At 69.7% G+C, this 57671-nt stretch carries 48 protein-coding genes and 1 pseudogene; 19 read left to right on the forward strand and 30 right to left on the reverse strand.

Annotated features, from left to right (window positions below):
• The 9 genes from IE198_RS24360 to IE198_RS24400 all read right to left on the reverse strand — a co-directional run.
• Positions 1 to 276 (reverse strand): RNA polymerase sigma factor (locus tag IE198_RS24360; RefSeq protein ID WP_229834281.1); only part of this gene is annotated, 276 nt, incomplete at its 3' end.
• Between the two features lie 1423 nt (positions 277 to 1699).
• Positions 1700 to 3262, reverse strand: coding sequence for an MFS transporter (locus tag IE198_RS24365; protein WP_189890116.1), 1563 nt, complete (start codon positions 3260 to 3262; stop codon positions 1700 to 1702).
• Positions 3263 to 3326: 64 nt separating this feature from the next.
• A complete protein-coding gene (locus IE198_RS24370; protein WP_189890118.1) occupies positions 3327 to 3620 on the reverse strand; it encodes a hypothetical protein in 294 nt (97 codons plus the stop codon).
• Positions 3613 to 4764 (reverse strand): ester cyclase, encoded by a 1152-nt coding sequence (locus IE198_RS24375; protein WP_189890120.1) that lies wholly within the window; start codon positions 4762 to 4764, stop codon positions 3613 to 3615. Before IE198_RS24375 ends, IE198_RS24370 begins: the two co-directional genes overlap by 8 nt.
• Entirely contained in the window at positions 4757 to 6256 is a 1500-nt protein-coding gene (locus IE198_RS24380; RefSeq protein WP_189890122.1) for a cytochrome P450, read from the reverse strand. The genes IE198_RS24375 and IE198_RS24380 overlap by 8 nt, the downstream gene beginning before the upstream one ends.
• Positions 6256 to 7611 carry a cytochrome P450 gene (locus tag IE198_RS24385; protein WP_189890123.1) on the reverse strand — a complete coding sequence of 452 codons (1356 nt, stop codon included), beginning with the start codon at positions 7609 to 7611 and terminating at the stop codon, positions 6256 to 6258. The genes IE198_RS24380 and IE198_RS24385 overlap by 1 nt, the downstream gene beginning before the upstream one ends.
• Before the next feature lie 31 nt (positions 7612 to 7642).
• Positions 7643 to 9169, reverse strand: a complete 1527-nt coding sequence (locus IE198_RS24390) for a phytoene desaturase family protein (protein WP_189890125.1) — start codon at positions 9167 to 9169, stop codon at positions 7643 to 7645.
• A gap of 72 nt (positions 9170 to 9241) precedes the next feature.
• The gene (locus IE198_RS24395) at positions 9242 to 10582 is read right to left on the reverse strand and encodes an ABC1 kinase family protein (RefSeq protein WP_189890127.1); all 1341 of its coding nucleotides are present in this window, start codon (positions 10580 to 10582) and stop codon (positions 9242 to 9244) included.
• Positions 10579 to 10914, reverse strand: coding sequence for a non-heme iron oxygenase ferredoxin subunit (locus tag IE198_RS24400; RefSeq protein ID WP_229834283.1), 336 nt, complete (start codon positions 10912 to 10914; stop codon positions 10579 to 10581). Before IE198_RS24400 ends, IE198_RS24395 begins: the two co-directional genes overlap by 4 nt.
• Positions 10915 to 11040: 126 nt before the next feature.
• Here IE198_RS24400 and IE198_RS24405 point away from each other — a divergent pair, with 126 nt between their 5' ends.
• Positions 11041 to 11709 (forward strand): class I SAM-dependent methyltransferase, encoded by a 669-nt coding sequence (locus IE198_RS24405; RefSeq protein WP_229834286.1) that lies wholly within the window; start codon positions 11041 to 11043, stop codon positions 11707 to 11709.
• Positions 11710 to 12017: 308 nt separating this feature from the next.
• On the opposite strand, the gene IE198_RS24410 is transcribed toward IE198_RS24405, so the two are convergent.
• The 6 genes from IE198_RS24410 to IE198_RS24435 all read right to left on the reverse strand — a co-directional run bounded on the left by IE198_RS24410 (position 12018) and on the right by IE198_RS24435 (position 20630).
• The gene (locus tag IE198_RS24410) at positions 12018 to 12527 is read right to left on the reverse strand and encodes a hypothetical protein (protein WP_189890129.1); all 510 of its coding nucleotides are present in this window, start codon (positions 12525 to 12527) and stop codon (positions 12018 to 12020) included.
• A 634-nt stretch (positions 12528 to 13161) separates the two neighbouring features.
• Complete coding sequence (locus tag IE198_RS24415) at positions 13162 to 14310, reverse strand: winged helix DNA-binding domain-containing protein (RefSeq protein ID WP_189890130.1); 1149 nt, start codon at positions 14308 to 14310, stop codon at positions 13162 to 13164.
• Positions 14311 to 14375: 65 nt separating this feature from the next.
• Positions 14376 to 14858: a hypothetical protein gene (locus IE198_RS24420; protein WP_189890132.1), complete on the reverse strand. Its 483-nt coding sequence runs from the start codon at positions 14856 to 14858 to the stop codon at positions 14376 to 14378.
• A gap of 108 nt (positions 14859 to 14966) precedes the next feature.
• Positions 14967 to 15701, reverse strand: a complete 735-nt coding sequence (locus tag IE198_RS24425; RefSeq protein WP_229834288.1) for an adhesin — start codon at positions 15699 to 15701, stop codon at positions 14967 to 14969.
• 250 nt (positions 15702 to 15951) lie between these two features.
• Complete coding sequence (locus IE198_RS24430; RefSeq protein ID WP_189890136.1) at positions 15952 to 17820, reverse strand: DUF8823 domain-containing protein; 1869 nt, start codon at positions 17818 to 17820, stop codon at positions 15952 to 15954.
• 161 nt (positions 17821 to 17981) lie between these two features.
• The gene (locus tag IE198_RS24435; RefSeq protein WP_229834289.1) at positions 17982 to 20630 is read right to left on the reverse strand and encodes a serine hydrolase; all 2649 of its coding nucleotides are present in this window, start codon (positions 20628 to 20630) and stop codon (positions 17982 to 17984) included.
• 220 nt (positions 20631 to 20850) lie between these two features.
• On the opposite strand from IE198_RS24435, the gene IE198_RS24440 reads away from it, so the two are divergent.
• The 3 genes from IE198_RS24440 to IE198_RS24450 all read left to right on the forward strand — a co-directional run bounded on the left by IE198_RS24440 (position 20851) and on the right by IE198_RS24450 (position 23108).
• Entirely contained in the window at positions 20851 to 21582 is a 732-nt protein-coding gene (locus tag IE198_RS24440; protein ID WP_100107683.1) for a GOLPH3/VPS74 family protein, read from the forward strand.
• A 275-nt stretch (positions 21583 to 21857) separates the two neighbouring features.
• Positions 21858 to 22727 (forward strand): helix-turn-helix domain-containing protein, encoded by an 870-nt coding sequence (locus IE198_RS24445; RefSeq protein ID WP_189890138.1) that lies wholly within the window; start codon positions 21858 to 21860, stop codon positions 22725 to 22727.
• Positions 22728 to 22898: 171 nt separating this feature from the next.
• Complete coding sequence (locus tag IE198_RS24450; RefSeq protein WP_189890140.1) at positions 22899 to 23108, forward strand: DUF397 domain-containing protein; 210 nt, start codon at positions 22899 to 22901, stop codon at positions 23106 to 23108.
• Between the two features lie 171 nt (positions 23109 to 23279).
• Here IE198_RS24450 and IE198_RS24455 read toward each other — a convergent pair whose 3' ends face one another.
• Positions 23280 to 24119 (reverse strand): hypothetical protein, encoded by an 840-nt coding sequence (locus tag IE198_RS24455; RefSeq protein WP_189890142.1) that lies wholly within the window; start codon positions 24117 to 24119, stop codon positions 23280 to 23282.
• 82 nt (positions 24120 to 24201) lie between these two features.
• Between IE198_RS24455 and IE198_RS24460 the strand changes: the two genes are divergently transcribed.
• A complete protein-coding gene (locus tag IE198_RS24460; RefSeq protein ID WP_189890144.1) occupies positions 24202 to 24984 on the forward strand; it encodes an SDR family oxidoreductase in 783 nt (260 codons plus the stop codon).
• A gap of 197 nt (positions 24985 to 25181) precedes the next feature.
• On the opposite strand, the gene IE198_RS24465 is transcribed toward IE198_RS24460, so the two are convergent.
• Both IE198_RS24465 and IE198_RS24470 read right to left on the reverse strand, forming a co-directional pair.
• The gene (locus IE198_RS24465) at positions 25182 to 26303 is read right to left on the reverse strand and encodes an ADP-ribosylglycohydrolase family protein (protein ID WP_189890146.1); all 1122 of its coding nucleotides are present in this window, start codon (positions 26301 to 26303) and stop codon (positions 25182 to 25184) included.
• Positions 26304 to 26472: 169 nt separating this feature from the next.
• Positions 26473 to 29067 (reverse strand): bifunctional FO biosynthesis protein CofGH, encoded by a 2595-nt coding sequence (locus IE198_RS24470; RefSeq protein ID WP_189890148.1) that lies wholly within the window; start codon positions 29065 to 29067, stop codon positions 26473 to 26475.
• Positions 29068 to 29372: 305 nt separating this feature from the next.
• Between IE198_RS24470 and IE198_RS24475 the strand changes: the two genes are divergently transcribed.
• From IE198_RS24475 to IE198_RS24510, 8 genes are all read left to right on the forward strand, one after another.
• Positions 29373 to 29810 (forward strand): hypothetical protein, encoded by a 438-nt coding sequence (locus IE198_RS24475; protein WP_189890150.1) that lies wholly within the window; start codon positions 29373 to 29375, stop codon positions 29808 to 29810.
• 304 nt (positions 29811 to 30114) lie between these two features.
• Positions 30115 to 30768 carry a hypothetical protein gene (locus tag IE198_RS24480; protein WP_189890152.1) on the forward strand — a complete coding sequence of 218 codons (654 nt, stop codon included), beginning with the start codon at positions 30115 to 30117 and terminating at the stop codon, positions 30766 to 30768.
• Positions 30769 to 30876: 108 nt separating this feature from the next.
• Positions 30877 to 31395, forward strand: a complete 519-nt coding sequence (locus IE198_RS24485; protein WP_189890155.1) for an SseB family protein — start codon at positions 30877 to 30879, stop codon at positions 31393 to 31395.
• Positions 31392 to 32039 (forward strand): hypothetical protein, encoded by a 648-nt coding sequence (locus IE198_RS24490; protein WP_189890157.1) that lies wholly within the window; start codon positions 31392 to 31394, stop codon positions 32037 to 32039. The genes IE198_RS24485 and IE198_RS24490 overlap by 4 nt, the downstream gene beginning before the upstream one ends.
• Entirely contained in the window at positions 32039 to 36802 is a 4764-nt protein-coding gene (locus tag IE198_RS24495) for a putative T7SS-secreted protein (protein ID WP_229834290.1), read from the forward strand. Before IE198_RS24490 ends, IE198_RS24495 begins: the two co-directional genes overlap by 1 nt.
• 5 nt (positions 36803 to 36807) lie before the next feature.
• Positions 36808 to 37233 (forward strand): hypothetical protein, encoded by a 426-nt coding sequence (locus IE198_RS24500; protein ID WP_189890159.1) that lies wholly within the window; start codon positions 36808 to 36810, stop codon positions 37231 to 37233.
• A gap of 389 nt (positions 37234 to 37622) precedes the next feature.
• The gene (locus IE198_RS24505) at positions 37623 to 38126 is read left to right on the forward strand and encodes an Imm50 family immunity protein (RefSeq protein ID WP_189890161.1); all 504 of its coding nucleotides are present in this window, start codon (positions 37623 to 37625) and stop codon (positions 38124 to 38126) included.
• Complete coding sequence (locus IE198_RS24510; protein WP_189890163.1) at positions 38113 to 38520, forward strand: Imm50 family immunity protein; 408 nt, start codon at positions 38113 to 38115, stop codon at positions 38518 to 38520. Before IE198_RS24505 ends, IE198_RS24510 begins: the two co-directional genes overlap by 14 nt.
• A 474-nt stretch (positions 38521 to 38994) precedes the next feature.
• Here the strand turns inward: IE198_RS24510 and IE198_RS24515 are convergent, their stop codons facing one another.
• Positions 38995 to 39411, reverse strand: a complete 417-nt coding sequence (locus IE198_RS24515; RefSeq protein ID WP_189890165.1) for an ATP-binding protein — start codon at positions 39409 to 39411, stop codon at positions 38995 to 38997.
• 135 nt (positions 39412 to 39546) lie between these two features.
• On the opposite strand from IE198_RS24515, the gene IE198_RS24520 reads away from it, so the two are divergent.
• From IE198_RS24520 to IE198_RS24530, 3 genes are all read left to right on the forward strand, one after another.
• Positions 39547 to 40413 carry a helix-turn-helix domain-containing protein gene (locus tag IE198_RS24520; protein WP_189890167.1) on the forward strand — a complete coding sequence of 289 codons (867 nt, stop codon included), beginning with the start codon at positions 39547 to 39549 and terminating at the stop codon, positions 40411 to 40413.
• Positions 40410 to 40607, forward strand: coding sequence for a DUF397 domain-containing protein (locus tag IE198_RS24525; RefSeq protein ID WP_189890168.1), 198 nt, complete (start codon positions 40410 to 40412; stop codon positions 40605 to 40607). Before IE198_RS24520 ends, IE198_RS24525 begins: the two co-directional genes overlap by 4 nt.
• Before the next feature lie 335 nt (positions 40608 to 40942).
• The gene (locus IE198_RS24530) at positions 40943 to 41845 is read left to right on the forward strand and encodes a helix-turn-helix domain-containing protein (RefSeq protein WP_189890170.1); all 903 of its coding nucleotides are present in this window, start codon (positions 40943 to 40945) and stop codon (positions 41843 to 41845) included.
• A gap of 23 nt (positions 41846 to 41868) precedes the next feature.
• On the opposite strand, the gene IE198_RS24535 is transcribed toward IE198_RS24530, so the two are convergent.
• Positions 41869 to 42696, reverse strand: a complete 828-nt coding sequence (locus IE198_RS24535; protein ID WP_189890172.1) for an LLM class F420-dependent oxidoreductase — start codon at positions 42694 to 42696, stop codon at positions 41869 to 41871.
• A gap of 158 nt (positions 42697 to 42854) precedes the next feature.
• On the opposite strand from IE198_RS24535, the gene IE198_RS24540 reads away from it, so the two are divergent.
• Entirely contained in the window at positions 42855 to 44375 is a 1521-nt protein-coding gene (locus IE198_RS24540) for a CehA/McbA family metallohydrolase (protein ID WP_189890175.1), read from the forward strand.
• 131 nt (positions 44376 to 44506) lie between these two features.
• A complete protein-coding gene (locus IE198_RS24545) occupies positions 44507 to 44881 on the forward strand; it encodes a VOC family protein (protein WP_189890177.1) in 375 nt (124 codons plus the stop codon).
• Between the two features lie 78 nt (positions 44882 to 44959).
• Here IE198_RS24545 and IE198_RS24550 read toward each other — a convergent pair whose 3' ends face one another.
• The 7 genes from IE198_RS24550 to IE198_RS24580 all read right to left on the reverse strand — a co-directional run bounded on the left by IE198_RS24550 (position 44960) and on the right by IE198_RS24580 (position 54474).
• A complete protein-coding gene (locus IE198_RS24550) occupies positions 44960 to 45832 on the reverse strand; it encodes a DMT family transporter (RefSeq protein WP_189890179.1) in 873 nt (290 codons plus the stop codon).
• Between the two features lie 72 nt (positions 45833 to 45904).
• Complete coding sequence (locus IE198_RS24555; protein ID WP_189890181.1) at positions 45905 to 47458, reverse strand: APC family permease; 1554 nt, start codon at positions 47456 to 47458, stop codon at positions 45905 to 45907.
• 261 nt (positions 47459 to 47719) lie between these two features.
• On the reverse strand, positions 47720 to 49171 hold the full coding sequence (locus tag IE198_RS24560) for an aldehyde dehydrogenase family protein (protein ID WP_189890184.1): 1452 nt from the start codon (positions 49169 to 49171) through the stop codon (positions 47720 to 47722).
• Positions 49168 to 50907 carry an N-acyl-D-amino-acid deacylase family protein gene (locus tag IE198_RS24565; protein WP_189890186.1) on the reverse strand — a complete coding sequence of 580 codons (1740 nt, stop codon included), beginning with the start codon at positions 50905 to 50907 and terminating at the stop codon, positions 49168 to 49170. Before IE198_RS24565 ends, IE198_RS24560 begins: the two co-directional genes overlap by 4 nt.
• Before the next feature lie 642 nt (positions 50908 to 51549).
• The gene (locus IE198_RS24570; protein ID WP_189890188.1) at positions 51550 to 52674 is read right to left on the reverse strand and encodes an LLM class flavin-dependent oxidoreductase; all 1125 of its coding nucleotides are present in this window, start codon (positions 52672 to 52674) and stop codon (positions 51550 to 51552) included.
• A gap of 111 nt (positions 52675 to 52785) precedes the next feature.
• The gene (locus IE198_RS24575) at positions 52786 to 53538 is read right to left on the reverse strand and encodes an SDR family NAD(P)-dependent oxidoreductase (protein WP_189890189.1); all 753 of its coding nucleotides are present in this window, start codon (positions 53536 to 53538) and stop codon (positions 52786 to 52788) included.
• 15 nt (positions 53539 to 53553) lie between these two features.
• Positions 53554 to 54474 carry a TIGR03619 family F420-dependent LLM class oxidoreductase gene (locus IE198_RS24580; RefSeq protein WP_189890190.1) on the reverse strand — a complete coding sequence of 307 codons (921 nt, stop codon included), beginning with the start codon at positions 54472 to 54474 and terminating at the stop codon, positions 53554 to 53556.
• A gap of 389 nt (positions 54475 to 54863) precedes the next feature.
• Here IE198_RS24580 and IE198_RS24585 point away from each other — a divergent pair, with 389 nt between their 5' ends.
• On the forward strand, positions 54864 to 55352 hold the full coding sequence (locus tag IE198_RS24585) for a YbaK/EbsC family protein (RefSeq protein WP_189890191.1): 489 nt from the start codon (positions 54864 to 54866) through the stop codon (positions 55350 to 55352).
• 27 nt (positions 55353 to 55379) lie between these two features.
• Here IE198_RS24585 and IE198_RS24590 read toward each other — a convergent pair whose 3' ends face one another.
• From IE198_RS24590 to IE198_RS24600, 3 genes and pseudogenes are all read right to left on the reverse strand, one after another.
• Positions 55380 to 56000, reverse strand: a complete 621-nt coding sequence (locus IE198_RS24590; protein WP_189890194.1) for a LysE family translocator — start codon at positions 55998 to 56000, stop codon at positions 55380 to 55382.
• A gap of 129 nt (positions 56001 to 56129) precedes the next feature.
• Positions 56130 to 56267 (reverse strand): annotated as a pseudogene (locus tag IE198_RS24595) (2OG-Fe dioxygenase family protein); the annotation flags it as partial.
• 94 nt (positions 56268 to 56361) lie between these two features.
• Positions 56362 to 57582, reverse strand: a complete 1221-nt coding sequence (locus tag IE198_RS24600) for an amidohydrolase family protein (RefSeq protein ID WP_189890196.1) — start codon at positions 57580 to 57582, stop codon at positions 56362 to 56364.
• Between the last annotated feature and the right edge of the window lie 89 nt (positions 57583 to 57671).

Genomic DNA, 57671 nt, shown 5'->3' on the forward strand with positions numbered 1-57671 from the left:
GCTCCGGCCGGACTTCTGGATGTGCTTGAGGCTCTCCCGGCGCGCCGAGACGGATATCCAGGCGGCCAGCTTCCCCGGATCCCTGAGCTTCCCCAGATGCTGGATGACCCGCATCCAGGTGGTCTGGCAGACATCCTCGCAGTCCGCCTCGCTGAGCCTGTGCCCGCGGGCTATGGCCCATATCAGCGGTGTGTAGCGGTCGACGATCCGATTCCAGCTCTCCTGACTTCCGGCCAGGCATTCGTCCACGAGCCGGTGCAGAGCACGATCTTCCATGTTTCCCCCCGTTGCCCATACGGTCGGCGCTTCGGCGCTATCACGCGACTGCGCGTGCGGCGACTCCCGATGAGTAGAAAATCCAACTCAATAACCACTGTCCCTGACGCTACATGCGTTAACTATAAGGCGCTGCGGGGGCCGAATGTCAACGGCTCTTCGGAGAGGCCAACTCCCCTGCCGACACGGCGAGATGGATTGGAGCTCACCCGGCCCAAGCGGCTTGCGGGATTCCATTCGGGCGTCCGGGCAGGTGACCTCCGGGGTTTTTCGCACTCCACCACGTCCGAGGCCGGAGTTGACATACCGGAATCGATCCCGATAAAGGGTTGCGCTAATGCGCACGAGACGTGCCAGTAACAATCGCCGCGCCGATTCCGTGTACCGCAAGAAGCACATGAACGATGTCGTCGTCCAGATTCCCCGCCAGGAGAAAGTGTCCCGTTGTCGCGGTGGGGGGCGGTGCACGCCGGACAGCCGGCGCCGAGACCGGCCGCGTGACCCTTGGCGGCGCTGCTGCCGTGCAGCAGCAGGGCGACGCACCCGGTGTCAGGGCCACCCGGTTGTGCCACCCGTTGGTAGCGAACACGCCAGGAACGGGCCCATGGTTCCCCTCAGCGTGGAACCGCGTGCACTCCGCTTGTGAAACTGCTGTCGAGGAAGGAGCCGGAGATCCCCCACACGGCGTCACAAACGCACCGCGGACCAGCAGATGCCACTGGGCCCTGGGTGCGGCGCCGCCGCGAAGTCCGGTCAGGGGTACGCACATCGGTCGTCACGTCGTCGTCCTCCTCGGTGAAGGGCACGCCCGAATGGCGCCCGCACCGGTACGGATCCGGTGGAGCGCCGCTCGGATACGGGTTGACCGGCAGCCGATGAAACTCGGTTCAGGGCACCATGCAGACGTCCGGATGCCCAATGCCCCACATACGTCCGCCAGTTCGCGCTCGAAGAAGGCGGTCCCGTCGGCCATCGCGGACTCCATGGCCCAGGGCCTCCATGCGGACCAGTCCGTAGAGCCGCACCCACCAGCGCAGCATGACGGCGGCCTCGACCGGCAGGTCTGCGGTCGGGCCGCCCCTGATGCCGCTCAACTGCCGGGTGAGCCCCGGCGGCAGCGAGCCGGGGCCGGGGCAGGAGGGGACTCGGCGTGTGGTGCATCGTGGGCGCACTGATCTCGGGACCGGCCCCACTGGCGCTGGGCCTCGTCCTCGTCGTACTGCTCATCCTCGATGCGCGCCGCACGGCCGCCGGGCGCGGGCCCGAGCCCGTGTCGCCGTCGTCCGGGCCCACGCCCCGCGTGCCGGATCGCGGAACCGCGACCCCGGCTGGACACCGGGCCTGACCGGACGGCGGAGCGCCGGGTGGCAGGGAGCAGGCCGTCGGTGGGACAGACCGCCTGCTCCCTGCCGACGTTCCAGGCCTAATCCACCAACTCCTCGACGGACCGCTGTCCCTTGCCCTCCCCGCGCTTCGCCGCCGGCGCCGCAGCCCCTTCGGGCGCCCAGCGCGGCAGAATGACCAGCGCCAGCACCGCACCGAGGAATGCGACTCCCGCACCGGCCAGCATGGACGCCTGCACTCCGTCGACGTACGCCGACGAGGCCGCGGTCACGATCCGCTCCCCCGCGCTGCCGAGCTGCCCGGCGACGGCAGCCGCTCCGCCGATGGAGTCGCGGACGAGCTCGTCGGCCCCCGGCGGCAGTTGTCCCAGACTTCCCAGCGAGTCCTGGTAGGAGGTCGCCAGCACACTTCCGGTGACCGCGATGCCGAGCGCACCGCCCACCTGCACCGAAGCGTCCGTGACCGCGGAGCCCGCACCGGACTGCTCCTGCGGCGTCGAGGCCAGGATGGCGTTGGCGCACGCAGGCATCGACAGACCCATGCCGATGCCCAGGACGGCGATCGACGAAAGAGCCAGCGACTCCGACGACGTACCCACGGCGGCCATCAGGGCCATGCCCGCGCTGGTCACCAGCAGACCTGCCGCCACGGTGGGCTTGAACCCGAGCTTCTCCACCAGCTTGACACCGAGGCCCGCGCCGAAGACCAGCGTGATGCAGGGAAGCAGCCGCAGCCCCGCGTCGATCGGGTCGTACCGGAGCACGTACTGCAGATACTGCGTGGCCACGAAGAGCAGCCCGAACAGGCAGAAGTTGATGCAGACCACGACCACCGCACCGCCCGAGAAACTGCGGTCGCGGAACAGCGAGGCGTCGATCAGCGGATTGGCCGTGCGCCGCTCCCAGCCGACGAACGCCAGCACCAGGACCAGGCCCAGGGCGATCGTCGACAGGGTGACGGTCGAACTCCAGCCCTCGCGGGAGGCCTCGATGATTCCGTAGACCATGGTGCCCAGCGCGGCCACCGACAGTGCGGCACCCACAAGGTCGAGCTTGCCGTTGCGCGGGGCCCGCGACTCGGGAATCAGCTTGGCGCCGGCGATCAGGCCGATCAGCACCACCGGGACATTGATCAGGAAGACCGTGCCCCACCAGAAGTGTTCAAGGAGCACACCGCCGACGATCGGGCCGAGCGGAATGCCGATCGCGCTGGAGCCCGCCCACATGCCGATCGCCTTCGCCTGCTCCTCGGGCGGGAAGACGTCCTTGATGATGGAGAGGGTCGCCGGCATGATCAGCGCGCCGCCGACGCCCATGCCGGCGCGGGCCGCGATCAGCAACTCCGTACTGGGAGCGAACGCCGCAACCAGCGAGAACGCCAGGAAGACCACCAGGCCCAGGGAGAGCATCCGCTTGCGGCCGTACCTGTCCCCCAGGCTGCCAGTGAGCAGCAGCAGCCCGCCGAACGGAAGCGTGTACGCGTCGATGGTCCACTGCAGATCGCTGCCGGACGCGTCCAGGTCCTGCTGAATGCTCGGCAGTGCGAGGTTGAGGATCAGGTTGTCGAGACCGATCACGATGATGCTGAGACACAGGATGGCCAGGATCTGCCAACGGCGCCTGTCGATGGTCGCCCGGTTCATGGGTTGATGCTCCCTGGATGGGTTGAGGAAGGGCCTTGACGGTAGGGGAGATGAGCGGCCGGCGTCAGCGGGCGCCGGCGAGGAACTCCCGGACGGGGTCGATCGGTTCGCCGTACATCCGCGTGATGGCCGATGCGGGTGTGATGATCAGGCCGAAGTGGCGCATGAACACCGCTGCTGACTGCTGCATCCCGTGCAGCCGCCGGGAGATCAGTCCCCTGCGCGCCCTGCGGAGCCGGTCGTCCTCGAACAGGTCCGCCTCGATCCCGGAAATGTCCCGCCATCGATCGGCTCCGCCGTAGGCGTCGACCACCCGCGCCGGCGATGCCGGCCGCATCCCTCCCGAACTGTCAGCCACCGCCGGCTCCTTCCGCACGGGAGTGCCTGCCCGCGCCCGCGAGGGACGCTCCGAGCCGCAGGAACCAGGAGAGCATTCCCAGCGGCCTGCTGCCGGGCCGCGGTACATAGCCGAGCTGCAGCAGCAGCCCCGCACCGTCGATCTCCTGCCAGCTCTCGGCGATCTTGCCGTCGATCATCCGGCAGACGACGATCTGCGACATTCTGAACCTGCGCCCGGTGGGTGTCAGATCCCGGTAGACCCCGCGGTGCGTGCCCGTCATCCGCACCCGGCAGCACACCCGGTCGCCCGCGCTGACCATGTCCTCGATGGTCGCGTGGGCATCGGGGAAGCCGGTGAGAATCCCGCGGATGAACCGGGCGTAGCCCTCGGGGCCGTGCAGCGGCTCCGGCTCGGCGTGCGGCGGTGAGTGGCCGAGATAGGACTCGTGGAATATTTCCGGACAGATGTGCACCGCCTGCTCATTGACGCACTCGTCGATCCAGCGGTGCAGTGTCTTCTCGTTCGCCGCGAGCTCCGTGCCGTCCGGGTCCCCGGTTCCCGACAGGTGTCCGGGGAAGGGCGGCACCGACTGCCAGCCGGTGCCCCGCCACGGCCAGGGCCGGTCCTGGGGCACCCGGTTGAGAGCGGTCCTGGCCGCGGCCCCCGCAGCCCAGCGCAGCGCCTGCGCCGGCCCTGCCGTCCCCATGGGCGGGGCCCCGCCCAGCGTGATGAGCAGGCCGAGTGCGTCGAGTTCCTGCCAGATCTCGGCGATTCTGCCGTTCTCCATACGGCAGATGAGCGTCTGCGAGAACTCCACCGCACGTCCGGTGGGCGCCAGCCCCAGCCAGGGGCCACGGTGGCTGCCGCGGTGGGTGATGCGGACCACCACCCGGTCCCCGGCACAGAACAGGTCCTCGACCGTGGTGGTGAGGTCGGGGAAGGCGCGGTGCAGGGTGAGCAGCCAGGTCCGGCAGGCGTCGGGGCCGCGGAGATCCGCGCCCGTCCAGGCCCGCCCCATCCAGGCCGTGCCGTGGATACGGAAGCCGTCGGTGACCAGTTTGCCGACCAGCTCGCGCCGCCGGGCGTTGCCGCACTCGTGGATCCATCGCCACACGGTCTCGGCAGCCGGGTCGGTCGGTGCGCCGATCCGTGTCTCAGTCATGGGCCACCGGGCATCCACTCACGGCGGCCGGGGGCGCGGCCTGCGCTCCGGTCACCGGGCATCCCTGAGGTGCGGAGACGGCCGTACGGGGCGCGGTCGACACGGTGGTACGGCTCCGCTCGCGCACCCCCACCGTGGCGATGACACCGTTCTGCTGGCCGAGGGTGATACCCGGCTTGGGCACGACCGCGTGCCCGGGCACCAGGCGTACGCGTACCCGTTGCGCCATCATGGCGAGGACCAGTTTCATCTCCTGGAGCCCGAAGACGTCTCCGATGCATTTGCGGGGGCCGCCGGAGAACGGCCACCAGGCGAAGCGGTGCGGTCCCTGTTCACCGAGCTCGATCCAGCGGTCGGGGTCGAAGCCCTCCGGGTTGGGCCAGAACTCCGGGTGACGGTGCGTCACAAAGGCGGAGAGAAGGACCATCGAGCCCTTGGGAATGTCATAGCCCATGACCGTGTCGTCCTCCTGCGGAGTGCGGGAGATCAACGACACCGGCGGGTAGAGCCGCAGCGACTCGCGCACCACCCGGTCGATGTAGGGAAGTTGCGGCAGATCGTCGACGGTGGGCACCCGGCTGCCGAGCACCTCGTCCACCTCCTGCTCCATCCGCCCGTACACCTCGGGATGACGGGAGAGCAGATACAGGGCCCAGGTCAGACCGGAGGCAACCGTCTCGTGGCCGCCGAACATGAAGGTCATGACCTCGTTGCGGACCTGCTCGACGGTCATCCCGCTGCCGTCGTCCTCGGTGGCGGTCATCAGCGCCTCGAGCAGGTCGTCCGGGTGCTCGCCCCGGTCGGCCCGGCGTGCGTTGATGACCCGGTAGATGACGTCGTCGAGGCTGCGCCTGGCCTTGGCGAAGCGGAGATTGGCCGGGGTCGGCACGCTCTCCGGAAGGCTGACGAACTTGCCGAACTTCTTGTACGCCTCACCGATGGCCACCTCGACGGCGTGCGCCATGACCTCGGAGTCCTGCCGCCAGTTGGCGCCGAAGAGCGCACCGCCGAGGACACTGAGCGCGAGCCGCGTCATGTCGAGCGTGACGTCGACCTCTTGATTGGAGCGGGACGCCGCCTCCCAGCGGTCGAGCAGCTCACCGGTGACCTCGGTCATGTTCTCGCCGAAGCTGTTGACCAGCCTGCGGTGGAAGGCCGGCTGGCACAGCCGGCGCTGCCGCTTCCAGAAGTCGCCCTCGCTGCAGATCAGCCCGTCGCCCACCAGAGCACGCCAACGGTCGCTGACGAAGGGCGTCTTGGGGAAGTTGCGGTGCTTGTCCTGGAGGATCTCCTTGATCCCCTCGGGGTGGGCCACGAAGAACACCGGGAAGAGCGGGCCGATTCCGTCGAACCGCACCACGTCCCCGTACCCCCGCCGGCCCTGCTGGAGGGCACCGAGGATGTCGGCCTGGAACGAGCGCGCGTTGCCCAGTACCGGTTCCCCCTTGGGGCCCGGTGCCTGTCGCGCGGTGAGCACTGTCGGGGTTGCCATCAGAGGGTCTCCTCGTTCGGTCGCAGCCACATCATCAGCGGGTCCCGGGGACGCAGTGAGATCGCGGGCTCCGGGAACACCTGCTGGCCGTCGACCAGATCGAGCCGGAACCGCTGGGCGATCATGGCGACGACGAGCGGCATCTGAAGCATGGCGAAGGAGTCGCCGATGCACTTGCGCGGTCCCGCTCCGAACGGCAGATACGCCATGCGATGCCGGTTCGCGCTGTTCTCGGGGGTGAAACGCTCGGGTTCGAACCCCTCCGGGTTGTCCCAGAACTCCGGGTGCCGGTGGGTGACGTAGGGGCACACCACCACCCAGCGCCCCTCGGGAATGTGATAGCCGCCGATCACGTCGTCCTCGGCCGCGCACCGCATATAGACGAAGATCGGCGGATACAGCCGCATGGACTCCTGGAGCACCATGGTCGTGTAGGTCAGCTTCGGCAGGTCGTCGACCGTGGGCACGCGGCCCGCGAGGACCTCGTCGACCTCCGCCTGCAGCCGCCTGCGGCTCTCGGGGTTGAGGGAGAGCAGGTACCAGGTCCAGCTCAGGGCGGTGGACACCGTCTCGTGCCCGGCGACGAAGAACCCGCTGACCTCGTCCCGTATCTGCTCGTCGGTGAACCTGCCACCCGACTCCGGGTCCACGGCGTCGATGAGCAGACTGACCAGGTCGTCCCCGCCGCCGTCGCGCCGGCGCTCGGCGACCATCGGGTACAGCAGAGAGTTGATCGTCTCCAGCGCTCCACGGAAGCGTGTGCGCGCCGCGGACGGGAACTTCAGCGGGTCGACGGGCGAGGTCATCCGCCGGTGGGTGAAGCCCAGGGCTTCCTGCACCGCCGGCTCGATCCTGGACACCTCGTCCGTCCACTCGGTCCTGAAGAGCGCGCGGGCCAGGTTGGCCAGACTCAGGTGCATCATCTCCGACTTGATGTCCAGTGGCTCTCCGTCGCGGGCCCGCCGCTCCCAGCCGTCGAGCAGTTCCGCCGTGGAGGCGGTGAAGGAGTCACCGAACCGCCGCAGGATGTCGCGGTGGAAGGCCGGCTGGGTCAGTCGTCGCGAGCGGAGCCACGAGGTGCCCTCGGCGGCGACCAGACCGTCTCCGACGATCGTGCTCAGACAGCCCTGCACCTTGCGCGGACGCGGATAGCGCTTGTGCTGATCACGCAGCACATGCTGTACGTAGTCGGGGTGGGCCAGCAGATTGATCCGCAGCGGCCCGCGGAAGTTGACGATGTCCCCGTGGTGGCGGAATGCCTCCATGAACGCGGAGACATTGTCCCGCTGTATCTCCCGGATGCTGCCGAGCACGGGATGGCCGCGGGGGCCGGGGGGCACGAGCGTGGTGGTCATGCGAACGAGGCCTTTCCTGAGCGGCGGTGGGTCACAGGGCGAGCTGGGGTACGTCGTCGGGCTTGAAGGTGGGCACGTCGATCCCGGTCCCGAGGTGCGCCAGCACCTCCCGGGCGGTGTTCATGCCGGAGAGGATGACGCGGAAGGAGGCGGGGCCCTCCTCGGTCCAGTGGCCGGAGAGGAAGAGGCCGGGCAGGGGGGACTGGTGGGCGAGCCGTTTGCCGCCGATCTGGTTGGGCGTCAATGCCCAGCCGTACGTCGCTCCCTGGTGATTGCGGGTGAACCGCTCGATCGTCTGCGGAGTGCCCGCCTGAAGGAACGTCAGGTTCTTGCGGAGCCCGGGGAAGACCGACTCGAACTCGCCTAGGAGTGCGTCGGCGAAACGGTCCTTCTGCTCGTGCCAGGGCACACCGTCGGGCCGTTGGTAGGGCGCCACCGCAGTACCGATGAGCAGATGCTCCCCCGGTCGGCCGAGCTCCGGGTCGAGCATCGTCATGACCGAGAGCGACATGCCCCCGGGACGGCCGCCCAGCACGTCCTGCCAGGTGTCCTCGTGGTCCCAGTGGTTGTACTTGAACGTCTCGTGCGCCGGGTTCTCGGCGAGCAGATCCTGCTCGGTGGCCGCGTACACCACACAGGCGGACATCGAGGGCTTCATCCGGCCCAGCCGCTTGACGAAGCGCGCCGGCAGTTCCTCGGTGCCCACCAGTTCCTCGAAGGTCTGCCGGGCATCGGCGTTGGAAATGACGACCGGTGCGGTGAACACCTCGCCGTCCGCCGTACGTACCCCGGCGGCCCGGCCGTCCTGGAGCAGGATCTTCTCGACCGCCGTACCGGTCAGGACCGTGCCGCCACCACGCTCGATCGCCACCACGAAGGCGTCCACCAGCTTCTGGAAGCTGCCCTTGCAGTACGAAGGCCCGTCGATCAGTACGCCGATGAACTGGGCATACGCGAAGAACGACAACTGCGAGGGCGGGGCTCCCATATAGGGCCAGAGCGCCGAGCACATCGCCTTGAGCCTGGGGTCGCGCAGATACTCGTTCATGACGTCGGCCAGCGTCGACGTGCGGTACTTCATCAGCGTGGGCAGCAGCTCGGCGATCTGCCCCAGGGCCGACGGATCGGTGACACGCATCGGCGCCTGCGCCGTCTCCAGAAACATCTGCCGGCGCAGCCGGAAGAACGCCCGGATCCCCTCCTCCTCCTGAGGGAAGAGCCGGATGTGCGCCTCCATGAACTCTTCCAGGCCGGTCGGCGCGAAGACGCTCATGTCCGGGAAGTCGGCCCGGTAGAGATGGTCGATGACGGTCAGCTCGCACTCGTCCTGCACGCCCAGCCACTCCAGCAGGCCCTGCACCATCTCACCCTCGGCGAGCACCCGGATCGCCGAGTCGAAGGTGCGCCCGTCGCGGGAGAAGGCGTGTGCGAGGCCACCGATGCCCTCGCTCTGCTCGCAAAGCAGAACCTTCTGTCCGCAGTGGGCGAGGATGGCCGCGGCCGACACACCTCCCAGGCCGCTGCCGATGACAATGGCGTCCCACTCTCCGGTGCTCATCAGGGCATTACCTCCACGGGGGGCATCAGGTCCACTGTTCAGATCAGACCAGGGACCCCGTGGATACAGGCCTCAGCCTTCGGGCTCGAAGCCCGGCAGGCCCTCGACCGCCTCTGCGCGGAACGGGATCGTGGCGCCGAGCTGGCTGAGCATGGCCAGCTCCCCCATCCACACTCGCTGGACGAGCGCCTGCTCCGCCGGCATCTGCACCCGGGACCTGAAGATGTCCGCGTCCTTCGAGAGGGTGGCCCTGCGTACCGCCTCGCGCATCCACTCCCTGTCGAAGGTGAAGACCTCGGTGCCCAGCGGCTGCGCGAGCAGTTCCATCGAGCCCCGCAGCCAGCCGAAGTCCTGCACCCCGTCCTTCTTCTTGTCCTTGTCCTTCTCCCGCTTGAGCAGTCCGGCGTCCCGCATCACCTTCGCCATCCGGTCCGGATCGTCGTCGACGCAGGCCCGCATGACCGGCCCGATCCAGGGTGCCAGCCCGTCGGGAAGGCGGGCCACGGAGCCGAAGTCGAGCACCCCGAGCCTTCCGTCGTCGGTGAGCCTGAAGTTCCCCGCGTGCGGGTCGGCGTGCAACAGAGAGACCCGCTTCGGTCCGGCGAACAGGAACCGCGCCAGGAGCAGCCCCAGCCGGTCGCGGTCCTCCTGCTTGCCCTCGGCCATCACGCTGGACGCGGGTACACCGTCCAGCCATTGGGACACCAGGACCCGGTCGGTGCCCTCCACCACCCGGGGCACGACAAAGTCCGGATCGTCGGCGAATCCCTCGGCGAACGCCGCCTGGGACTCGGCCTCCTGGCGGTAGTCGAGCTCCTCGACCATCCGCTCGCGCAGCTCCGCCACCATCTCCTTGATGTTGACCTCACCGCCGGTGAACCGGTCGAGGATCCATCCCATCCGGGTCAAAGGACCGAAGTCGGAAGTGATCGCCTCCGCCACGCCCGGATGCTGGACCTTGACCGCGACGTCGGCACCGTCGTGCCAGCGCCCGCGGTGCACCTGGCCGATCGAAGCACAGGCCACCGGACGGTCGTCGAACTCGGGCAGCAGCTTCCGCCAGTCCGCCCCGAGCTGTTCGCGCAGCACCTCGTGCACGGTGCGCGCCGGCAGGGCGGGCCCCGACTCCTGAAGACTGGTGAGCGCCGCACGGTAGGGACGTACGACATTCTCCGGCAGGGCGCTCTCCATCACACTGAGCACCTGGGCGAACTTCTGTGCACCGCCCTTGAGTTCACCGATGACGGCGAAGAGCTGCTTGGCGGTACGCTCCTCGATCTCGGTCCTGATCGTCGCCTCGGCGCCTCCGGCCAACCGTCGCGCCAGCCCGAACGCTGTGCGCCCGGCCAGACCTATCGGCAGCGACGCCACACTCAGGGAGCGCCGTACCATCCCCTTCGGCAGCTCGCTCACCGGGCCGCACCGCCCCTCCCGGAGAGCAGGATCTCCCCGTCCTCGACCCGCACCGTGTAGGTGTCGATGGGGTCCTCGGCCGGGGCGTCGAGCGCCGCACCCGTGCGGAGGCAGAACCGGCTGAAGTGCCAGGGGCAGGTCACGCTGGTGTCGTCCTCCAGCTCTCCCTCGGAGAGCGGGGCCTCCTCGTGGGAGCACTCGTCGCGCACCGCGTAGACCGTGCCGCCGACGTTGGCGAGGAGCACCGGGACGCCGTGGTAGTCCACACTCAGCAGTTCCCCGGACGGCACGTCCGCCAGCTTCGCCACACGGAGTTCTTCCTTGATGTCCACAGCGCTGTTTCCTCTCGGTCCACGGGGTTCCGGCCTCAGCCACAGCCGTCCTCTCCCCCTCTGATCCGCGAAGAGGCGCCGTGAATACACCTCTAGGATCAGCAACACCGATCAGGGAGGCTCCCGATGGACCGTCATGTCGCGCAGCAGAGCCCGGTCGCCGCGGCGACCGCCATCTACTCCGCCTCGATGCTCAAGGTGTACGACGCGTTCGTGCTCGGTGTGGTGAGCCCGGCGGTGTGGCGGTGCCCCCGGGAGGCGATGGCCGCTCAGTACGACCGCCATGTCTCCGCGCGGCATCTGGACATCGGACCCGGCACCGGATACTTCCTCGACCGCTGCCGATTCCCGTCCCCGCAACCGCAGTTGGCGCTGCTCGATCTGAACCCGACGGTGCTGGAGCGGGCCCGGCTCCGGGTCGAGCGCTTCCGGCCCACCGTTCACCAGCACGACATCCTGCAGCCGTACGATCTCGGCGGTCTGCGCTTCTCCTCGGCCTCGCTCAATTTCGTACTGCACTGCCTGCCCGGCGGGATGTCCGGGAAGTCGGCGCTCTTCGACCATCTGCTGCCGCATCTGGACCCCGGTGCCCGCGTCTTCGGCAGCACGGTGCTCGCCCATGGGGTAGGTCACACCCCCATCTCCAGAGCCCAGCTGGATCTCCTCAACCGCAAGCGTGTCTTCCACAACAGGGACGACTCACTGGAGCAACTGGAGGCGGAACTGGAGCGCAGGTTCGCGCGGTACGAGGTTTCGGTGCGCGGCTCCGTCGCCCTCTTCGAGACCACGGTCTGAACCGCCTGCGGTTCCTGCGTCGCCTTCAGCCCTTCTCTGTGGAAGGCCGGCGCCGGTGCGGGATCAGCAGGGTGTCGGGCGGGTGTGGAAGCGGTGCGGGTACTCGAGTAGGGCCGGGGGCCTCGCAGGGACCGGTCCCGCCCGCGGCAGGTCGTGCGTGATCCGAAGGCCGTCCGGCCCGCGCGGGACGGCGGTGGGCGGTCGGACGGACGCCCCTGCCGGGGCACATCCTCCGACCTTCGTCGGAGTGTCGAACACCCCCTCGGAAGTGAACTTCCGAGGGGGTGTCCGGCAGCCTCACAGCGTGCTCAGCCGTCGGACATGACGTCGTTGCCGCCGCACTTTCCGTTGTCGCACGTGAACCCGGCCCGGAGCAGGTCGACCGCCAGGATCAGGTGAGCCAGGCGCTCCTGCGCCTCGGGTACGTTCGGCGCGGTGCCGTCGAGGTTGGCGAGCACGGCGTCCAGCAGGTCCCTCAGCAGGTCGACTTCCGCCGCGCACAGGCACTTGCTGTCCTCCAGCGCCGTGATCCTGCGGTCGGCCTGCGACAGAGCGGTGCGCGCGGTGGGGATCTGCGGAGCCGTGCTGTCGAGCGAATCCCACGCCAGCTGCAGCCGGCCGTCCAGCTGCGAGAGGAACGGCCCGCAGTTCCTCTTTTCTTCGCCCTTGTCCTTGTCCTTCTCTTCGCCCCCGTTGACGACCGCGGCGGACGGGGCGGGCTTCGTGTCGGCCGAGACTGTGGGGGCCATGAACACGGTGGCGGCGGCGACCGCCGCGGTGACGGCCATGATGGAGCCGCGGATCTTGACAGATATCATCTCGTGCTTCTCCTCAATGCACTCTGATGCGAGATGAGACGAGCCGCTCCGGATGGGGCGCTCGAGATCCAGAGAACCCATCCTGACTCAGCGTGCAACCGCGACTACCGTGCGTACCACCGGCCCTTGAGGCCTCACCCTGCGAGAGCCGCAGGTCAACAGCCCCAGAGAACCCCTCGGATCTCATGGCCCCCTGGTCGTGCAGATCAGTGACGCACCGGCTGCCGGGGAGCGGCGGCTGAGCGCCCGGACGTACGACAACGGCACCTGATCCACCTTTCCGGGTCAGGGGCCGCTTCGTGGCGACAGAGCGCCGGCCGGAAGGCGTGCCGTAACAGCGGCGGAGTACGGCGGTGCCACCGGGCACGGAAGCCGGCGCTGCCCGGGTCAGGACCCACCCCGGGGGACAGCGGCTACCGGCGGGCTCAGGTGCCGCCGGCACCGAAGCCGACTTCGGCTGTCACCCGTCCGGGGCGGAGAGACGGGCCGGCCGCTCGCCCGTGCGGTACAGCTCGATGAGCCGGCCAGCCGCGGACCGGGCGGGCTGCGGCGTCCTGTGATCGACAACCCCTTCGGAACGTCGACAGCCCGAGCATCCTGCGACGCCGGCGCTCGTCTCCCGCAGCGCCACACCTCAGCTGCCGGGGAGCAGTCGGGTCTCGGCGGCAGGCAAGGGCTTGGTCCACCAGTGGTCGTAGCGGCCGTAGGCCCGGGGGGCGCGGGGGGCGAGGAACCTCACGAGCGACTCGGCTTCCGCTGCCAGGTCCTTCCAGACGTCGCGCGGCAGCGGGTGGAAGGCGGTCGCCTCGATCGCTCCGTCGACCGCACGCCAGACGCCGGCGACGTGGCCGTCGACCAGCAGGGTGGGCAGCACGTCGCCGTTCACGCGGGTCACGTGCTTGCGGTAGGCCGGCGGTATGACGCGGCTGCGGTCCGCGTAGGCCAGCAGGATGCTGTCCCACATCGGCAGCAGTCTGGGCGGGGCGGGGGTGTCCTCCGGCGGCCGGTGGGCGCCGGGGACGTCGTACATCACCGTGCCGTCGGGGCCCTGCAACTGCTCGAGCCCGTCGCCGAGCGCCTGCACCGCCGTCCTGGCCCGCCGCCGCCGGACCATCGTGAACTGTGCGATGTCCGCCACGGACGCGGGTCCGAAGCCTTCCAGACAGCGGCGGACCAGGACTTGCAGGCCCTGCGCGGCGACGCCGGGGTCCGTCGGCACCGGACGGGTGCTCGCAGCGACGTACGCCGCGCGGACCTCGAACGACCACGGCCCTCCGGTGGGGGCGTGCCACAACGGGGCGTACTGCCGCAGCAGCCGCTGTGCCGTCCGGTCCATCGGTACGCCCAGGCGCTTCGCCAGGCACTCCCCCATCTCGACGTCGGTACGCGGGAGTGCGGTGCACTTCAGCAGATCCGGAAGCAGTGCATCGGCGTCGTCGGCGGTGAGTCCGGACGCCAGGAAGCGGGAGTCGCCGAGCCGTGAGCCCCGCAGCGTCGGTTCCATCGCTTCGCGGAAGGGCCGGTAGTCCTCGGCGTGGACCGCGTGCAGCGTGATCCGCATCAGCGTCGCCTTGACCGTACGGAAGCCTGCCAACGACGCGTCGAGGTCCGCGGGGTCGAAGCGGCTCAGCCTGTTCCAGAGCGCGATGTACGGCGAGCCGGGCTGCTGTGCCTGCAGGGCCACCACACGCCGCACCGCGGTCTCGACGTCGAGCGACTCGCGGCCGAGCAGCAACTGCCGGGCGAGGGTGGCGCGGTTGAGTGCGCGCGCGGTGATCTCCATCCCGGGATTCTCTCGCCTCGCCCGCCGGCCCGCGGCCGCTCTCCCCCGTCAGGATCCGTGCGGCCTCACCAGCAATCGTCGCGGCCCCGGCGGCCGTTGCCGTTGCCGTTGTGGTCGCCGTCCCCCCACTCGTCGCCGCAGTAGTCGCTGTCGCGCCAGTCGCCGGACGGGCTCGCGCCGGCTGCGGACGGCGTCGGGGCGGCGGGCGCAGACGGGGAGGAGGAGCGCGGTGCGGAAGGCGCCGGGCTGCCGGTGGACGACGCGGCCGTCCCGGTGGCCTGGCGGGACGGCTGGGACGTGGGGGGCAGGGTGGTCGGGGGTGCGGTGCCGGCCCCGGAGTCCGCCGGGGCGATCAGGTTGGGGCGGCCGCCGACCTCGAGGTCGGCCACGGGCGCGGCGGGCTCGCCCACAGCTTCGCCGGCGTCGCCGCCGATCAGCAGCGCCGCGCCCGTGAACAGCGCGCCCGACGCGACGACGGCGCCCGTGATCAGCAGCGCCTTGTGGCGCGCCGGAGCCCGATGACGGCCCGGCGTCCGGGTGGTGGGCACCGTGCACTGCTGGCACGTACGTGACGTGCGTCTACATCCCTCGCAAACCATGACGGACACTATGCAGCAAGTCCGTTCCCGCAGGACGGGCAGGTCGATGTCAGGGGGTCAGGCACGGCACTCCGCCCGCATCTGGGCCGCCGCGTGGTGTGCGTCGCCGCCCCGGTCACGGCCCCTGTCGACGAGTTGGACGACGAGTTGCTGGTCGTGGACCGGTACCTTCTCGACGACCAGGCCGCTGCCCCGCAGCTTCGTCTGGTCGATCTCGAAGACCTTGACCACGCTGCCGGGCTCGTCGCGGTCGGACAGAACGTTGTACGTCGTCGGCTCGCCCGCCACATCCCGGTCGCGGTCGCTGTCGGGGACGACGACGGCGACCGAGCAGGTCCGGTAGCCGCTGCCGACGTACCAGGACCAGGTCGCCGTGGAGCCTCGGTCCTTGGTGGGGCTGCCGGACATCGGGACCGCGGTGAAGCTGCCGTCGCAGCCGTCGCCGCGGTGGCCTCCGGAGCCGACGGTGTACCAGCCGTCGGTGCCGTCGGCGAAGCGTCCGTCCTCGCGGTACAGGCCGCCGCCCGCACAACCGGGGCCCGCCCACGCCGAGTACGAGGGACTTTGGGCGTTCCTGGGCGGCTCGTTCTTCGTCGGCGGCTTGGGGGTGGCGCGGCCCGGGGAGGCGGAGGGGGTGCCGGGGGTGCCGGTCGGGGTGATGCGCTGGGGCGCGCCGCCCAGGTCACCGATGTCGTCGGCGGCTCCGCCACCGCCGGACCGGTCGTCCGAGGCTCCCGAGCGTCGGGAGTCGCTGCCGTACGGCCCGCATGCCGCGAGGGCCAACGCCAGCACCGCCACCGCAATCGTCAGTGCCGGCAGGCGCGTTCCCCTGCCGGGGCACCGGGTCGTCGGACCGGCCGCACCCGCACGCGCAGGCCAGGCCGTGCCGCGCCGCGTTCCTGTGCTGTTGTCACCGCATTGTTCGCACGTCATGGATGAACACCTGCATCAGGGGACCGACCGATCAGTATGCCGAGCGCGTCCACTATGCACGAGCAGCACGGGACGAGACAGGTGTTAACGCCGGTAAGGGTAAAAGGATCTAGCGAAGCTCGTCAGGACACGGGGTTCCGCGCGGAAGTTGATAAGGCGCCGCGAGCCGGTAGGTGCCCGGCCGCGGGGCGAGGAGCTCGGTCCACTCGTCACCCTCCGAGTCCTCCTCCGCCTTCAGAAGACAGCCGTTCGGATTGACGTAGTCCTTCGGCCCGTCGTCCTTTGCCGCCTGCGACTCCGGTGTCTCGTACGGACCCTCGACGCCCTCGCCCTCCCCGTCGACGAGGCTGAGCCACGGCGAGTACGGGACGCGGATCAGCACCCGGCCCGCGTTCTGCACATGGATGGTCAGCTCCCCCGCGCCGGCACGGTCCACGGTCGCCGGAGGCTCCGCCATCGGCGTCGGGTCCTTCACCGCGAACAGCTGCCAGTTGGCGTCGCCCCAGATCCGGGTCAGATAGGGCTGGCCCGCCTGTACGAGGTCCGCCTCCAGCACGGCGCCGCTGGAATCGGGCGCTCCCTTCGGCAGCACCACGTAGTGGACGGCCCAGCGGTGCAGCCAGGCGTGGTAGCTCGCGGAGGTGAGGGGGTTCTCCTCGTCGTAGAAGATCGGGTTGCGCTTCATGTCGGCCTGGCGGTTCCAGCCGCGGGCCAGGTTGACGTACGGCGCGAGTGCCGACGCCTCGCGGTGGCTGCTGGCCGGGACGACCTCGACCCGGCCCCGCTCGGCGTCCACCTGCTGGAGCCGGTCGACCAGCGGCGCGAGTTCGCGGTTCCACGACGCCGTCGGGGCGGTACGGGCGATGTCGTCCACCCCCTTGTAGCCGATCCATGCGTTCAGGCCGATGACCGCGAGCACGACGGCGTACCACTTCCGCGAACGCGGCACCGTGTACGGCAGGACGGCGAGCAGCACCACACCGGCGAAGAGCATCGGCAGCCGTGACACGTTCGACCCGATCTGGGAGTCGATCGCCCACGTCAGCAGGGTGCCGATCGCGTACACCGCGGCGCCGGTGCGCACCGTGCGCCAGTTCTTCGGTACGAGGACGAAGACGAGGACCCCGTAGAGGAACGGCAGCGAGGTCGACGGGAGCGACATGGGCTGGGTGCCGGAGAACGGGAACAGCCAGGCGGACAGCGCCACCACCAGGGCCGGCGTGAGGCCGACCGCATACGCACCGGGCCGCCGGCCGTTGAGGAACAGCGCGGCGGCGACGACCCCGAGGAACAGTCCCGCGACCGGGCTGGCGGCGGTGGCGAGTCCCGCGAGCGGCGCGGCGACGGCCGCCTTCGCCCAACGGTTGTGACGCCAGCGGTGCGGCCAGCAGAAGACGGCGCCGACCGCGCCGAGCGCGAACATCATGCCGAGGCCGAAGGTGACGCGGCCGGACAGCGCGTTGCACAGGAACGCGAAGACGCCCACGAGCGAACAGGCCACGGGATTGCGCACGGCACGGACCCGCACCAGCATCAACGCGGTCAGGGCTGCCGACACGGTGCCCGCGAGCATCATGGTCGTCCGCACGCCGATCAGTGACATCACGTACGGGGAGACCACGCTGTACGAGACGGGGTGCATCCCGCCGTACCAGGCGAGGTTGTACGCCGAGTCGGGGTGGCGGCCGACGAACTCGGCCCAGGCGTCCTGGGCCGCGATGTCGCCGCCGCTGTTTGCGAAGAAGAAGAACCAGAGGAGGTGCACGAAGGCGGCGACGGCCGTCGCGAGGGCGACAGGATGGCGGACGAGGCGGGCGCGGACCGCCGTGAGAGGGGGGGTGGGGGTGGCGGCCGGGTCCGGCGAGGGGCCCGGAGGGGGCGACGGGCGCTCGGCGAGCGGTATTCGCGGGCCCATGCCTTCGGTGCCGCCGTTGGTGGTGCTGCTGCCGTCCACCCGTGTCGGCTCAGCGGTGGTCACTGCGGCTCTCCCCGTCCTGTTCCAGCCCTCTGCCGTCGTCCCCCGGCCCGGGCGCGCCCGTGAGCTCCCCGTTCACGTTCAAGACGCCGTCCCGGCGCCCCGAGTTGCCCGGGGACGCCAGCACGCGGGCGTCCCGGCCTCCCGGGACGCCCGTGCGCCGGTCAGCCGAGACGGGTCAGCTTTGCCCCGACGCCCGGCTCCGCGAGGTCCTTCTCCAGGGCGACGGGTGCGCTGACCTTGCCGGCGCCCTCGCCGACGGACACCTGGCCGACGACCGTGCCCGCCTTCGCCGAGTGCGGGATCGCGTCACCGTTCTCGGCGATCTCGATCTTCACGTCGAGGCCGGCGAAGCCTACGGCTTTCAGGTCCTTGGTGGCGACGACCGGGGTGCGCCCGCCGAGGCCGTCGTCGACATGACCGACGACATCACCCTTCTTGACGACCGTTGTGGAGGTGACGGCCTCCTGGGCCGGCGGGATCAGGGCGATGCTGTAGTCGATCGCCTTCTCCAGCTTCTGCCATAGCTGGGGAGCGTCCTGCGCGCCCATCACTATCCCGACGATGCGGCGGATCTCGCCGTCGACGACGGCGTTGGCGGACCAGAGCAGGTTGCCGCCGGCCGGAGTGGACGAGCCGGTCTTGATGCCGCCGACGCCCTCCATCAGAAGGGCACGGTCGTTGTTGTTGCGGATCTGTCCGTCGATGCCCGGGATCTCGACGAGCGTCATGTTGACGATCTCCCGGAACACGTCGTTCTCCATGACCGCCTTGCCCAGCTTGATCTGGTCCAGCGGCGTGGAGACGGTGCTCGACTTGAGACCGCTCGGGTCGGTGTAGGTGCTGTTGGTCATCCCGAGTTCCTTGGCCGCGTCGTTCATCTTCTTGACGAACGCCTCCTCGGAGCCCGCGTCCCAGCGGGCCAGCAGACGGGCCGCGTTGTTCCCCGAGGGGATCATCAGCAGCTGCAGCATCTGCTTCTCGGTGAACTTCTGGCCCTCTCTGATCGGAGCCGTCGACTCGCTCTTCGCCTTCGACTCCTCCTCGGCCTTCTTGTCGACGGTGATCGACGGACCGACCTGGTTGCCCTTGAGCGGGTGGTCCCTGAGGATCACGTACGCCGTCATCGTCTTGGCGACGCTCGCGATGGGAGCGGGCTTCTGGGCGCCGTAGGTACCGAGGCTGCCGACGCCGACGACCTCGGCCGCGCCCTGGCCCTCGGCGGGCCACGGCAGTTCGAGCTTGCCGCCCTCGAAGGTGTACGTCTCCTCGGCGGTCAGCGCGAGGGTGGGGTCCGGCAGCGGGCGCACGAGCTGTACGACCGCAAAGACGATCATCAGGAGCAGGACCAGCGGCGTCCAGATCTTGATCCGCCGCACGACCGTGCGGACCGGCGTCTCTGGCGGCGGCGGAGTGTTCGTCAGCTCGGCGAGCAGGTCGAGCGGCGGCAGCGGGGGCATCGGCTGCTGCCGCGTCCGCTCGGCCTCGCCGAGGGAGGCCGGGGGCTGCTCGGCGGGCACGCCGGTGCCGACGGGCGCAGTGGGTGCTGCGGGTGTCGCGGGTGTCGTGGGTGTTGCGGGTTTGGCCGGTGCGGGTCGCACGTCGTCACGGCGCAGGGGCACGAAGGTACTGGTGCGCTCGGCGTCGCTCTCCGGCTCCGGCTCCTGCTCCGGCTCCGGCCGCGACGCCGGCTTGGCCGCGGGCTTCGGGAGCGAGGGCAGCTTGAGCGCGGTGGTGGGCTGGTCCATGGGCGGCCGCCGCAGCGCCTTGAACATCGTCGTCGGCTGGTCGACACCACCTTCGCTCTTTGCACCCGCACCGGACGATGCCCCCGCACCGCTCTTCGCGGTCGTGGCGGCGGACCGCTCCGCACCCTCAGGCGCGTCCGCCCCGGCCTCGGCGCAGCGGTCCGCTCCGGGCCCGTCCGCGCAGTCCGCGGCACCGGCCGGCTTACGGACGACCGAGAGGGTCATGGTGCCCTCACGGGCCGGGGCTGCCTCCCTCGCGCCCGAGTCGCCCGCAGGGGCCCGTTGACCGGCTTCGTCCGACCGGCCCGCGGGGCCGCCCTCCGGGGACGGGTCCGCGGCGTCGGCCGGCTTCACGGCGGACGTCGCGTCCGCGGGCGGGACGGCCTCGGCGGAGAGTTCCGCGGAGTCCCTCGCGTCTGCGCCGGACCCGCCGGAGGAGTCACCGTCGTCCGTTGCATCCACATCCACGTCGGCGTCCGCCGGACGCCGACGTGGACCGGAGTCGTCCGGCTCGTTCCCATGCGCGTCCGCCGCGCCCTCGGCACCGTCGCCGTCGGCCGCGGCGCCGGCCGGCTCGTCGGCGGCGGAGCCGCCTGCCTCGCTCCCGGTGGCCGAGTCGTGTTCAGAGGGCCGGTCCGCGGCCCTCGACGCACCCGAGGCCGCCCCCTGGGCGGCCCCCGCGCCGTCCGCGCCCAGGTCCGCGTCGGCCGCCTCACCGGCGGCGGAGCCGCCGGTACTACCCGCCGCGTCGGCCGGGTCGGGGGCCGGCGCCTGCGACGGCGACGCGGCAGAGCCGGCTTCGCCGTCCGGCGCGTCGTCCGCCGTCGCCACCCAGGCCGCAACCGCCGCGCGCAGGCGCGCGTCATTGGGCGTGGCGGAGGGGTCCTCGGGGCTGTCGTCCGTCGACGACGAGGAGGTGTCATGGTCCGAGCCGGGCTCGTGCGCGGCCTGGCGGAACACCGAGAGACGCGGGTCGCGCTCCTCCTGAGTCGTCTCCCCCGACGACTTCCGCTGCTCCGACCTGTCGGGGGACTCGCCCGCCACCGTGCCTCCTCCATGAGTCATCTGCCACGCGCCATGCGTATGTCTTCACGAACGCCGAGAACCGGCGGCCAGCCGCCGGCCCTCATGTCCGAACCATCTACCAGTGTCCCGTGTGAGCGCTTGGCTCCCGTGCTAGACGAGAACGACATAGTTATCGGTTCCCTAACAAAGCACCCAGGCGCTCTCGACAGACCAATGTGAGAGGGGTCACCCTGTCATTCATCCACGCGGGGAGGCATGGATGGGCAGGAGCCGCAGAACAATTCCGGAGGAGCTTCTGCTGCTCGCTCTGGACCCGGCAACGGGTACCACAGCGCAGCCGCAGTCGCTCGACCTCGGCCTGGCCGGGGCACAGCTAGTAGAGCTGGCTCTGGCAGGACGGATAGCCCCAGACGGGGATCGTATCGCCGTGGTGATGCCACGGCCGACAGGAGATCCGACTTTGGACTCCGCACTGGAGTTGCTGCGCAGACGCGGCAGTCCGGTCCGGGCCGTCCACTGGATCGGCGGGCCCCGGCTGGGGCTGCGCCAGATTTACCTCTCGCATCTGGAGCGGTGCGGCATGGTGCATGCCGTGGCGGGCCAGATGTGCGGAGTGCTGCCGACGACTCGCTACCAGGCGACGGACACGGCCATCAGCCGGGACATCAGGGCCCGGCTGGACAGTGCGATCCGCACCGGCGTACCGCCGGACCCGCGGACCGCGGCGCTCGCCGCGCTGGCCCACGCGGTCGGACTCGGCAAGCACCTGTACCCGGGCAACGAAGGGCGTTCCTCGCGGTCCCGCCTGCGGGACCTCATCAGGCACGACCCGATGGGCGGCCTCGTCGCGCACGCGGTGATGGACGTCCAGAACGGTGCGGCCGCCCAGCCGCGCCGTAACCAGGCAGCGACCGCGGGCGGCCGCCAGCCGGGTCCCGTGCCGATGCAGCCGCGCCGCGGCAGCATGGCCGCACGCGTCGCCGCGCACTGAGCGCGGTTCGCACAGCACCGCCGCACCACCGCACCGCCGAACACCCCACCGGGGACCTCGCACCGTCTAAGGTCCGGGAGCCGCACAGGAACGCGCGGGGCAGCCACGCCGCTGCCCCGCGCGTTCGCGTATGCAGTCACAGCCGTGCAGCGGCAACCTGCGGCGAGCGCCGCCACGTTCGCGTGTGTGGCCATTTCGCAGCGCGACGAGCACCATTGGTGGCAATCTGCTCAGCAGTAGATACGCACAGCTACCCAGCCGGAGGTGCAGTTTCCGTGGCGTCCAACGTCAACCCCACCGTCAGGAGACGCCGATTGGGGCAGGAGCTGCGTCGGCTCCGAGAGATGAAAGGCATGACGGCCGAGGAGGTGGCGGAGCGCCTACTGGTCTCCCAGTCCAAGATCAGCCGTCTGGAGAACGGCCGCCGCTCCATCAGCCAGCGCGATGTCCGCGACCTGTGCGGGGTGTACGAGGTCGAGGACCACCGCATCGTCGATTCGCTGATGCAGATGGCCAAGGACTCCCGCCAGCAGGGCTGGTGGCACGCCTTCGGCGACATCCCGTACAGCGTATACATCGGCCTGGAGACCGACGCCGCCAGCCTGCGGGTGTACGAGCCGCAGGTCGTGCCGGGTCTGCTGCAGACGCGGCAGTACGCGGAGGCGCTGATCGCCGGTGCGCTGCCCGAGAGCGGGACGACCGACATCGAGAAGCGCGTCAGTGTGCGACTGCGCCGCCAGGAGCGGATCAGGGAATGCGAGCACCCGCTGCGTCTGTGGGTGGTGATCGACGAGGCGGCGCTCCGGCGGGAGGTCGGCGGGAAGCAGCTGATGCGCGAGCAGCTCGAGCATCTGGTGGAGCTGTCGCACGAGCCCCATGTCACTGTGCAGGTACTGCCGTTCGACATGGGCGCGCACCCGGGCATCAACGGGCAGTACGCGATCCTCGAGTTCCCCGACGCCTCTGACTCGAGCGTCGTCTACATCGAGGGCGTGACCAGCGACCTGTATCTGGAGAAGGCCAACGACGTCCAGAAGTACAGCGTCATGTACGAGCATCTGCGCGCGCAGGCACTGAACGTCGACCAGACCCGCCAGTTCATCGCCGACATCGCCAAGACGTACGCCCAGGGAGACCGGGCCTGACGGAAGAGGCGGAACGATACACCAGAGCCACAGTGCGACGGAAGAGTCGCATGGAATATGCCATCCGGTCGAGTGAACGCCCGCCTCACCCCCCGCGCTCGGCGAGTAGCGTCGATCACGCCAGCAACAACGTTGGCTGGAATCACACCACTTGCCAAAAGCGGAGCGAACATGGCAATCCTTCAGGGCGCGACGGAGACCTGGACGAAGTCCTCGTACTCCACCGGAAACGGCGCATGCATCGAGGTCAGGTCCCCGGTCGTCCAGGCGGTTTCCGTCCGGGACTCGAAAGTCCCCGCAGGCCCGACGATCAGCTTCGTCCCCGATTCGTGGAACGCCTTCGTGAACGAAGTGGGCGACGGCGCGTTCGACCTCGGCTGAGCGCGTCACCGCCCGCAGCACGAACGACGACACCCCGGATCCACCGACACGAGGACTCGAGCACTCGAGCGCCTCACTGCACCAAGACAATACCGAGAGCCCTCTCGACTGGTCCGCCGTCCCGGCCGAGGGGGCTCGGCTCAACCCCCGGACCGGGGCCGTCGGCCCGGCTCACCGCAACCGGTCGACATAGCGGTCCGTCCCGGGCACGGTCGGCACGAACGGCGCCACCAGCTCCACCCTCCCCAGCCCCGACTCCGCCACGGCCGTGTCCAGTCCGGTGAAGCCGTCCTCCCATCGGTCCCTCGGATCCTGCTCGAGGAACCACAGCAGCGTCAGCCGGGTGTCCACGCCCTCCACCTGCTGCACATACGTCATCCGGTCGCCCGGCAGCGGCGTCGGCCGAAAGACCGTCACCATCGCCGCGCACGAGCCCGCGAGCCTCCCGGGCAAGTGCTTCGCCCGCAACCACTTGAGCAGCTGAGCCCGCTGCGCGGGCCCGTCGGCGTCGATGACCTGCACGACCAGGCCCGCGTACGGATGGTCCAGCGCGTGGTGGTCGCGCGGCCCGGCCGCGCCGTCGCGGTACACGGTCGCCTCATGGTCCTGGAAGGCCGTGAACACGTGCGTGCGCCGCTGATGGACGCGACCGTCGCGGCCCAGCCGCTTGTTGATGGCGACCGTCCACTTCATGTGGTCGTCGTAGCGGCCCTCTGTGATCCAGTACGTCGAGATGTAGCAGCCGGCGGTCACCGGCTGTGCCACCGCGGACTTCTCCGGGTACCGCAGCAGTTGGAGGTCCCTGGTGGCCACCCAGCGGCGGCCCGCGTAGATCCAGGGCATCGCCATCGCGCCCGCGTAGTAGTGGTCGTCCTCGTACCAGCGGTTGTACGCGTGCTCCTGCCCCGGATGCGGCTCCACCATCGTGATCAGGGCATGGCCGGGGCGAACCCCGTACGGGCCGACGGCCGCCAGCTCGGCGTACACCTCGCTGCGCGTGTCCTCGCTCACCGGTGCTCCCCTTCCCTCCCGTGCCGGACGGACCTACCCTGACGCTCCGTCAGACAATCCGCCAGCCTCGGGAGGCGCCGGGATGCTGCTTCGGGACAAGACAGTCATCGTGTCCGGCGTCGGCGCCGGGCTCGGACACCAGGTCGCGGCAGCGGTCGTCGCGGACGGGGGCAACGCCGTCCTCGGTGCGCGCACGGAGGCGAACCTGGCCAAGTCGGCCGACGGGATCGACCCGGGCGGCACACGCACCGCTCACCGGGCCACCGACATCACCGACGAGGCGCAGTGCGGGGCCCTGGCCGCGCTCGCGCTGGAACGTTTCGGGCGGATCGACGCGGTGGTGCACGTCGCCGCGTGGGACAGCTGCTTCGGCGGCCTCCAGGACTCGGACTTCGATACCTGGCGGGGCGTCCTGGACGTCAATCTGCTCGGCACACTGCGGATGACCCGTGCCTGCCTGCCCGGCCTCAAGGAGAACGGCGGCTCCATCGTGTTCATCGGCACACAGTCGGCGGTGGCCGCGCCCTCACAGGTGCGGCAGGCGGCGTACGCGGCGTCCAAGGGCGCGCTCACCTCCGCGATGTACTCCCTGGCGCGCGAGCTCGGCCCCGACCGGATCCGGGTGAACACGGTGCTGCCCGGCTGGATGTGGGGGCCGCCGGTGCAGGCGTACGTCCGGTTGACCGCCCGCACCGAAGGGGCTCCTGAGGACGAGGTGCTCGGGCGCCTCACCGAGCGGATGGCGCTGCCGGAACTGGCCACGGACCGGGACGTGGCCGAGGCGGCGGTGTTCCTGGCGTCCGACCGCGCCCGCTCGATCACGGGCCAGTCGCTGCTCGTCAACGCGGGCGAACTGATGAGGTGAAAGGGGGCTTCCCGGCGCAGGCGCGGCGGGGCCGCACCGGCACACTTCCGGTGCGGGACGAGTTCCTGGCGAAGATCAACGACGACGCGGGTGGCGCGGTGGCGCGGGCTCGGTGGCCTGGTCCCGGCCCCTCCCCGCGCGAGGCCGCGGGCAGCCGACGCGTGCTCCGGTGCGGGCGTCCGACCGTCAGCAGCTCGTCAGGTCAGTTCCGCCGCGCCCCGCGGATACCGCTGGAGCCAGCCCGGGGCCGTCGCCGTCGGGCTGTGCAGGGCCGGGCCCTGGGTCATCTCCATCGCGAAGTCGTCCGCGATCTCGAGCAGCGTCGGACGCCCCTCCAGCTCGCACAGCCATGCCGGCGGCAGCGCGGTCTCCCCGTGCAGCGCCCCCAGCAGCGCTCCGCAGACCGCGCCGGTCACCTCTGAGGGGCCGTCGTGGTTGACGGCGAGCCGCAGTCCGTGGCGGATGTCCTCGCCGACGAGGGCGCAGTAGACGGCGATGGCGAGGGCGTCCTCAGCGAGGTGCGCCTCGCCGAGGGAGGCGACCCTCGCCGGACTGGGAATTCCCTGCCGTACGGCTCCGAGCGCCTGCCTCAGCGCGTCCGTCACGGGCTGGTGGCCCGGCCGGGACGCCAGCTGGGCCAGGGCACGCTGCACCGAGCCGTCCAGCGTCTCGCCGCGGGCGAGCCCGTGCACGATGACGGCGAACGCCCCGGCCGACAGGTACGCGGTCGGATGCCCGTGCGTCTGCGCCGCGCACTCGACGGCCAGCTGGCACACCAACTGCGGCTCCCAGCCCACCAGCAGTCCGAAAGGCGCCGACCGCACCAGTGCTCCGGCGTCGCGCGCGGTCGGGTTCTTGGGGGTCTGGAGGGTGCCCATGTTCTCGTCGCCGAGACCGGTGAGGGTGTCGCGGGAGGGGTTGCGGCGGCTGTAGAGCCACTCCTCGCGGGCCAGCCAGCCGTTGTCCTTGCGACGCTCGTCGGGGCCCCAGTCCCGCTGGGTCGCCGCCCATCTCAGATACGCGCGGTGCACATCGGTCGGCGGGTGCCAGGCGCCGGTGTCGCGCCGGACCTGCGCCCGTATCAGCCCGTCGACGGTGAAGAGCGTGAGCTGCGTGGCGGCCGTCACCGCGCCCCGGCGGCCGTTGACCGGAGTGAGGTCGGTCAGGGCCTCGGGCCCGTGCGCGGCGCGGATCTCGTCGATGGTGAGCCCGCCGACACAGGCGCCGAGCGCGTCGCCGATGGCGCCCCCGAGCAACGCCCCGCGCACTCTCGCGCGGAAATCCTGCTGCTCGGCACGGCCCCACACGGCTGCGCTCACCGCGCTCCTCCCACCGACGTCGTCGAACGAACACTGCCCGGCGCAGCACTGTAATCGAACGGGAAGGGGTGGCTCAGGTGCCCGCTGCGCGTTCACGGCGGGATCGCACCGGTATGTCGTGATGCCGTGGGCGCGAGGACGCCGGTACGTCCCCGAGCCGTCACGCGCGTCACTCCGGCAGCAGCGGCAGCAGCTCCGGCAGGTGCCCGTCGGACGCGCTCGCCACCTGCTGCCGCTCGGGCGGGACCTCGCCGTACAGGGTCGTACGCGGCTTCGCCGGGCGGCCGGCCGCCTCTGCGATGGCCGTGAGGTCACGGACGGAGCGGTACGAGCCGTACCCGGAGCCGGCCATGCGGGAGATGGTCTCCTCCATCAGTGTGCCGCCGAGGTCGTTGGCCCCGGAGCGGAGCATCTCCGCCGCGCCTTCCGTGCCGAGTTTCACCCAGCTGGTCTGGATATTGGTGATGTGCGGGTGGAGGAGGAGGCGGGCCATCGCGGTGACGGCCCTGTTGTCGCGGGTGGTCGGGCCGGGCCGGGCGATGCCCGCCAGGTACACGGGCGCGTTGGTGTGGATGAAGGGGAGCGTCACGAACTCGGTGAAGCCGCCGGTCTCCTGCTGTATCCCGGCGAGCGTACGGAAGTGGCCGAGCCAGTGCCTGGGCTGGTCCACATGCCCGTACATCATCGTGGAGGAGGACCGGATGCCCAGCTCGTGCGCGGTCTTCACCACCTCGATCCAGGTGGCGGTAGGCAGCTTGCCCTTGGTGAGGACCCAGCGGACCTCGTCGTCGAGGATCTCGGCGGCGGTGCCGGGGATCGAGTCGAGGCCGGCCTCCTTCGCCGCCGTCAGCCACTCCCGGATCGACATCCCGGTGCGGGAGGCGCCGTTGACGACCTCCATGGGCGAGAAGGCGTGCACATGCATGCCGGGCACGCGCTCCTTGACGGCGCGCGCGATGTCGAAGTACGCCGTGCCGGGCAGGTCCGGGTGGATGCCGCCCTGCATGCACACCTCGACCGCGCCGACGTCCCACGCCTGCTCCGCCCGGTCAGCGACCTGGCTGAGGGAGAGCGTGTAGGCGTCGGCATCCGTGCGCCGCTGAGCGAAGGCGCAGAAGCGGCAGCCGGTGTAGCAGACGTTGGTGAAGTTGATGTTCCGCGTGACGACATAGGTGACGTCGTCGCCGACGACGTCACGGCGGAGTTCGTCGGCGATGCGGGTGAGCGCGTCGAGTGCGGGCCCGTCTGCGTGGAGGAGGGCGAGGGCCTCGTCGTCCGTCAGCCTCGTGGGGTCGTGGGCGGCCGTGCGCAGGGCGGCCTTCACGTCCGTGTCGATGCGCTGCGGCACCATGCCGGGCGCGGCGGCCTCACGGAGCGCGTCCCAGTCGCCGTAGACATGGTCGAAGTCGTCACGGCGGTCGTGCGTGCGGCCCTCGGTGTCGATGGTCCGGTGCAGGTCCGTGCGGCCGGTGGCGGTGAAGCCCTCGTCGGGCTCCTGCCACGGCAGCCCCACCGGGACCGCCTCGGGGCGCGCCAGCCCGGTCTCCGGGTCGGCCAGCGCCCGTACGTGCGGCAGCAGCCGCGGGTCGAGCCACGGCTCGCCGCGCCGCACGAACTCCGGGTAGACGCAGAGTCGTTCACGCAGCTCGAACCCTTCGGCCGCCGACTTCTTTGCGAGCTCGTCGATCTGTGGCCAGGGCCGCTCGGGGTTGACGTGGTCCGGTGTCAGCGGGGACACCCCGCCCCAGTCGTCGATGCCGGCGCGGATGAGCCGTGCGTACTCGGCGTCCACCAGGTTGGGCGGGGCCTGCAGGCAGGCGGACGGCCCCATGATGTGCCGGGCCACGGCGACGGTGGCGACGAGCTCGTCCAGCTCGGCGTCCGGCATGCCGCGCATGGCCGTGTCCGGCTTGGCACGGAAGTTCTGCAGGATCAGCTCCTGGATGCCGTGGTACGCGCGGGAGACGCGCCGCAGCGCGAACAGCGACTCGGCCCGCTCCTCGTACGTCTCGCCGATCCCGATCAGCAGCCCGCTGGTGAACGGCACGGAGCTGCGGCCCGCGTCCTCCAGCACTCGCAGCCGCACGGCCGGCTCCTTGTCGGGCGACCCGTAGTGGGGGCCGCCCGGCTCGGACCACAGCCGGGTCGCCGTCGTCTCCAGCATCATCCCCATGGACGGCGCGACGGGCTTCAGCCGCTGGAAGTCGGTCCAGGACATCACACCGGGGTTGAGGTGCGGCAGGAGCCCCGTCTCCTCCAGGATCCGGATCGACATGGCCCGTACGTACGCGATCGTGTCGTCGTACCCGTGCGCGTCCAGCCACTCACGGGCCTCGGGCCAGCGGTCCTCCGGCTTGTCGCCGAGCGTGATCAGCGCTTCCTTGCAGCCCAGCTCTGCGCCGCGCCGGGCGATCTCCAGCACCTCGTCCGGCGACATGAACATCCCGTGACCGGCGCGCCGGAGCTTGCCGGGGACGGTCGCGAAGGTGCAGTAGTGGCATTTGTCCCTGCACAGCCGGGTGAGCGGGATGAACACGCTCTTCGAGTACGTGATGACCCCCGCCCGCCCGGCGGCCTCCAGCCCCGCGTCCCGCACGCGGGCGGCGGACGCCGTCAGGCCCTCCAGATCCTCCCCCCGCGCCTGCAACAGCACCGCGGCCTCCGCCACATCGAGCGCGACCCCGTCCCTGGCCCGCTTCAACGCTCGCCGCATCGCGTTCTCGGTCGGCCGTGCCGAACTGGGTCCGCCCTGGTGATCGGTCATGCGTCGAGCATACGAGCGGCCGCCGACGACCGGACCCGGCGCTGCGGGGTCGGCCGACCACCGGCGCCCTGGCGACCTGAGCCCACCGGCGGACAGGCCGACTTGCTGTACGGACCGGTTCTGCCGTTCAGACCGCTCAGGCCGTTCAGGGCTTTCAGGGCTTTCAGGATGTTCGGGAACGTTCACCCTTATCAGTGTATTCATGCCATAACGGGTGGCGAGAACCGCAAGTGAGGGAATCCATAGGCCGGTCTGTCCGACCGGCAGGCACCTATGGCGCTCCTCACTCACGAAAGGTTCACAGAATGTCCCTCATTGGCCGTAACGCCTTCAAGGCCGCAGTCGTCCCCGTCGCCGCTCTCGCCCTCACGCTGGGCGTGTCCTCCATCGCTCCGGCCGTGGCCATGGCGCCGCCTGCCGCCGCTTCGGCCGAGCAGCGGGTCGTCACAACGCTCGAAGCGGCCATCGCGGCTGACGTGGAAGCCGTTCTCGAGGCGAACCTCGACGTGGACGTCACGGTCGCTGCCGTCGCGCGGGCCGGTCTGGGCGGCAGCGTCGACATCCGGCTCACCGTCGTCCAGAACGCGAAAGTGGAGGCCGACGCCGCACTCGAGGCTGCCATCGCGGCCGAGATCGAGTCCAGGATCGAGGCCACTCTCAAAAAGCACCTCTTCGTCGCCGCGGACCTCGACGTCGCCGTCCGCGTCGACGGCGAGATCAGCGTGGACATCGCCACCCTCTGAGCCTGAGCGGTCTGGCGCCTGAGCGGTCATGACGTTCGTTCGCCTCCGTCGGAGCCCCGTGCTCGTCCACGGAGGATGAAAGCGCGGACCGAGTGCCGCATCGGCCGTCGCCCGATGGGCGCGAAACCGCTCGGGCCCGCACGCGGGCGGCGGACGCCGGCAGTTCCTCCCGATCCGCCGCCGCGCCTGCAACAGCACCGCGGCCTCCGCCGCATCGAGCGCGAGCCGGCTGAGTACCCGTACCCATCGACCTGAGCCCGCCGACGGGTACGGCCGCGATCCCCCGCCTCGTAGCGTCGTCTCCGTGACCGAAGACCTCCAGCAGTCCCGCACCCGCACCTCCGTCGCCAAGTGGCTCGGCATCACCGTGGCCGTGGTCGTGGGCGTCCCGGTACTGCTGGTGCTGGGCGTCATCGTGACGTTCGGCATCCAACGCGCCACCCCTGAGGACTACCCGAAGGTCGACCCGCAGACCATGGTGGACCGAGCGGGCTCGCGCTCCCAGAAGGCTTACGACGTACTCGGTTTCGACGCGACGCTCCCGCCGGGCGAGTTCAACTCCCTGTCGGCCGACTACTGCTACCCGGACGGTCTGGAGAGCGCGGCCGACGAGTCGGTCGACGGCGCCTACGCCCTCTCCCACAACTGGCTGCTCGCCGACGTCCCCGAGTCCGAGGCCTTCCCGGCCATGCGCCGCCTGCGCGACCACCTGAAGTCGGAGGGGTGGGACATCGTCTCCTTCGACTCCACGCCGTCGGGCGACAACTGGACGCTGCGCACGGAGCGCGACGGCGAGGGCCGCCAGGTCTACGAGTGGTACGCGGACGGTGGCCGCCTCCACGGGGGCGTCCACGCGGAGTGCGCCTACGTCCCCACCCCGCCGACGGACTCGTACGCGAGCCCGGACGACGCGACGGCGGGCCTGGCCGCGGCGACTCTTCGGCCGGGGTCGGGCTGAGCGAGCGCGCCTAGGCCAGGCCGGCCACCGGTGACGGGTGTGTAACACGGTGCGACTTCCCCGATTCTCTCGTTGCTGGCGGCAAAGGCCACGTGGCAGCATCCAGTGGTGAGTGACAACGGGGATGACATATCGAGGCCTGACCGCCTCTCGAGACTTTCCGAGTTGGCCGAACTGAGCGAGCAGGCCGAGGAGTCTGCGCGGACGGCGCCAACTGCCCCTGCGGAGCAGTCGGAGGTACCGGAGGCTGCGCCGGTGGTGGACGAGGTGGCGGCCGGGCGACGTCGGTTTGCTCAGTTGCTGGGTGAATTCCGGCGGACGGCGGTGCTGGTGCCGTTCGATGCTTACGGGAGCTTGTGGACGGCGGACTTCAACGGGGTGCGGTGGATCTGTGCGTTCTCCGACGAGGAAGCGCTGTCCCGGTTCGCGCACGCTCAGCAGGACTCGGGGCGGGAGTGGGAGTTCCGGACGATTCTCGGTGCCCGGTTGCTGGATGTGATGGTGCCGATGCTGCCGGGACCGGCGGGGGTTGCGCTGGATGCGGGTAGCGAGGACGGCATGTTGTTCCCGCCGGTCGAGGGTGTGGTGCCCGAGGCGGCGGTGGTGGATCTCGGGGGGACGCAGTGAGCGGGGACAATCCGGATCTTGCGGCGCCGCCATCGGCGCTGGTGGAGATCGCGAACGGTATCAATCTGGCGCATGCCGAGTTGAAGGAGCTCGGCATGATCGGCGAGGCATCGGTCGGGCGTGGCTTTTCTGACCTTGCGTTGTCGGGCCTTGAGTTGGGGCACGGCGGGTTGACGTCGGAGTTCGAGACCTTCTGCAACCGGTGGGAGTGGGGGGTTCGGGCCCTGACCATGAAGGGCAACATCGTCGCTCAGGCGCTGGGCCTGTCAGCCGGCTCGTTCGCCGAGCAGGAGCAGTACATCAAGGACAGCATCAAGATCGGCGTGAACTCGGTCAACGGCAATCCGCATCTGTCGGAGGACGAGGTCAAGCAGATGAGCTGGGACACGATCCGTGACCAGCACGCGTGGGACAACGCGGACTGGAGTCGCAAGTCGATGGCCGAGGCGCATGCCGAGGTCAAGCAGACGTGGGCCAACACCACATATGACGTGATGGACGCGCAGAACGATGCGATGGAGCGGGCGGGCATCCTCGATCCGTCGGTGCGGGAGCGGTTGGACGCACAGTTGCGCGAGGACCTGGACCCCGATCAGGCGACGGTCGATCAGGCTGAGCAGCCGCGCTGGGGGGAGAGCCGCTGATGACGGACTTCGGGATCATTGGCGATCTGGCGGGGAAGGCGACCGACAAGGTCGTCGACACGGTCGATGCGGGAATCGACAAGGGCAAGGAGGTCCTGGGCGAGGGTGTCGACTATGTGACCGACAAGGCCGGCCAAGGCCTGCGCCACTACGGCTACGACGGTGTGGCCGAGGCGGTGGAGGACTGGGGGGACGAGACCGCTTCCTCGCTCGGTGCGGAGGTGGGTGAGCAGCAGCTCGGCCAGACCGAGGAGGCGAATGAGCTGATTCACGGCAACCCTGGCAAGATCGCCGAAGCGGTCAAGAACCTTCGGGACTTCCAGACAGCGTTCGACCTTGTCGGCGGTGGGTTGAAGAAGCTGGATTCCGGCCACTGGAAGGGCGAGGCCGCCAATACCTTCCGGGAGAAGTTCGAGCCGCTGCCCACGGACTGGCTGCGGGCGGCTGACGCGTGCGAGAACGCCGCCAAGGCGTTGGAGACCTATTCCAAAGCGATCACCAGCGCGCAGGGCAAAGCCAGGGAAGCGATCGCCCTCTACAAGGAGGGCGAGAGCGACTCCAAGAAGGCGGTCGAGGCGTACAACAAGAAGGTCGACGCCTACAACGCGGCCCGTAACGGTGACAGTCCGTTGCCGCACCCAGGTGAGTACTCCGATCCGGGCAAGGCCAAACGCGCCCAGGCACGGGAGATCCTCGCCGATGCCCGCAGGGCCCGCAACGAGGCCGCGGAGAGTGCGAAGAGCGCGGTCACGGCGGCGATGGCGCACGCTCCGAAGGAGCCCACCGGCCGGGACAAGCTCAAGGCAGAGTTCATGGACTACGCCATGGGCCAGAGCATCGAACTGGCCCATGTCGGCGCCGGTGTCGTCAAGGGAACAGCCGGCATCGTCAACTTCGTCCGCTCGGTCAACCCGATCGACGCCTACAACCTGACCCACCCGGCCGAGTACTGGAAGGGCGTCAACATGACGCTCGCCGGTATCGCCTCCACCGCGGCCAACCCCGACCGAGCTTTGAAGAACGCCTGGGAAGCGGCCAAGGGGGACCCGTCCGAATTCATCGGCCGCCTCATCCCCGAACTCCTCGGCACCAAGGGCGCCGGCGCCGTCAAGGGCCTGGTCACGGCCGGAGCCAAGAACGCCGTCACAACGGGTGCGAAGACTGCTGTTCGCGAAGGGGTCGAAGACGCGGCGAAGCCCGCCCGTACCCCGGACGCCGTCGAGAACAGGGGCACGGACCCGATCGACCTTGCGACCGGCGTCATGTATCTGCCGCAAACGGACATCGTGCTGCCCGGATCGCTGCCTTTGGTCTTCCGCCGCCGTGTTGCCTCGGACTACCGGGCCGGCCGGTGGTTCGGCCCGTCCTGGTCGTCCACCGCAGACCAGCGCCTGGAGATCGATTCGGAGGGTGTCGTCTTCGTCTGCGAGGACGGACTCCTGCTCGCCTATCCGCATCCGGCCCCTGGTGTCCCCGTCATGCCGAGCCACGGCCCTCGCCGGCCACTGGACCGTGACGCCGACGGCGACTACACGATCAGCGATCCGGACACAGGCCGCACCTGGCACTTCGGCACGCGCGGGGACGACCAGGCACTGCTCAGCCAGATCGACGACCGCAACGGCAATTGGATCACCTTCGAGTACGACGAGGCCGGCACCCCGACGTCGATCGTCCACAGCGGCGGCTACCACCTGAAACTCACCACCGAGGACGGCCGGGTCACGGCCCTGTACCTGGCCGGGGCCGCCGCCGACGGCTCGGACCAGGAGATCCTGCGCTACGGGTACACCAACGGCCACCTCACGGAGGTCACCAACTCCTCCGGCCTGCCACTCAGGTTCGAGTACGACGACCGCGCCCGAATCACCTCCTGGACCGACACCAACAACAGCCGCTACGACTACACCTACGACGACCAGGACCGGTGCATCGCCGAGACAGGTGCCGAGGGTCATATGGCCCTGCACCTCGACTACAACGGGATCGACGCCGAGACCGGCCTGCGCGTCACGACCACCACGACCGCGGCCGGTGCCGTGAACCGGTTCGTCATCAACGACGCCCACCAGGTCGTCAAGGAGATCGACCCGCTCGGCGCGGTCACCTGTTACGAGCGCGACCGCTACAACCGTCTCCTGTCCCTGACCGACCCGCTCGGCCGCACGACCCGCTTCGAATACGACGAGTCCGGGCAGCCCACCGCGGTCGTTCGCCCCGACGGCCGCGAGGCGACCGCGGAGTACAACGACATCGGACTGGCAGTCCGCGTGACCAACCCGGACCGTACGACGGTCCGCCAGGACTACGACGAGCGCGGCAACCGCACCAGCGTGACCGCCCCCTCAGGGGCCGTCACCCGCTACACGTACAACCAAGCCGGGCACCTCACCACCGTCACCGACGCACTCGGTCACACCACCCGTATTCAAACCAACGCGGTCGGCCTGCCGGTCGAGATCACGGACCCCCTCGGCGCGACGACCCGTATCGAACGCGACCCGTTCGGACGCCCTGTCACCCTCATCGACCCCCTCGGCGCAACGACCCGGCTCGAGTGGACCCCCGAAGGCAAACTCGCCCGCCGCACCGAGGCCGACGGCACCCAGCAGTCCTGGACGTACGACGGCGAAGGCAACTGCATCGCCCACACCGACGCCCTCGGTCAGGTGTCCCGCTTCGAGTACACCCACTTCGACCTCCTCAGCGCCCGCACCGGCCCGGACGGGGTGCGCTACGAGTTCACCCACGACCACGAGCTGCGCCTCACCCAGGTCCTCAACCCACAGGGACTGACGTGGGACTACGCATACGACCCGGCCGGTCACCTCATATCCGAGACCGACTTCGACAACCGGACTCTCACCTACGAACGTGACCCGGCAGGCCGCCTCGTCGCCCGCACCGACGCCCTCGGCCAGACAATCCGCTACGAGCGCGACGAACTCGACCGCCTTACCCGCAAGGACGCCGCCGGTTCGATCACGACCTTCGCGTACGACTACTCGGATCAGCTCGCCGAAGCCTCCAACGCCGACGCCACCATCACCTACCTCCGCGACCGCTACGGCCGCCTGGTCTCCGAGACGGTCAACGGCCGCACCATGTCGTACACCTACGACGTCCTCGGTCGCCGCACCGGACGCACCACCCCCACGGGCGCGGTCAGCACCTGGACCTACGACGCGGCAGGTCGCCGCACCTCCCTGACCACCTCCGGCCGCACGATCTCCTTCGAACACGACGCGGCCGGGCAGGAAATCGCGCGCCACATCGGCGACACCGTCTCCTTCACCAACCAGTACGACCCGCTCGGCCGCCTCACCAGCCAGCACGTCACCGGCACCGCGGGCCGCAGCATCCAGCGCCGCGACTACACCTACCGTGCGGACGGCAACCTCATAGGCCTCGACGACCAACTGGCCGGCTCGAAGACGTTCGACCTCGACCCGGCCGGCCGCGTAACCGCCGTCCACTCCGCGGGCTGGACCGAGCGGTACGCCTACGACGAAGCCGGCAACCAGACCGAAGCCTCCTGGCCCGCCACCCATCCCGGCCAAGAAGCCGTCGGCACCCGTGAGTACACCGGCACCACCATCACCCGCGCCGGCGCCATCCGCTACGAGCACGACACGCTGGGCCGCATCACCCTCCGCCAAAAAACCCGCCTGTCCCGCAAGCCCGACACATGGCGCTACGAGTGGGACGCCGAGGACCGCATGCGCTCGGTCACCACACCAGACGGCGTCATTTGGCGCTACGAGTACGATGCGCTGGGCCGGCGGACGGCAAAGCAGCGCCTCGGCGACGACCAGGAGACCGTCCTCGAACAGATCACTTTCACCTGGGACGGCACGACACTATGCGAACAAACCACATACAGTGACGACCTGCCCGCCCCGGTCGCACTTACCTGGGACCACCGTGGTCTGCGTCCTCTGGCTCAGGCAGAACGCGCCCTTGCAAGCGGTGCGCCACAGGAAACGATCAACAACCGCTTTTTCTCCATAGTCACCGATTTGATCGGGACCCCGAACGAGCTGATCGACGAATCGGGCGACGTCGCATGGCACACCCGCAGCACGTTGTGGGGGACCACCGCTTGGGCGACGGCAAGTTCGGCGTACACCCCATTGCGCTTCTCAGGCCAGTACTTCGACCCGGAAAGCGGCCTGCACTACAACTACTTTCGATATTACGAACCTCAGTCCGGGCAATACATGTCCCAGGACCCGCTGGGCATCAGGCCAGCGCCCAGCCCCACTTCATACGTCTCCAATCCGCACCGCCTGTCGGATCCACTCGGGCTGTCCCCGTGTCCGGGATCAATGGATTACATGGAGCACAACGCGATACCCGCCGGTGACCCCGTCACTCATGGCCCCACTGGCACACTAATCGGCACCGATGGGGCGAGCAGGCGAAACTTCGAGAATGTCCTGAACGCCGGGGAGCACGACGTGGTCGCTCACGGCAGCCGAGACGGATTCCTTGAAACACCCTCCGGCAACGTCAATGGCGGGCAAATTGTCGATGCCGTCACGAATAATCCGCACTATAATGGCGGTCCACTCAGGCTCATGGTGTGCCACTCGGGCTCGCTGGATTCAGGGATCGCACAGCAGATCGCCAACGAAATGGGAACCACAGTCAGAGCCCCAACCGACAAGGTCGGCACCAACCCATTGCTCGGTACAGGACAAACGCCCCAGATCGCCAATGACGGATACTGGAGAATCTTTCTACCAATGCTGGAGAACTGACACACATGAAGATGATCGGCTTTTATTGCGAAATGGACTCCAGTAATCCGGAAATCTTTCGCGAATCGCTACACGAAAACATCGGGAAGCCTCCGAACTACTCGAAGAAAATGGTCAGGAATTACCTCGATTCCGGGTACCCCATCTTCGATATCACCGAAACAACAGTCGACGTAATTGCGAGCTCCTTCCGCGTGCCAGGCGGCTCATCCCTCCTGTCGGACGGGCTTTTCGTATGGCGCGCCGATTTGTCCATGTATGTTGAGCGATACGGCGTTGCGTTGCCGGAAGAGTTCGTCGACTTTATGGGCGCCAACGATTTTTCCATGCCGCCTGCGAGTCATGAAAGCCTTCTCAAGGCTTCCGTGGCCGCTGGACAGGCACTCGGTTTTCGCGTCGACGACGGGGCAGCACCGGTGAGAGAGGATTGAGGACTTATCCCCGGGGCTGTGGGTCAGCTACACGTGTCACCCGACGCCAGAGTCGCCCAGCCCGTTTTGCCGACGGAACGACGGATGACCTCCATGCGTCCCCGGGGCCGTGACCAGGAGCAGGCCGCGACCGGATTCGACGTCGGGGCCTGCCGGCACGGGCGGGGACGGGAGGCGTTCGGTCGGGCGTCCGAGACCTCGATGCGCACTTTCAGGGCGGCCCTGAGCATCCAATCCATCGAGTCCGTGACTGCGGGCGCTCCCGGCGCAGCGGACGATGTGGCCGTGTGTGTGGTCCGCTGCATCGAGGGGACAGCACGGCCGGGCATGATGTTCGAGCGCTATGGCACGGAACGGACAGATCCCCGGCTGCGAGGAGCATTACTACTATGACCCCAAACTGGGTTGATCTGATCCAGAACCCCCAAGAGCTCAAAACCCTTTACCCAACCTCGCCGCCGCTTCACGCCGTCACCCTGCGGTCCGTTCACCTGAATCGCTACGGGCACGCACTGACGCTGCGCATCGATCTGCCGGAGTTTCCGCCGGATCCCCCCGTGGAGTGGCGGGAAGCCGGGTTCGACCGATTCCAGTGCCAGCTTCGTTTCGTCGCCGTGGAGCATCTGGAGATGGCGGACTGGAACCCACCCGTCACCGCCGACCTGCGATTCGACGAATGCGGAGCGCACCGCATTCGCGTGAGAGTGGAGTCTCCCGGTCTCCGTCTCACCTTCGAAGCTGCCGATGCCGTGGTCATTGGCCATATGAGCGCCTTCAAGGCCGGTGAGGCGGGGGCCGACGACGGGCCTCACCAGTTCGTGGGGAAACTTGACTCCCGCAAGTTCAGCAGACTTCCGAACCTCGATGAGAAGACCTTCTATGAGCGCATCTGAATGGGCCGACCTGCTCGCCGAGCCCTGGAGCACGCGTGAAACGCTCGGCGTGCCACCGGAACTCGACGACTGCACTCTCGACTCGTGCCACATCGATGAGCGGGACACGAGTGTCACTCTCGGTTTCGACACTCGTCGCGTCCCCGACGGCTCGATTCCTGGGTCTGCCGAATCGCAGGCGAACGCTCTGGAGTTCTTCGTCACCTTCACGTCGGTCGAGGAACTTCGCATCACTGGCTGGGCAAGTGCGGCCGGTGGAGCCGTGAGCATGTCCCGTTCGGAGAGCGGTGGCATCGCTGTGTCCATCGACAGTTCCGCGTGGCGGATCTCCTTCCAGGCCCGTACCGCACTGCTCTCCCGTGCAAGGGCCTACCGCGCCTCGGCCACCGAGTAGGTGCCGCGAGGGGCAGCGACAAGAGGGGCGAGACGGCCGTGGACACGATGAACACCGGCCCGAAGTTGGATACTGATGACGAACGCGGGTGTCGGACCTGGCGCCAGGGAGTCGGAATCGGGTTCCGGGTCGCCGAGGGCGCGGCTACCTGTCAACGAGGTCCGAGACCGCGCTAGTTAGAAGGGATGGGGACAGGCGATGGCATCCCTGGTCTACTTCAGCAAGTTGGCCGAGTCAGGAGGTTCAATCGAGTACGCCTATGGCCCCGATGCGACGGAGATGCCTCGCAGGCTTTCCGTGGACACGAAGAGTCGTCGATCGCGACCCGTAGACGGAAGGATCAACCATGCGTTCCTGAAGGCGTCCCGCAAAATCAACGCCATGTACGAAGACACGGCGCGATGGCCCGATCGTGGGATGAGCGTCAGCTGACCTTGCAGCGGTCTCGGTTTCGGCTCCGCCCTCAATCCCCCTTCAGAGGGCCAGCTCCGCCCAGACAGTCTTGCCGACCTGCCGGAGCGTGACACCCCATGCGTCCGCCAGCGCAGCGACCAGGAGCAGGCCCCGACCCGACTCACCGTCGGGGGCCGGCTCGGGCAGGGGCGGAAGTCGTTCGGAGCGGGTGTCGGAGACCTCGATGCGCAGGGCACCCGACTCCCTGAGCAGCAGGCGCAGTTCGAAGTCGCGGCCCGGTACGCGGCCGTGAATCGCCGCGTTCGCCGCCAGTTCCCCGACGATGTGCGCCACCGTCTCGGACGTCTGCGTGCCGTAGCCGTAGCCCCAGGCGTCGAGTTGCTGAACCGCAAGGTGGCGGGCAAGGCGGCCGCCCCGGCGGGTCGCGGTGAAGCGCTGGGCGAACTCAGCCTTGCAGGTGGTCGTTTCCGTATTCACGTCACCGAGCGTGTCCGGCTCTGCCTACCCTGACCAGGGGTCGGCGGTCGACGAAGCGTAGCTGTCTGAATACGGGTGCCGTGGTGTAGGAGTCGTCGGGCGTGGCCCCTGCGACGATCGAGAGGCAGGCGAGCAATGGCGGACGCGGAACGCGACGAGCGGCCGGAGCGCCCGTCGGAAGTCGATGGAACCACCCACCTCTTCCGTGCCCTCGGAAAGCAGATCAAGGTGTTGCGTGAGGCCGCCGGGCTGAGCCAGAAGGAGTTGGGCGCGGCGACGCACTGCGGGGAAGCACTGATCTCCGCGATGGAACGCGGCGTACGGACGCCGCAACCCGACTTCCTGGAGCGCGCCGACGAGCTCCTGGACGCTCGCGGGGTGCTGAGGGCTGCCGTGTCGGACGTACGGGAGGCGCAGGCGAAGGCCCGGACCCGCCATCCCGAGTGGTACCGGAGCTACGCCAAGTTGGAGGCCGGTGCAGTAGAACTGCACGACTACAGCAATCAGGTCGTTCACGGCCTTCTGCAGACCGAGGACTACGCGCGGGCCATCTTCTCCCAACGTCGGCCGCTGCTCGACGAGGAGACCATCGCAATTCGCGTCGTCGACCGCATGGCACGGCAGCAGCTCTTCGAGCGCTGGCCGGCGCCCACGTGCAGCTTCATTGTGGAGGAAGCAGCCCTCCAACGTCCGATCGGTGGCCGAGCGGTCCATGAAGCCCAGTTGCGCCGGCTCCTCCGGGTGGGGCAGATGCGGACCGTGGAATTACAGGTCATGCCGACGGACCGCGAGGAACACCCCAATGTCGACGGCGTGTTCACCCTGCTCACGGCCGAGACCCGCCAGCAGGTTGCGTACACGGAGGTGCAGGGGTATCCGCGGCTGATCACCGATACGGAACAGGTCAGGCTCATCACCGCCCGCTATGGCATCCTTCGATCTCAGGCCCTCAACGCGCGGGAGTCCCTGGCCCTGATCGAGAAGATGCTGGGAGAGCGATGAACACCGAGCAGCAGCTCCACTGGTTCAAGAGCAGCTACAGCGGGGGCGAGGGGGGATCCTGCATCGAGATCGCTGACGGTCGCGGCACCGTCCACGTCCGCGACTCCAAGCGTCTGACCGGACCCCGGCTCGCCGTGCGCGCCTCCGTCTGGGCCGACTTCGTCGCGTTCACCGGGGCTGCTCCCACGCGCTGAGGTGCGAATCGTACCGACTGCGGAAATACGCGCGCCCCGATCGTGGCGATTTGTCACGGTAGGGCCGGATCAGGGATTCCCCGGTCCCGGGTTGCCTGGACCCCGAGGTCCCCCCTTCAAAAGGCTCAAGAACCAGAGAAAGAACCAACCCAACCCCACCCTCACCCACCGCTCACTCGGATGGGTGATGCACCCCAACTCAACTGGCGCATATGCCATGACGCGGTGCAAGCTCAGCCTCGACAACAGAACACGACCGCAGAAATGCGGCGGCCCCCGGCCGGGACTGGCATCCCGATCGAGGGCCTCACCAACGAGGAAGAAGCAGCTTCCCCATGGCTGTAGCGCAGCTTAACGCGCCCCTGTGCGCGTCGCCGCCCGTTCCGGCGGTCGGTATCCGGCACATCAATCTGCCGCACAACGAACGCTTCGTCGTGGTCGGCAACCACCTCGCCCAGCACGACAAACTCTCGCTGACCGCGATCGGGCTCTGCGTGCACATCCAGTCACTTCGGGCGGGCACGAGGATCTCGATCAAGAAGCTCGCCGAGCGGTTCCCCGAGGGTGAGGACCGCATTTCGGGTGCCCTCAACGAGCTGGAGCGCTACGGATATCTGCGGCGTACGCGGGTGCGGTTGCCGTCCGGGCATCTGATCACGACCACGGAGTCGTTCAACAACCCGCCCGCGATGCGGGCCGGTGCGCCGAGGCAGGCCGCGCCCGCGTGCGCGCCCGTTCGGGAAGCGCCGCCACCGCCCCCGCCCGGCGTCGAGCGACCCGTGGCCGAGCCGACCGCGCCGGAACCGGTCGCGCCCCCACCGGCACCTCGGCAGCAGCTCGCCGCCCCGGCCCGCGTACCGAAGCCCGTCCCCGTTCCGACCGGTCCCGTCCCCGCCGCACTCCTCGCCGACCTGCGCCGACACGACCCTCGGCTGCTGCTCTCCCAGCGGGACATCGCCCGGCTCTCCCCCGCCGTCGACGCCTGGCTGGAGCGCGGTATCGCTCCCGATGCCCTACGGCGGACGCTGACGGCCGCGCTGCCCGCCGGGCAGCTGCACCACCCGGCCGGGCTGCTCCGGCACCGGCTGACGGAGCTGCTGCCGCCCCCGCTCCCGGCCGCCCCGCCGAGCCCGGACCCGTTCCAGACGTGCGACGCATGCGATCTCGCGTTCCGGGCGCCGGAGCCGGGGCTGTGCGGTGGCTGCGCCGAGGCGTACGCCGCCACGGCCGCAGCTTGATGGGGTGACAGACAGCCAGCCGGTTACAAGTACTGCGCGTACTCGTCCAGCGCCCGCAGCACCTCCGCCTCGTCGCCCGGTGGGAGTTGCAGGACCACCTCTTCGACGCCCATCTCCGCGTAGTGCGCCAGCTTGCCCGCTGAGGGGCGGACCGCGTACGGGACGATCTGGAGGGTCTTCGGGTCGCGGCCCGCAGCCTCCCAGGCGTCACGCAACCGGGGCACGGTCTCGGTCAGCCCCCGGCCGCCGACCGGGAGCCAGCCGTCCGCGTACTCGGTGATGTGGGAGAACAGCTTCGGGCCCGCCGCGCCGCCGACCAGGATGCGGGGGGCTCCACCGGCCGGCTTGGGGAAGGCGAAGGAAGGGCGGATCGAGTTGAACTCGCCCTTGTACGTGGTGGGTTCGGAAGCCCACAGGGCGCGCATCAGGCGCATCCGGTCCAGTGCGAGTTCCCGACGCGTCGACCACTCGACCCCGTGGTCCGCCGCCTCCTCCTTGTTCCAGCCGAAGCCCACGCCCAGCGTGAAGCGGCCGCCGGAGACGTGGTCCAGGGAGGCGATCTGCTTGGCGAGGTCGATCGGGTCGTGCTGGGCGACCAGGGTGATGCCCGTGCCCAGCGCCAGGCGGTCCGTCACCGCCGCCGCCTGGGCGAGCGCCACGAAGGGGTCCAGTGTGCGGCCGTACTCGCGGGGCAGTTCACCGCCCGCGGGGTAGCCGGTGGTCCGCTCCACCGGGATGTGGGTGTGCTCCGGGACGTACAGGCCGGCGAAACCCCGCTGCTCGAGCTCGCGGGCCAGCCGCACGGGGCTGATCGTCTCGTCCGTCAGGAACATGGTGGTCGCGATCCGCATGCCCCCAACGTATGCCGGAGGAGCGCCACTCGTCGCCGGACAGGACCGCGCCGTCCGGCGAACCCCTTCCCTTGGCCGCCCGTTAACGGCTCAATACCAGGGTTCGACTGCGAGCTGCATCACTCCTGTCCTTCTCGACACCCTGGGGAGCCGACGGCATGTGCAACGAGGAAGAACACGCGGGACACGCGATGGCGCGGCGCGGGCTGCTCCTCACCGGAGCCGCCGCCGCGGCTACGTTGGGGACCGTGAGCTTCGCGAGCGCCGCGCCACACGACGGTGACAAGGAGACCGAGGTCGTGCGAGGCACGCTGCCGCCCGGCTCCCCCGACTACGTGTACCTGCCTGTCGAAGTACCGCGCGGGGTAAGGGAGATCCACGTTTCGTACGTGTACGAGAAGCCCGCCGTCCCGGCCGGTACGGCGGGCAACGCCCTCGACATCGGCATCTTCGACGAGCGCGGCACCGGGCTCGGCGGCGAGGGGTTCCGAGGGTGGTCGGGCGGGGCCCGCAAGGAGTTCTTCATCCGCGCCGACGAGGCGACACCCGGCTACATCCCCGGCCCGGTCCGCGCCGGGACCTGGAACATCGCGCTCGGCCCGTACACGGTCGCGCCGCAGGGGCTGGCCTACGAGGTGACGGTCACGCTCACCTACGGACCCACTCCGGAGCGGCAGCGGCCGGTGTATCCGCCGGAGCGGGCGAAGGGGCGCGGGCGGGCTTGGTACCGGGGTGACTGCCACATCCACTCCTGGTACTCCGACGGGCGCCGCACCCCCGCCGAGATCGCTGCGCTCGCGCGTGCCGCCGGGCTCGACTTCATCAACTCCTCAGAGCACAACACCCATGCGGCGCACGCCCACTGGGCGAAGGAGGCCGGTGACGACCTGCTGGTCCTGCTCGGCGAGGAGGTCACGACACGCAACGGGCACGTGGTGGCGATCGGCACCGACCCGGGCACGTTCGTCGACTGGCGCTACCGGGCCCGCGACAACCGCTTCGGCCACTACGCCCGCGAGATCCGGCGGGCCGGCGGTCTTGTCGTCCCCGCCCATCCGCACGCCACCTGCATCGGCTGCAACTGGAAGTTCGGCTTCGGCGAGGCCGATGCGGTGGAGGTCTGGAACGGGCCCTACACACCCGACGACGAGGTGTCCCTCGCCGACTGGGACAGCGCGCTGGGGCTCGCCGCCCGCACCGGGAAGCGCTGGATCCCCGCCATGGGCAGCAGCGACGCGCACCGCGACCCCGACCCGATCGGCACGCCGCAGACGGTCGTCCTGGCGGACGACCTGACCCGTGAGGCGATCCTCGACGGCATCCGCGCCGGACGGAGTTACGTCGCCGAGTCCAAGGACGTGTCCTTGTCCTTCTCCGCGACGGGCGGGCGGCGCGGTGGGCACGCCGGGATCGGCGAGCGGCTGCGGGTGGACGCCGACGACCCGGTGACCCTGCGTCTCGAGGTCACGGGCGCACCGGGCTGCACGGTCCGGTTCGTGACCGACCAGGGCGTGCTGCACTCCGCCGCCCTGCCGGGCAGCGGCAGCGGCACGGTGGAGTGGCGTACGACGGCTCAGTACTCGGGTCATGTGCGCGCCGAGGTGCGTCACGCGCCCGTCATGCCGCCGCTTCCGGGCGCACTCGCCGCGCTCACCAACCCGGTTTTCCTGGGACGTTGACGCTACGAGGGCCGAAATGACGTCCGGGCCGCCGAGGGTGCAGGCGGCGCGGCCGCCCGGCCCTGACGGCGACCGCCCTCACCCGTGAAAAGCCCGGTGCTGCCGCAGCCGCAGGGTCCTACGCTCCGCCCATGGGATCTCTTGTTCGCCACATCACCGTCGACTGTGCCGACGCCTACCGCCTGGCCACCTTCTGGGCCGCGGTTCTGGACGCGGAGGTGTCCGACGAGGACGCGCCCGGCGACCCGGAAGCGCTGGTCGCGTCGAAGGGCGGCACGCTCCTGTTCGTCACCGTCCCGGAGCAGAAGACGCTCAAGAACCGCGTCCATCTCGACATCGTCCCGACGGACCGTACCCGCGACGAGGAGGTGGACCGCCTGCTGGCCCTCGGCGCGACGCTGGTCGCCGACCACCGCGTCCCGGACGGCAGGGGCTGGGTGACCCTGTCGGACCCGGAGGGCAACGAGTTCTGCGTGGAACGCGGCGCGGCGGAGCGCACGGTGTGAGCCACCACCGCGGGCCCTTGCGGCGGCCGGACCGCACAGGGTGAGCCGGGCGCCGCCGGCCCTCGCGGCTGGGGCCGGTCAACGCCTGTGCAGGGCCCCCACGTAGACGCCGAGGAGGATCATCGGAGCTCCCAGGAGCAGGCTGGGCGTCAGGGGCTCGGCGTCGAGCCAGGCCGAGAGGAGGATGGTGACGAGGGGAAAGACGACGAAGACGTACGCGGCGCGGGAGGGACCCCAGGCCCTGACCAGGAGCAGGTAGAGCACGAACACCGCCACCGAGCCGGCCAGGACGACGTACACCAGGGCCCACCATGTCGCCGTGCGCTCGGGGAGGATCCACGCGTCGCCGGCGGCGCGCGAGCCGGCGAAGAGGAGGACCGCGGCGCCGGTCATGCCGACCGCGTTCATCGTGACCGGGTGGACCTTGGGCAGGCGGTGGACCAGGACCGTCGCCTCCGCGAAGGAGAGCACCGCGCCGAGCATGGCCAGGAACGACAGCAGGGGGACGGCACCCTGCAGCGGATTTCGGGACACCACCGCGACGCCCGCGACGGCGAGCACCGTCCCCACGGCCGCCCGCACCCGGAACCTCTCCTGGTGCTGGGCGACGGAGAGCAGCAGGGCGGCGAGCGGCACCAGCGCGAGGATCGTCTGGCCGAGGCCTGCGTGTATGCGGACGAGGGCGTAGTAGGCCAGGGCGAAGGTGACACCGAAGTTGAGCACGCCGAACAGCAGCGCTCCGGCCAGGGCCCGGCCGCGCGGCCAGGAAAGCCGTATGAGGGCCATGAGGAGGAGCAGGACCGCGGCTGCCGCCCCGAAGCGCAGTGCGGCGCCCCAGAGCGGATCGAGTTCACGGTTGCTGAAGCGGACGCCGACGGCGTTGCCGCCTGCGAGGAGGCAGCAGGCGGCGAACGTGGCCAGGGCTGCGCCGCTGCCCTCGGGTGCTCGCATGACCGCACGGTAGGGCGGGGCGCGGGGACGCGGGGCGCCGACACTCCAGTCGGCGCCCCGCGGCCGGGCGGGTCAGTCCGCCGGCTGCAGCGCCGGGGTCTCCTTCGTCAGGACCTCGCCGCGGAAGAACGCCGGGCTGCGGCGCTCCATGAGGAGCATCAGGACGAGGCCGAGCACCAGCAGGCCGACCCCGATGACGAAGACCGAGCCCATGCCGAGGACGGAGGAGCCGGAGCCGTAGGCCGGGTCCCACATGTCGTAGAGGGTCTTGCCGAAGACGGCGGTCAGCATCAGGCCGCCGATGCCGGGGAGGACGCCCTTGAAGAGCAGGTTGGCGGTGGATGCGGTCAGTTCCTCGCGGAAGAACCAGACGCAGGCGAAGGCCGTGATCGAGTAGTAGAAGCAGATCATCAGGCCGAGCGCGTAGATCGTGTCGACCAGGACGTTCTCGCTGACGAGGCTCATCACCGTGTAGAAGACGCCGGTGGCGACGCCCGCGACCACGGTCGCGCGCCCCGGCGTCCTGAAGCGGGGGTGGACCTCGGCGAACGCCTTCGGCATGGCGTCGTACGCGCTCATCGCGAGAGCGGTGCGGGCGACCGGGATGAACGTGGTCTGCAGGCTGGCCGCGGCGGATGCGAGGACCGCGACGAAGAGCAGGATGCCGAGACCGGAGCCCATGACCGGTGTGGCGAGGACCGCGAAGACGTTGTCGGAGGTGTCCGGGTTCCCGAGGCCGGTGCCCTTGTCGCCGATGCCGGCGTACATCTGGACGGCGACGGCGACCATCAGGTACGAGGCGACGATGACGACCATGGCGAGCATCGCGGAGCGGCCAGGGGTATGGGCGCTGCCGATGCTCTCCTCGTTGATGGACAGGCAGGCGTCCCAGCCCCAGTAGATGAAGATCGAGAGGGAGAGCCCGGCGGTGAAGGCGGAGAAGGACCCCACGCCGAAGGGGTTGATCCAGGACAGCGAGAAGTCCAGGGAGCCCGCGACCTCGCCGGATTTCGAGATCGCCATGACCGCGAAGATCGCGATGACGGCGAGCTGGAGGCCGACCAGGGCGTACTGGATCCACTTCGTCGCGGTGATGCCGCGGTAGCTGATCGCCGTCGCGACGGCGATGAAGGCCAGGGTGGTGAGGATGTGGACGGCCTTGTTGCCGTCGAGGGCGGCGACGCTGTCGCTGCCCGTGATCTCTCCGGCGGTGAGCCAGAAGAACGAGGTGGCAACGCCGGCGAGGTTGGAGAGGACGACGACGGTCGCCACCAGCAGGCCCCAGCCGCACATCCAGCCGATCCTGGGGCCGAAGGCCTTGACCGACCAGGTGAAGGAGGTGCCGCAGTCCGGCACCGCCTTGTTGAGCTCGCGGTACGCGAAGGCGACCAGCAGCATCGGCAGAAAGCCTGCCAGGAAGATCGCCGGCATCTGGAGCCCGACCTCGCCGACCGTCGGCCCGAGCGTGGACGTCAGGCAGTAGACGGGGGCCACCGTCGAGACGCCGATGACGGCACCGCCCATGAGACCGACGGAGTTCCCGCCGAGGCCTTTGGTGCGGACGCCCCCGTCGAGGGCGCTCCGTACCGTGTCTCCGGCCTGCGGCCGCGCATCGAGCTGAGTCATGCACAGGACGTTAAGTGCTGCGCTTTCCTCATCCGGAAGATCAAGATCCGGATACAGGAAGGGCGTCGAGGCTTCGATTCCAAGGCTTCATCAGGTTCTGGAGATCGATTAAAAGACTAACCGGCATTACCGAGAGCACATCACGAGGCCCTGTGGCTCCACTCCCGAGATGCGAGAACCGCAGCCTAGCCCGTTATGTCCGTTTTCAAATTTTCCCCCGTCTTTTTCCGGCCCTGCACTCACAAGGGTTCCGGCCCGCTCTCAGCCCGGCCACACCACCGACTGGAGTTCGCTGTACGCATGCAGCGCGTACGAGCCGACGTCCCGGCCGACCCCACTGCTGCCGAAGCCGCCGAAAGGTGCCTCCATGTTCCTGCCGACCGTGTTCACCCCGACCCCGCCCGTCCGCAGCTCGCCCGCGACGCGGAAGGCGCGGGCCACATCGCCCGAGAAGACGTAGTCGATCAGGCCGTAGTCACTGTCACCGGCGAGTGCCACACCCTCCTCCTCGTCGTCGAACGGGACGACGACCACGACCGGCCCGAAGATCTCCTCCCGCACGATCCTCATGTCCTTCGTGCAGTCCGCGAAGAGGGTCGGAGCCACATAGAAGCCCTTGTCGCAGGCAGGGCGCTCGCCGCCCGTCACCAGACGGCCGCCCTCCTTCCGCCCCAGCTCGACGTAGGACTCCACCCGGTCGCGGTGCGCCGCCGAGATGACCGGGCCGACGACCGTCCCGGGATCGGCCGGATCGCCGACCCGCAGCGCGCGCGCATAGGCGGCGAGGCCCTCCACCAGCCGGTCGTACACCCCACGCTGCGCGATCACCCGCGTCGGCGCCGTACAGATCTGCCCGCTGTAGAAGGAGAACGTGGTGCCGATCCCGCGCACCGCGGCGGAGAGGTCCGCGTCGTCGAAGACGAGCGCTGCGCCCTTGCCGCCGAGCTCCATCAGCCCGCGCTTCATCCCACGGCCGCAGACCTCGGCGATCCGGCGGCCGACCGCCGTCGAGCCGGTGAAGCTGACCATGTCGACGTCCCCGGAGTCCACGGCCGCCTCGCCGACCGCCGGGGCGGAGCCCGTGACCACGTTGACCGTTCCCGGCGGGGCACCGGCCTCCTGAAGGGCCTCGGCCATCCGGTACACGGACAGCGGGTCCTGCGGGGCCGGTTTCACGACGACCGTGTTGCCCATCGCCAGCGCGGGCGCGACCTTGCCCGCAGGGTTCGCCCACGGGTTGTTGTAGGAGGTGATGCAGGTGACCACACCGACCGGGCGGCGCACCGCCACGGCCCCGAGGATGCCGGCCTTCCCCATCGGGCCCGCGGCGCTGATCTGCGGCGGCAGTGCCTGCTCGACCGGCTCCAGCGCGCCCTTCGCGTAACGGCGGAATCGCGCCGCGCCCACCATGACCTGCATACCGCGCGCCGTCGCCGTCGTCGCGCCGCTCTCCGCGCGGGCGACCTCCGTGTGCGCTTCCAGGTCGCGCTGCACGAGGGACGCGGCACGGTCCAGGATCGCCGCGCGCTCCTCCGGCCTCGTACGGGACCAGGCGGTGAACGCCTCGCGGGCGGCGGCCGCCGCCTCGTGGACCTGGGCGCGGCTCGCCTCGGGGGCGAGGCCGACGACCTCCTCCGTCGCCGGGTCGACCACCTCGTAGTGACCCCCGTCCGGCTCCACCCACTCGCCGCCGATGAACAGCCGCTCCTTCACCGGGTCGACACCGTCCTCGTGTCCCGGCCGGAGCGCAGCACCTTGCCCGGTACGGCGCCGGTGACCTCGTCGTTCCGTATCGTCTCCACGCCGTTGACACGCACCGACACGATGCCGATCGCCTTCGCGTCCAGCCGCGGACTCCCGCCCGGCAGATCGTGCACCAGTGTCGCCGGGCCCGCGTCGATCCGCTCAGGGTCGAACAGGACGAGGTCCGCGTGGTGGCCCTCGATGATCCGGCCGCGCTCGCGCAGACCGAAGAGCCGCGCCGGGTCGTCGGTCAGCATCTTCACCGCCTCCTCCAGCCCGACCAGCTTCCGGCCGCGCAGACAGTCACCGATGAACCGCGTCGTGTACGGGGCGCCGCACATCCGGTCCAGGTGCGCGCCGGCGTCGGAACCGCCGAGCAGCACGTCCTCGTGCTGCCACGTCTTCGCACGCAGAGCCCACGAGTCGGCGTCGTTGTCGGTGGGCATGGGCCAAAGGACCGTCCGCAGATCGTCGTTGGCGCAGATCTCGACCAGGCACCGGAACGGGTCCTGGCCCCGTTCGGCCGCGATGTCCCCCACGACCCGGCCGGTCAGACCCTCGTTCCGGGGCGTGTACGTGTCGCCGACGACATAACGGCCGAAGTGCGCGAGGCGGCGGAAGACCCCCGCCTCCCTGGAGTCGGCACGCCGCAGCATCTCGGCCCGGACGGCCGGGTCGCGCAGCTTCGCGATCCGCTGCGGCACGGGGAGCGACAGGACCTCGCCCCAGCCGGGGATGAGGTTGAGCGCACAGAACGTGCCCAACGACATGTTCATCGGCGTGAGGATCGGCATGGTGAGCGCGACGATCCGGCCACCGGCCTTACGGGCCCGCTCGGACGGGATCAGCTGGCGGGGTACGCGTTCGGGGACGGCGGCGTCGACGGTGAGGACGTTCCAGTTGAGCGGCCTGCCCGCGGCGGCGCTCATCTCGACGAGCAGATCGATCTCGTCGTCCTCGAACCGGTCGAGACAGCCCGCGACGATCGCCTCCAGCTGCGTGCCCTCGTGTTCGCCGACGGCCCGCGACAGCGCGAGCAGCTCGGCGGGGAGCGCGTGCCGGGAGGCCACGGGCCTGCCGTCACCGTCGGTATGGGTCGAGGACTGGGTCGTGGACAGCCCCCAGGCACCGGCGTCCATCGCGTCATGGAGGAGCGCCACCATCCGGCCGAGTTGGTCCGTGGTCGGCTGCCCGCCGATCGCCTCCGGGCCCATGCCGTACCGGCGGATCGCGCAATGGCCCACCATGAAGCCCGCGTTGACGGCGGTGCGGCCGTCGAGGGCGTCCAGGTACTCGCCGAACGTGTGCCAGTTCCAGGGGGCGCCCTGTTCGAGCGCCACGAGGGACATGCCCTCGACCTTCGACATCATCCGGCGCGTGTAGTCGGCGTCGCCGGGACGGTCCGGGTCGAGGGGAGCGAGGGTGAAACCGCAGTTGCCGCCGACGACGGTGGTGACGCCGTGATTCAGGGACGGCGTGGCGTACGGGTCCCAGAACAGCTGGGCGTCGTAGTGCGTGTGCGGGTCGACGAAACCGGGCGCGAGGACAAGGCCGGTGGCGTCCTCTGTGGTCCTCGCCTCGGGGGCGTGCCCGGGCTCGGTGATGACGGCGATACGGCCGTCGTCACCGACGCCCACGTCGACGGCACGGGCGGGGCCGCCGGTGCCGTCGACGACGGTCGCGTTACGGATCAGATGGGCGAGCATGGCGTCCCCTTCTGGCGCGGGCCGGTGGGTGCGGGTGGGGCCGGGCGGGCGGGGTGGCCCGGGTGCGTTCTCCCCGGGCGGGGTGGCCCGGGTGCGTTCTCCCCGGGCGGGCCGGGCGTCGCCCTCGGCCGGGGGCCAGGCGCCGGTGGGGGCGGCCCGGACGGAGGGCGCGGCGGCCGGCCGCGACCGCGGTGCGCTCTCCGACCGGGCCGGTACGGGCGGCGGTCCGGGAAGACGCCGTCCGAGCGTGGGGTGGGTGGGGCGGGGGCGTTCGGGGCGCGGGGCGGCGCTGAGCGGGGGCCTGTTCCCCACCCCGCCCTTGCCCGAACCGGGCCGAGCCCGGACCCCCGGCACCACGCTCCCCGCGGTGGCCCCACTGCCGACCGGGCTGGAACTGCCGCTGGGCGGCAAACCGGCCCACCCTGCGCGGACACATCCAGCCTCGCCGTCGTTCGAGGTGCCGGGGCCCGGGGGCGGAGACACCGCACGAGGCGCGGTACCGGGTACGGGGCTTCGCCCGGAGGCCGGTGCGGGCACGGGCGGAACTCGTTTCGGGACGAGGGTGCCGCCCACGCCGCCAGGCGTAGGGGCGGGGAACAGGCCCGTCGCAGGCGCAACGCACCCACGACAGGCCCACGGCGCTCACGTCCCCGCGGACTCGCGGAATCTCGTCGTCCGGTGGACAGGATCCGTGTCGATCTGCGGGATCACATGCTCCCCGATCAACCGGATGGTCGTCATCGTGTCCTCGTACGACACCCCGATCGGCAGCCCGAACGACAACTGGTCCGCCCCCGCCTGCTCCCACCGTTTGCACTGCTGCAGCACCTCCCCGGGATCGCCGCAGATCATCAGTTCCTCGGCTATCAGCAGCTCGATGATCTCCGCGGTGTACTCCGGCAGCAGCTCCGGCCACTGAGGGACGCCCTCCGGCCGCGGGAACGTGTCGTGGTAGCGGAACAGCAGTGACTGCAGGTAGTTGAGACCGCCGGAGACCGCGATCTCGACCGCTCGATCGTGCGTCTGAGCGCAGATCGCCGTCGACGTCACCATCACGTTGTCGTTGACGAACGCGCCGACCGCCCTCGCCTCCTTGACGGCCGTCTTGTACGAGTCGAGGACCCATTCCATGTCGGATACCTTCTGGACGCTGAAGCCCAGCACCCCGAGACCCTTTCCGCCGGCCATGGCGTACGAGGACGGGGACCCGGCCGCGTACCACATGGGCGGGTGGGCGCGCCCGTACGGCTTCGGCAGTACCTTCCTCGGCGGCAGGGACCAGTGCTTGCCCTGGAAGCCCACGTACTCGTCCTGCAGCCACATCCTGGGGAACTCGGCGATCGTCTCTTCCCAGATCTCCTTGGTGTGGTTCATGTCGGTGATGCCCGGCATGAACCCGAGGATCTCGTGCGACCCGGCACCCCGCCCCGAGCCGAATTCGAAGCGGCCTTTCGAGAGGTGGTCGAGCATCGCGACCTTCTCCGCCACCTTGACCGGATGGTTGACCGGGGCCAGCGGGTTGAAGATCCCGGAGCCGAGGTGGATGCGTTCGGTCGCGTGGGCGAGGTAGCCGAGGAAGACGTCGTTGGCCGACAGATGGGAGTACTCGTCCAGGAAGTGGTGCTCGGAGGCCCAGGCGTACTTGAACCCGGACTTGTCCGCCTGGATGACGTACTCGGTCTCCTCCATCAGCGCCTTGTGCTCGGCGAGTGGGTCGGTCTCGGCACGCTTGCCGAGGTAGCCCTGAACAAAGAGGCCGAATTCCACGGGGGTTCACCGCCTTATCGGTTCCGTTCCCGCCAGACCTGACGGTGCGTCAGATATGAATGGGGTCGACTGTTCCACCGGGCGCGTACGCCGTCAATAGCTGACGGTCCGTCAGAGAATACTGACACCGGCCAGCCACCCGCCGTCGATCACGAACGGCTGGCCGGTGATGTACGAGGAGTCCTCGCCGGTCAGGAAGAGCGCGAGCTTCGCGATCTCCTCGGCACGCCCGACCCGGCCGAGCGGTACGAGCGTGCGGTAGAGGCCCTCGATCGCGTCCGGGTCCGTGCCCTCCGGGTTGCTCATCGGCGTGTCCACGGCCCCGGGGCAGACCGCGTTGACCCGGATCCGCTTCGCCGCGAGCTCCAGCGCCGCAACCCGCGTCAGGCCGAGGATCGCGTGCTTGGAGGCGGTGTAGGCGCCGACGCACGCCATGCCGGTCAGTGCCGTGTACGACGCGGTGTTGACGATCGTGCCGCCGCCCGCGGCCTCGATCTCGGGAGCGACACTGCGGATCCCCAGGAAGGTGCCGACCTGATTGACCTGTGTGATCAGCTGGAACTCCTCGAGCGGGGTCGAGACCAGTTCGTTGAAGCGCAGCACGCCCGCGTTGTTGACGAGGCCGTCGATCTTCCCGTACGCACCCTTCGCTGCGGCGACGGCGGCCGCCCAGTCGGCCTCCTGGCCCACATCGAGATGGACGTAGAGCCCGCCGACCTCCTTGGCGAGCGGTTCGCCGAGCTCGTCGAGCACGTCCGCCAGGACGACCTTCGCGCCTTCCGCCGCGAAGAGCCTGACCTCCTGCTCCCCCTGCCCGCGCGCCGCACCCGTGACGAGGACGACGCGTCCGTCCAGCTTGCCCATGCCTGCTCTCCTTGGTCAGTCGAGGTGCGGGGCGATGTCGGCGGCGAACGCCGCCATCTGATCGGTGAGTTCGGTGGCGCTCCGGCTGCGGAAGCGGACCTGGATCTGGTGCACGCCCATCACCGCGTAGGCACGCAGCGACTCGGCGACGGCCGCCGGCTTGCCGGCGAGCGTGCGGCGGCCGGTGCGCCAGGCCGGTTCGCCCACGTAGAGCGGTTCGGTGATGGCGCCGACCGTGAAGGGGGCCTCGATCCCGGCCGCCTCCCGCAGGGCGTGCACCGTCGCGATCTGCGCGGGGAGACGGTCGCGGGAGTCGCCCTGCGGCAGCCAGCCGTCACCCTTGAGCGCGGCCCGGCGCACGGCGGCGGGCGAGGAGCCGCCGACCCACAGGGGGACGAGCGGCTGGGCGGGGCGCGGGCGCTGTCCCAGGTCCTTGAACGCGAACCGCTCTCCACTGAACTCCGGGTACTCCTGCGGGCCGAGCGCCGCTCGAAGCGCGTCGATGCTCTCGTCGAGCACGGCCCCGCGCGTGTCGAAGTCGACCCCCAGGGCCTCGAACTCCTCCCGTACGTGCCCGGCTCCCACACCGAGGACCAGCCGCCCGCCGGAGAGCTGGTCGAGGGTCGCGTACTGCTTGGCCGTCACCAGGGGGTGGCGCAGCCCGACCACCGCGACGTGACTCAGCAGCCGCACCCGGTCGGTCATGCCGGCGAGGAAGGCGAGCGTGGCGACCGGGTCGTACCAGACGGTGGACATGGCGTCCGCCAGCCGACGCGGTATGGCGACGTGGTCACAGACGGCGACGTACGCGAAGCCGGCCCGGTCCGCGGTGCGGGCGATCTCCGCGAGGTCGTCCGGGCCTGCCCCGGCCTCCCAGGGCTCGGCGTAGAGGGTGCTCTGCGACTGGACCGGAAGCTGCATCCCGTACGCCACCATGGGGACTCCCTCACATCTGACGGTTCGTCACCTACCGCGTGAGGGTCATCGTCATCGCTGCCGCCGCATCAGGCAAGAGGCTCGCTGCCCGCACCTCGGCCCATCAGCGCGTACACCGTCGACGCCCGCGCCGCCGGCTCCTGGCGCCCTCGGCGGTCATGGTGATGTCGGCGAACGCCATGCGCCTGCCGAGCTTGGTGATCCGCGCTTCGACGAGTACGTCGGCGCCGACGACGGTCCCGCGAACGGGGTGCCGCGGGTAGCGGGTCGCACGGCCGGGAACGAACGTATCCGGCCACCGCTCGCCACTCGGCGACGGCGCCACCTGGGACCATGTTCCGGCAGTCGGCGAGACCGGGACCCGGCCGGGTCCAGTTCGGTGGAGAGCGATGAGCGAGAACGACATGTACGACAAGCTGATCGCCCTGCTCGATGAGCACGGTGCGACCTACCGCGTCATCGAACACGCCCCCGAGGGGGCCACCGAGGCCGTGAGCGCGCTGCGGGGCAACGACCTGACCCAGGCGGCCAAGTGCATCGTCGTGATGGTCAAGGTCGGCAAGAAGGTGACCCGTTACGCCCTGGCCGTGGTCCCCGGGGACAAGCGGGTGGATCTGGCTGCGATCAAAGGCCTGTTCGGTGGCACGTACGCCGGGTTCGCCTCGCAGGACGCGGCGGAGAGGCTGGCCGGCTCCCGAAGCGGCACGATCCTGCCCTTCTCGTTCGACGAACGGATGGAGCTGTTCGTCGACCCGGAGCTGCTGCGGCGCTCCGAGATCTTCTTCAACGCCGCTCGGCTCGACCGGTCCGTCGCCCTCGCGACGAGCGACTACACGTCGATCGCCGAGCCGCGTGTCGAGACCGTCTCACAGCCCTGACCGCACGCCGCGCGTCCCGGCGGGGCGCTACTGGACCGCCGGGGTCAGCGCCAGCGTCACGCCGAGACCGACGAGCACCGCGCCGATCACCTTGTTGAGCACGGCCTGCCTGCTCAACAACTTTGCGCGCAGGGCCTGCTGGGAGAAGAGCAGCGCGGCCAGACTGAACCACACCAGATGCGCGACGGACATGAAGAGGCCGTAGCCGACCTGCTGCACCACAGGAGTGTCCGCGCTCACGACCTGGGTGTAGGTGCTGAGCACGAAGAGCATGGTCTTGGGATTCAGCGCGTTGGTGAGGAATCCGGTTCTCAGCGCGCCGGCCTCGGACAGCCCTTTCGCATCGCCGATCTCGATGTCGTCCGTCTGTGTGCGGGCGACGAACGTCTTGTATCCGATGTACACCAGATACACGGCCCCGACGATTTTCATGACGGTGAAGAGCGTCGGGGTTCTGCTGACGAGCAGGCCGACTCCGAGCATGGTGTAGGCGACATGCACCAGAACACCGAGTGAAATACCCAGGGCGGAGAGCAGCCCGGCGGTACGGCCATAGAGGTAACTGTTTCGCACGGTCATGGCGAAATCCGCGCCGGGACTGATCACCGCCAGCACGGTGATGACGGCGACGGCAATCATCTGGCCCATTGATCCGGATCTCCGCGTTTCTTGATTCGCTCGGGCATCGGCCGGTGGAACCGGTCGATCGTACGGGTGGGAACGGCCCCTGCGGCGCGCCGAGGCGCGGACCGCCGGCGGGCGGTCCGCGCCGGCGTCTCAGGGCCGGTGGCGGTAGGTGATCACCAGTACGTCACGCTCGGCGGTCCGGGACGGGTCGAGTCGCTCGACGGGGCTGACGCCGTGGAAGACCCGCTCGTCGTTCACGAGCGCCAGATCCAGGGACTCGGTGAGCGTGAACTTCTCCCCGCACTTCGCCGGTGACCGTTCTCCGGCGACTCCGGCACCTTGTCGCCGATCGCCCGCACCGGAGGCCGCGGCGGGCGACCGGCTACGCCCCGGACCACAGCCCGTCGTCCGTGAGGCCCAGCAGGTCGATCGCGTTGCCGCGGACGATCCGGTCGACCACCTCCGGCGGCAGGTGGCCCATCTGGGACTCGCCGACCTCCTTCGACCTGGGCCACGTGGAGTCCGAGTGCGGGTAGTCCGTCTCGTACAGAACGTTGCCGACGCCGATCGCGTCGAGATTCTTCAGGCCGAACGCGTCGTCGAAGAAGCAGCCGTAAACGTGGTCGGCGAACAGTTCGGACGGCGGCCGGGTGACCTTGCCGGCGACGCCGCCCCACGCGCGGTTCTCCTCCCAGACGACGTCCGCGCGTTCGAGGATGTACGGGATCCAGCCGATCTGGCCCTCCGCGTACATGACCCGCAGACGGGGGAATCGCTCGAACTTGCCGCTCATCAGCCAGTCGACCATGGAGAAACAGCAGTTGGCGAAGGTGATCGTCGAGCCGACGGCCGGCGGGGCGTCCGCCGAGGTGGACGGCATCCGGCTGGAGGAGCCGATGTGCATGGCGATGACCGTGCCGGTCTCGTCGCACGCGTCGAGGAACGGGTCCCAGTCGTCCGTGTGGATGGAGGGGAGCCCGAGGTGCGGGGGTATCTCGGAGAAGGCGACGGCGCGCACACCGCGCGCCGCGTTGCGGCGGACCTCGGCGGCGGCCAGCTCCGCGTCCCACAGCGGGACGAGGGTCAGCGGGATGAGCCTGCCCCGCGCCTCGGGGCCACACCACTCCTCGACCATCCAGTCGTTGTACGCACGCACGCCGAGCAGCCCGAGCTCGCGGTCGGCGGCCTCGGTGAAGGTCTGGCCGCAGAAGCGGGGGAACGTCGGGAAGCAGAGCGCGGACGTGACGTGGTTGACGTCCATGTCGGCGAGGCGGTCGGGGACGCTGTAGGAGCCGGGGCGCATCTGCTCGTAGGTGATGATCTCCAGCTTGATCTCGTCGCGGTCGTAGCCGACGGCGGTGTCGAGCCGGGTGAGGGGCCGGCGCAGGTCCTCGTAGACCCACCAGTCGCCAACCGGCCCTTCGTCGCCGGGCGTTCCCATCACAGGCGCGAACCTGCCGCCCATGAAGGTCATTTCCTTCAGGGGTGCACGGACGATGCGCGGGCCGGTGTCGGCGTATTTCGACGGGAGCCGGTCCCGCCAGACGTTGGGGGGCTCCACCGTGTGGTCGTCCACCGAGATGATCTTGGGGAAGGTCTCCATGCTTTCAAGGTAACGCTGATCTGACGGTACGTCAGCTGAGCGAGCGGCGCCTGAGGTTCGGGCCGACCCACTATACACTCCGCGTATAC

Source organism: Streptomyces xantholiticus (genome assembly GCF_014651015.1).
Lineage (GTDB): Bacteria > Actinomycetota > Actinomycetes > Streptomycetales > Streptomycetaceae > Streptomyces > Streptomyces xantholiticus.

Coding starts and splice junctions, on each gene's coding strand:
- IE198_RS24390 (WP_189890125.1), bottom strand. CDS start 9,169: ATGAGCACCGGAGAGTGGGACGCCATTGTCATCGGCAGCGGCCTGGGA.
- IE198_RS24545 (WP_189890177.1), top strand. CDS start 44,507: ATGGGATCTCTTGTTCGCCACATCACCGTCGACTGTGCCGACGCCTAC.
- IE198_RS24505 (WP_189890161.1), top strand. CDS start 37,623: ATGACCCCAAACTGGGTTGATCTGATCCAGAACCCCCAAGAGCTCAAA.
- IE198_RS24580 (WP_189890190.1), bottom strand. CDS start 54,474: ATGGTGGCGTACGGGATGCAGCTTCCGGTCCAGTCGCAGAGCACCCTC.
- IE198_RS24540 (WP_189890175.1), top strand. CDS start 42,855: ATGTGCAACGAGGAAGAACACGCGGGACACGCGATGGCGCGGCGCGGG.
- IE198_RS24565 (WP_189890186.1), bottom strand. CDS start 50,907: ATGCTCGCCCATCTGATCCGTAACGCGACCGTCGTCGACGGCACCGGC.
- IE198_RS24600 (WP_189890196.1), bottom strand. CDS start 57,582: ATGGAGACCTTCCCCAAGATCATCTCGGTGGACGACCACACGGTGGAG.
- IE198_RS24365 (WP_189890116.1), bottom strand. CDS start 3,262: ATGAACCGGGCGACCATCGACAGGCGCCGTTGGCAGATCCTGGCCATC.
- IE198_RS24460 (WP_189890144.1), top strand. CDS start 24,202: ATGCTGCTTCGGGACAAGACAGTCATCGTGTCCGGCGTCGGCGCCGGG.
- IE198_RS24575 (WP_189890189.1), bottom strand. CDS start 53,538: ATGGGCAAGCTGGACGGACGCGTCGTCCTCGTCACGGGTGCGGCGCGC.
- IE198_RS24440 (WP_100107683.1), top strand. CDS start 20,851: ATGGGCAGGAGCCGCAGAACAATTCCGGAGGAGCTTCTGCTGCTCGCT.
- IE198_RS24555 (WP_189890181.1), bottom strand. CDS start 47,458: ATGACTCAGCTCGATGCGCGGCCGCAGGCCGGAGACACGGTACGGAGC.
- IE198_RS24550 (WP_189890179.1), bottom strand. CDS start 45,832: ATGCGAGCACCCGAGGGCAGCGGCGCAGCCCTGGCCACGTTCGCCGCC.
- IE198_RS24590 (WP_189890194.1), bottom strand. CDS start 56,000: ATGGGCCAGATGATTGCCGTCGCCGTCATCACCGTGCTGGCGGTGATC.
- IE198_RS24495 (WP_229834290.1), top strand. CDS start 32,039: ATGACGGACTTCGGGATCATTGGCGATCTGGCGGGGAAGGCGACCGAC.
- IE198_RS24450 (WP_189890140.1), top strand. CDS start 22,899: ATGGCAATCCTTCAGGGCGCGACGGAGACCTGGACGAAGTCCTCGTAC.
- IE198_RS24585 (WP_189890191.1), top strand. CDS start 54,864: ATGAGCGAGAACGACATGTACGACAAGCTGATCGCCCTGCTCGATGAG.
- IE198_RS24470 (WP_189890148.1), bottom strand. CDS start 29,067: ATGACCGATCACCAGGGCGGACCCAGTTCGGCACGGCCGACCGAGAAC.
- IE198_RS24415 (WP_189890130.1), bottom strand. CDS start 14,310: ATGGAGATCACCGCGCGCGCACTCAACCGCGCCACCCTCGCCCGGCAG.
- IE198_RS24410 (WP_189890129.1), bottom strand. CDS start 12,527: ATGATATCTGTCAAGATCCGCGGCTCCATCATGGCCGTCACCGCGGCG.
- IE198_RS24520 (WP_189890167.1), top strand. CDS start 39,547: ATGGCGGACGCGGAACGCGACGAGCGGCCGGAGCGCCCGTCGGAAGTC.
- IE198_RS24375 (WP_189890120.1), bottom strand. CDS start 4,764: ATGACTGAGACACGGATCGGCGCACCGACCGACCCGGCTGCCGAGACC.
- IE198_RS24510 (WP_189890163.1), top strand. CDS start 38,113: ATGAGCGCATCTGAATGGGCCGACCTGCTCGCCGAGCCCTGGAGCACG.
- IE198_RS24535 (WP_189890172.1), bottom strand. CDS start 42,696: ATGCGGATCGCGACCACCATGTTCCTGACGGACGAGACGATCAGCCCC.
- IE198_RS24380 (WP_189890122.1), bottom strand. CDS start 6,256: ATGGCAACCCCGACAGTGCTCACCGCGCGACAGGCACCGGGCCCCAAG.
- IE198_RS24525 (WP_189890168.1), top strand. CDS start 40,410: ATGAACACCGAGCAGCAGCTCCACTGGTTCAAGAGCAGCTACAGCGGG.
- IE198_RS24405 (WP_229834286.1), top strand. CDS start 11,041: ATGGACCGTCATGTCGCGCAGCAGAGCCCGGTCGCCGCGGCGACCGCC.
- IE198_RS24500 (WP_189890159.1), top strand. CDS start 36,808: ATGAAGATGATCGGCTTTTATTGCGAAATGGACTCCAGTAATCCGGAA.
- IE198_RS24385 (WP_189890123.1), bottom strand. CDS start 7,611: ATGACCACCACGCTCGTGCCCCCCGGCCCCCGCGGCCATCCCGTGCTC.
- IE198_RS24475 (WP_189890150.1), top strand. CDS start 29,373: ATGTCCCTCATTGGCCGTAACGCCTTCAAGGCCGCAGTCGTCCCCGTC.
- IE198_RS24530 (WP_189890170.1), top strand. CDS start 40,943: ATGGCTGTAGCGCAGCTTAACGCGCCCCTGTGCGCGTCGCCGCCCGTT.
- IE198_RS24435 (WP_229834289.1), bottom strand. CDS start 20,630: ATGACTCATGGAGGAGGCACGGTGGCGGGCGAGTCCCCCGACAGGTCG.